Genomic DNA, 55,945 nt, shown 5'->3' with positions numbered 1-55,945 from the left:
CAACCAGATCACCACCCAGCTGGCGAAAGTGCATAACCGCACCAACGGTGCGGTGACCGTGCCAGTGACTATCCGTATGCCCTATGGCGGGCATATTGGGTCGATCGAACACCATTCCGAGTCCCCGGAAGCCTTATTCGCCCACACCGCCGGGCTGCGTATCATCGCGCCGTCGAACCCCCACGACGCGTACTGGATGACCCGCCAGGCGATCAAGAGTACTGATCCGGTGATCGTGTTGGAGCCCAAACGCCGGTACTGGCTCAAGGGTGCAGTGGACCTCGACACCCCAGCTCCCGACGCTTTCACCGCCCAAGTGCTGCGCAAGGGCACCGATGTCACACTCGCCACCTATGGGCCTCTGGTGCCGGTTGCCTTAGCAGCTGCTGAGGTGGCCGCAGGGCAGGGCCGCAGTGTGGAAGTGATCGACGTTCGCTCGATCAGTCCCCTTGACGACGAGACCATCGCACGTTCGGCTGCGAAGACGCAGCGGCTCGTCGTCGCTCACGAAGCGCCCACGTTCGGTGGCTTCGGCGCTGAGATCGCAGCCCGTGTCTCGGAACGCGCTTATCACCGGCTCGCCGCCCCAGTCCTTCGGGTCGGCGGTTTCCACATGCCGTACCCGCCCTCCGGACAGGAGCAACGGTATCTGCCTGACATCGATCGAATGCTCGAAGCGGTGGAGCGCAGTTTCGTCTACGCACGCGAAGGGGGTCACTGATGAGCCAAACCTTCAACCTCCCGGATGTGGGAGAGGGCCTCACCGAAGCCGAAATTGTCTCGTGGCATGTGGCCAAGGGTGACTCCGTCGAGGTCAATGACGTGATCTGTGAGATCGAGACCGCCAAGTCATTGGTGGAGCTGCCTGTGCCCTTCGCCGGCACCGTCGAGGAGCTCGTGGCCGGTGAGGGCGAAACCATCGAAGTTGGCCAGCCGCTGATCCGTATCAGCGCCGAGGGTGCCGCAGCAGATGAGCCGCAGCGTCCCACCGAACCACAGGCACAGGCGCCTGACAACGGCGCCGCGGGTGCCGAGGCACCCAGTACGGGTGCGTCCGAGGCGGAGCAGAAGACCACAGACGATGTCAGTGAGGAGCAGAATCAAGCCTTGGTCGGGTCCGGACCGAAGGCAGATGCCCCCAAGGCACGGCCGCGGACCCGTCCAGCCGAGCTGGACCTTGTCGATATCTCTGATCTTGACGTTCCCGCCGGCAGCCAGCGTTCTCCGGTCCCGGGGCGGACACCTTCGGGCCCCGCCGGGGGCGCTGCGGCAGATGTGGTGCGTTCCGCTACGCCGCCAGTGCGGGCCCTGGCCAAACGGTTCGGCCTCGACGTCGCGGAACTGGTTGGAACCGGGCCAGCCGGGCGGGTCACCCGCCAGGACGTCGAAGCTCAGGCTCAGCAGGGCGCGGCTGCCGGGTCCGAGACCGTGGACACCACGCTCTCCGCGGGCCCGCGCGAAGAGCAGGTCCGGGTCCGTGGCGTGCGGAAAGCCACGGCGCTAAACGTCTCGGCCTCAGCCTCAGAGGTCCCGCACGTCTCGGTATTCAAAGAAGTCGACGTCACCCGCACCATGGAGTTGCGCTCAGCGCTGCGCAGCGATGCCTCGTATCAGCAGCTGAACGTGTCGCCGATGCTGTTTGCCGCCCAAGCCATTATCTGGGCCGCCAAACGGAACCGGCAGGTCAATGCGACGTGGCACGGTTCTCACTACACGCTGTGCAACTATGTCAACCTCGGCATCGCCGCGGCGACGCCCCGGGGTCTGGTGGTACCGGTCATCCATGACGCCCATGCCTACACTCTGCAGGGGCTCGCTGCGGCGATCACGGCGCTGACCGCCGACGCCCGGGAGGGCAAGACGACACCTGCGCAGATGCAGGGCGGGACCATCTCCATCACCAATATCGGCTCCCTCGGGCTGGACTTCGGCACCCCGATACTCCCACCGGGGCAGGCCACCATAGTGGTGCTCGGGGCAGTACGCACGAAACCGTGGATAGTGGACGGGAACATTGTCCCCCGGCAGGTGATGACCATCGGCGGGTCCTTCGATCATCGGCTCATTGACGGCGACCTGGCCGGCGCCTTCATCTCAGACGTAGCCACCATTATGGAGCAGCCGGGCCTGCTGATCAGCTGAGGCTGGTGCTCCAGCGGAACCCGGGGACCTAATCCAAAGTGTGAATGGTCACCGGACCCCGGTCCTCTAAGCCCAGCTGTGCGGAAAGCGGCACCTCGTCCACGAGGACCTCAGCTTCGCGGGCGCCGGTAGCCGCGCGGGCGGTGGTCTCAATCTGCCGCAGCAGCTGCCAGGACTGGCATACGTCAGTGCTTCCCGGTGTGCCGGTCATATGCACCGTGACCCTCTCGCCGTCGTACTCGGCACCGGCGACGTCCAACCCGGAGGAGGCCAATGGGTTCAGAAATGCCGGGTCGCCGTGCTGCGAGGTGTCCATGGATGACAGGTACTCCAACGCTGAGGTGGTGGGATCGTCGGTGACCATGGGCACCGTGCGCATCACCGAGATGTAATTCTCACAGCCGAACATCTCCGTGCGGGCGATTTGGTGATTATGGGGCTGGTCAGGCCGAGCCGGATCGTCAGCATCATAGATCTCCCAGTCATACCCAGCGGGGCTGACCAACCCGATCGGAAGTGCGACGGTCTCATCGTCGTCGAATTCAGGCTCGGGGAGCGGATCGTCCCCGAAATCGTCCTCTGCCGCCTCTTGCCCATCCTCGGTCTCAGGATCGCCATCGTCAGAATCTCCACCACATCCGGCAACGCCGAAGAGCGCCAGAACAGCGAACGCGGAGACTCTCGCGCGCAGGGAAGGCCCAGAAATCATTGCTCTAGGATACGTTTCGGGACCGCCGTGGACCGAATCTTGCCCGGCCGCGGCCCAGTTCGGGCCCCCTGGAGCGGGGTCACAGGGGGCTGATCTGCGGTGATGCCGAGTCGGCGAAGACCGCCCTCTCAGAAGCGTCTCGGGTAGGGTGAGACCATGCCTATCAGGAACCGTCGAGCCGCTGCGCTGCCTGCCAAGCTGTCCCGCTCCTGGCTGCTCATCAACGCTGCCAAGGAGGAGGACTTCGCCCCCGGACTGGCCAGTGAAGCTGACTCCGTCATCTTTGACCTCGAAGCGTCGGTGCCGGACGACCTGAAGGTTTCTGCGCGCGAGTCGGTGATGAATGCGCTCAATGGTGGGATGACCGCCTGGGTGCGGATCAGCCCTACCAGCAGCGAGCACTGGGAGGACGACGTCGCCGCCTTGTCCCAAGCGGACGGACTGCGCGGAGTGATGCTGGCAGAGACCGAGCGCCCCGATCAGGTCACCTACACCGCCATGCGCCTCCGGGCTGGTACGCCCGTCATTGCGCTGGTGGAATCAGCTTTGGGGGTGGAGAACGCCGCACAGATCGCCTCGGCACCTGGCACATTCCGGCTGGCGTTCGGCACCAACGATTTCCGGAAGGACGTGGGGGTCTCCGCGGACCCGATGGCGCTTGCGTACGCGCGATCCCGGCTCGTGGTCGCCTCACGTGTGGGAGGCCTCCCAGGGGCCATAGACGGGCCCACCGAGGTCAACGCTGACGAGTCCACGATTGCAAAGGCCTGCCAAGTGACTGCCGATATGGGCATGACCGGCAAACTTTCGCTCAACCGCGCACAGGTGGAGCTGGTCAACCGGGGGCTGAGTCCTTCCGAAGATGAGGTCGCCTGGGCACTGGAACTCATTGCCGCACATGAGAGCGGAGCTGCCATCGGGGACGGCTCCTATCTTCCGCGGCTGGCCCGGGCGCAGAAGATTGCTTCCCTTGCCGATTCCTATGGGTTGTGGAACGCCTAAGCCGGATCCATCACCCGGATGCGGTCCGACCAATGAACAAGGAGGTTCTGATGGGCAAAGAGACGTTTACCGGTGACGTCGCGTTCGAGGTGCGCGGCCACTTGGGCATCATCACGCTGAACCGGCCCAAAGCCCTGAACTCTCTCACGGGCCTGATGTGTGAGTCGATTCGGGTGCAGTTGGCAGACTGGGCTGACGATGACGCGGTCGCCCAGGTGGTAATCCGCGGTGCTGGAGACCGGGGCCTGTGCGCCGGTGGGGATGTGGCCAGCGTCTACTGGGAAATGGTGGAGAAACAGCCCCAGGACGGGGGCATGCCGCTGCCCGGGGGCGTTCCCGGGTATCAGGCAGATTTCCGCGCTGAGGCATTCTTCGCCTCCGAGTACGCCATGAACCACTACATCGCGACCTACGCCAAGCCGTTCATCGCACTGATGGACGGTGTGGTTCTCGGCGGAGGCGTGGGCGTCTCCGCCCACGGGTCGCACCGGATCGTCACCGAACGCAGTCGCATCGGCATGCCGGAGACGACCATCGGTTTCTGCCCCGACGTGGGCGGGACATACCTGCTGGGCAGGGCCCCGGGTGAGCTGGGCGTCCACGCCGGCGTGACCGGCGTCCACCTCTCCGGCGCTGATGCCATACATTTGGGGCTGGCCGACGTCTTCATAGGCTCAGAATCCATCGATGATCTGATTCAGGCACTCACCGGCGAACACGTCGACAAGGTCCTGCCGGCGTTAGTCCGCGAGCCCGAACGCTCCGGGCTGCAGGACGCGGACTGGGTGAATCAAGCATATTCACAGGACAACCCCGTGGCAGTGGTGCACGCATTGGAGGAGATCGGCCAGCGGGTGCCCGAAGCCGCCGAGGCCGCGCGCACACTGCGGACCAAGTCGCCCACCATGGTCCACGTCGCCTTCCGGGCCATACGGGCCGCGCGGGAGATGCCGTTGGAGGAGGCGCTGAGCCAGGAGTACACCATTGCGGTGCACGCGCTGCGATCCCACGACTTTCGTGAAGGAATCCGTGCGCAACTCATCGACAAGGACCGTTCGCCCAGCTGGCAGCCCGACACCCTCGAAGGGGTCAGTGCGGAGTTGGTGGACCGCTATTTCTCTCCGGTGGAGTCCAGGGAACTGTCCTTCTCCCGAGCGTGACCTGGAGCGTGTCTGGTGAGCAGTAGGCGACGCACAGACCAGAAGCTGGATATGATCTGTGCAGCGACCGTGCCGCAGTTCGCGACACGCAGCGCACACGCTGCCAGCATCTGGGAGGACTCGCATGGAAGGCCGGGACGAGCACGCTCCGCCTCATTCTGCCCAGCCGCTGCGCATCAGTTCCCCAGTCCTGATCCTCGGCGGGCCCTCCCCGGCACGGAATGAGCTGACCCAACGGTTGCGCAGCCTGGACGTGAAAGTGCTGCAGTCGGCGAGCGCTGCTGAGGCACGGCAGCTTCAGCAGGAAGAGGCACCCAGACTGCTGGTGGTCGACGCTCGGCTCGCGCGGCGAGCACCGGCATTGGAAGACGCCGTGGATGATCTTCGGTCCGGCAGTAAGGAGACCGCGGTGTTGGCGTGGTTCGACGCCGACGCGCCGCAAGAGGACATCCTGGGCCTGTGCCAACCGGTGGATGACCACATGGTGGGTTCGATCGCCGTGGAGGAGTCTCTGCGGCGCCTGCACTTCCTCACTGGGCGCCTGCCAGCCCAACGGGACGGTGAGCGGCTCATCGTTGGCGACTTGGAGCTGAACACCGCAGTCCGCACCGTTACCCGGGCCGGGCGCGACATTGACCTGTCCGACACCGAATTCCGGCTGCTGCGGCTGCTGATGCGCCACGCACGCACCGTCCTGCCGAAATCACAGATTCTGCAAGAGGTGTGGGAATACGAATTTGCCGGCCAGGCCAATATCGTCGAGCTCTATGTGAGCTACGTGCGTAAGAAGATCGAAGCAGGCATGCCGCGCATGATTCACACAGTCCGCGGTGCCGGATATGTGCTGCGTCCCGCACGGGTGGAGGAGGACCAGCACCAGCCTGGAGACTGAACACGCCGCGGCAGCGGAGAGCTCAGCGCTGGCGCATCCGGCGAGAGGTGACCAACATACCGGTGCCCAGGGCGAGGCTCAGCGCCGCCAGACCTGCTGCGCCGAAGGTGGCACCGGCCCCCGTCATGGCCAAGGAGTCATATCGGTTTTCACCAGCATCTTCATGTGAGGTTTGGTTGCCAGTGTGATGACTGGTGCCGGGCATCGTCATTTCCGGCTCACGGGGCATCCCGGGCACCGGCAGCAGCAGGAGGTCTGCCGGCTCCTGCGTCTGCCGAGTATGGCTCGGCGGCGGCGACGAGACTGGGACGCTGGGGTCCGAGGGAAGAGTGTCGGGAGTCTGAGCTCCGGTGTTATCCTCCGCTCCTTCCGGGGGAGGAGTCGTTGCGGGGGCAGCGGGTGGGTCTGGGTCTTCCGGTGTTGCTGACTCCGTGACCTCCTGAGGCACTTCGACATTAACAGTGAGCCGCGTCGTGCCGTCTTCATAGTCCAGGGCACTGGCGACCACGGTGAGCGTGTCGGTGCCGTTCCTGTCAATAGGGGCCCTGTAGAGCAGTTGGCTGCCCTCCACCGTGATTGACCCGCCAAGCTGAGAGGGCGCGCCGACCGAGAGCGTGGCACCGGCGGGGGTGGTGTGGCAGTTGATGCTCACCTCTTGGCCGGCCTCAATGGTGACGTTGGTGCACTCCACGCGGACGTGTTCAGGGGAAGGTGCCGTGGCGTCCTCCTCGCCTTCCCGGTCCTCCTCCTCGTCGGTCTCCTGCTGCCGGACGTCCTGCTGGTCGGTCTCCTCGTCCTCGACGTCGTCGTCCTCTGTTCCCTCTGTGGGTTCTGAAGTGGGATCGGCGTCAGTCTCGGTCTCGGTGGGGCTGGGGCTGGGTCTGGGGCTCGGAGTGTCGGTCTCGTCGGCCGGGCTCTGCGTTTCCTCAGGCTCCGCTGTGGCGGGGGCGACGCCGACCGAGCTGAGCATCAGCCCAGAAGCCAGAGCGAGGGCGGCAATAATGCGCATAGGAAACCTGGGGAGTCCCCCTGCCGATCCGGAAAGCACAGAGCCAAGTGTAGGGCATGTGCCCTTGCGCCCAGGTCAGCGGGCTCTCCGGCTGGCTAGGTCAGGCGGCGCTCAGGCGAGGTGGTCAGAGCTGGGTCATCCTGTGCCAAGTGCCCAATGACGGCGTCGATGGACTCCATAGCGGCTGATTCGAGCTGCACCCCTGCTGCGGCCACATTGGAGGCGATTTGGTCAGGCCGCGAGGCGCCGACCAAGGCTGAGGCCACATTCGGGTTCTGCAGGACCCAGGCAATGGCCAACTGGGCGAGAGTCAGCCCGTGGTCTTGGGCGATAGGCTGCAGCTTCTGCACCGCCTCGAGGATGTCCTCATTCAGGTACCGTTCAATGAACTTCGCGCCCCCGTCGGCGTCGGAGGCTCGGGAGCCCTCGGGGAACGGCTGACCGGGCACATACTTGCCGGTCAGGACTCCTTGGGCGATGGGCGACCAGACGATCTGACTGATGCCCAGCTCCTCAGAGGCTGGAACAACCTCGGACTCGATGACCCGCCACAGCATGTTGTACTGGGGCTGGTTGGAAATCAGTTGGAATCCCAGCTCCTTGGCCAGTGCATGCCCGGCGCGCAACTGTTCGGCGGTCCATTCAGAGACCCCGATGTAGAGCGCCTTCCCGGACCGCACCACATCGGCAAAAGCCTGCATCGTCTCTTCCAGCGGCGTCTCGTAGTCAAAGCGGTGCGCCTGGTAGAGATCCACATAGTCAGTCCCCAACCGCTCCAGGGAGCCGTTGATGGACTCCATGATGTGTTTGCGGGACAGGCCGGTGTCGTTGGGGCCTTTGGGGCCGGTGGGGAAGTAGACCTTGGTGAAGATTTCCAGGGATTCGCGCCGCTGCCCGCGCAGCGCGTCACCGAGGACCTGCTCGGCCACGGTGTTCGCGTACACATCTGCGGTGTCGAAAGTCGTCACACCCACATCCAGAGCAGCGTGCACACACTCGGTGGCCACGTCATTCTCAATCTGGGACCCGTGGGTCAGCCAGTTGCCGTAGGTGATCTCAGAAATCTTCAGTCCGCTGTGGCCCAAGTATCGAAATTCCATGATTTCACCCTATCGGTGCGGCCAGCTCTGAGCCATAGACTTCAGGAATGGGCGCTGCGGCTACGGCCCTGCTCGAGTCCGATCAGCTCGTGGTCTGCCACGGTGACATGAACTTCGGGCGCAGTGACGATGAGTTGTGTTTCGACACCTGCGGGACCGCGCCTGACGTGGAGCGCATTCTTGCCTACCGCCAGCTCTGGGACGCTTCCGCCGCCTATAGTCGGGATCCATGACCATCTACATCGACCCTCCGGTCTGGCCGGCGCATGGGACAGTTTTTTCCCACGTGATCTCTGACGAGTCCTTGGAGGAGCTGCACGCCTTCGCTCGCGGCGCCGGCATCAGGGCGCGGGCCTTCGACCGCGATCACTATGACGTGCCTGCCCAACGGGTCCAGGACCTCGTGCGGCAGGGGGCAGTGCCGGTCAGCGGCCATGATGTGGCACGCATCCTTGCGGCTTCCGGACTGCGGGTGAAGGCGCGGGACCGTCCGGAGAAGCTGCGCGGCAGTCTGCTGCGCCGGTGGCGGGCCATGGCAGGTCCTGGAAGGAACGACGCCGCCGGTGACGCGTGGGAGGCTGTGGGCCAGGACTTGGTACAACGCTGGAGTGAGCCGCACCGGCACTATCACGCGCTGCCTCACCTGCTCTCCGTGCTCCGCGTCTCGCATGCGCTGGCCCAGGCCGGGGAGCTGCGCGGTGCCCCGTACCGGCCAGTCGCCCTGGCCGCCTGGTTTCATGACGCAGTGTATGCAGGCAACGCCGGCCAGGATGAGCAGCAGTCAGCTCACCTGGCCCAGCAGCAGCTCGATGGTCTGCTTCCTGACGACGAGGTCGAAGAGGTGGCCAGGCTGGTCCGCGGCACGGCCACCCATTCACCCTGGGAGGGCGACGCTGCCGGAGCAGTGCTGACCGATGCTGATCTCGAAGTTCTGGCTCGCCCGGCCCATGAGTACCTCCGCTATGCCGCACAGGTGCGCGCTGACTACGCCCACGTGGGTGAGCAGGACTTCATCCGGGGGCGGGCGGCGGTGCTGCGCACGCTGATGGCGGCCCCGCGCCTGTTCCACACCCATACCGGAGAACTGCAGTGGGACGCCGCGGCGCGGAAAAACATCTCGGCTGAGTTGAAGGACCTCGAGGTGCGAGGCCGGCACTAGACACCGAACAGATGCGCCGTGCCGCACCCCCAAGTGGGCTACTGCATAGTAACCTAGCTGAATGCATGTGATTTTCCGGACTCTGCTCATCCTGCTCAAGGCACGCCGTCGCTCCCGCCTCACGCCGTGGGAGTCCTCGCAGATCACCCTGCGTGCGATGCCCACCGATGTCGACATCCTGATGCACATCAACAACGGTCAATACTTCAGTCTCTTTGATCTGGGCCGTTACGACATGATGGTCCGTTCGGGCCTGTGGGCAGGGGCCAAGAAGCGCGGCTGGCACCCGGTGGTGCAGGCCGAGCAGATCACCTTCCGCAAGTCGGTCAATGTCTGGACCAAGTTTCAGATCCACACCAAATTCATCGGAGTCGATGATCGTTGCTTCTACATCGAACATCGAGTGGTGGTGGACGGGGAAGTCTACGTCCGCGCCCACATCGCAGGACGGTTGATCGGCAAGGACGGGCCGGTGCCCGTCGCTGAGATTCTCCAGATGGCCGGTGCGGCGGGTCATCCTGTGCCGGAAAACTTCGAGGTCGGCGAGGACCTACGTACCTGGAGGCGGACCTTCGCCCTGCCAGCGTCTCGCAAACCGGCACCGCATACCGGATTCTGAAGGCCTCTGGCCTGCCACGTGCGGAACGCCCCGGTGGTGCCTCCCTGGGGTGGTTAGTCTTGGCTCATGGAACACACCGTGGTCAGCATCCGCCGGTACCCTGTGAAGTCTATGGGTGGGGAGTCCTTGGTGGCTGTCGAGTTGGATTCCCGTGGGTTGGCGGGGGACCGTGAGTACGCGGTGCGGAACCAGGAGGGCAAACTCGCCTCCGGCAAGAATGGCAGCCGTTTCCGGCGCTACGACGCCGTCTTTGACTACACTGCCCGCACGCGGGAGGGGACTGTGTGGGTCGCGGGGGGAACCGGCACGTGGGTGGTGGGCGATCCTGACCTGAACCGTGAGCTCTCCCGGGCTTTCGGGGCGCCAGTTGAGGTCACGGCTGAGTCCGACGCACCTCACTTTGACGGGGGTGCGGTCTCGGTCATCGGCACCGCCACGCTGCAGTGGATGGCTCAGCAGTGGGGCATCCACGCCGATCCCCGGCGCCTGCGGGTGAACCTGCTGTTGCAGACCGAGGAGCCCTTCATTGAGGAGACCTGGATAGGTCACTCATTGGCCATCGGGGCCACCCGCGAGGGTGCAGCCGAGGTGGTGATGGAGGAGAAGATTCCACGCTGCCGCACAGTGGACGTGGATCAGGACGGCACTCGAGCAGCCGGGCGCATGCTGCCGCTCCTGGGGCGGTACCGTGAACTGTGCGTGGCTGTCTACGCCCGTGTCTCGGTCCCCGGCAGGATCGCCCAGGGAGATCGGGTATGGCTCGGGGAGCCCTCGGAGGTTGCCTGAATCACGCTCCGTTCGGGTGTCTCCAGTTTCGATACGCCGAGATGGTCAGGAGGGCCACGGCTGCCCACCCCGCCGCGACCGTCGCGCCAGTGAAGACGGAGGGGTCTGCAATGAATGCGCCCACGGCTACCAGGGAGAACTGACCCGGGATGCAGGAGACCAGGCTGGCCAACACATAGGGGGTGTGTCTGACCCCGAAAGCTCCGCTGCCGTAGTTGACCGGCCAGTATGGGAATCCGGGCATCAGCCGCAGCGTAGCGACCGCGTAGAAGCCGGAGCTGCGCAGATGCTGCTCGAGGGGGTCGCGGTGCCGGCCCAGCAGTTTGCTCATCGTCCGCTTGCCCAGACCGCGGGCTACCCAGTAGGCGGCCCAGCAGCCGAGCATCACACCGACAACGGACAAGATGGTCCCGGTGATCACATCAAAGAGCAGCCCGCCGGCCACCGCCATCAGGGTCACCGGGATCGGCGTGGCGGCCACCAAAGCATAGAGCCCCACGAAAGTGATCCACCCGGCCCACCCCACTGCTTCGATGTTCTGCTGAAGCTGGTGCACCGGGGGGAGTTCGACATTGAACACCACCCAGAGGAGCCCGAGCAGCACCAGCGCCAGGGCCATGTTCCGCACGATCGTGAGCCACCGCTCTTCTGCGGGGAACTCCGGTTCGCTGCTTGACCGTGCCATGTATTAGTTCACCGAAGCTGGGGGCCGCGGAGCTCGCCGCTGGCTACCGCCATCCGAGGGCGCGCTGACGGTTCACCTGCAGCGTGGCCCGGCGGATGGTGAACAGCGAGATGATGGTGCCGATGGCGAAGAATCCCACCGTGACCAGAAAAAGTATGCCTTTGATGTACTTGCCGAGGTAAAAGTACTGCAGACCCGCTACGAAGAAGAACCCCACTATGGTCAGGACCAGGGCCAGCCCCGGATCTTTCTGGGGACCGTCGTATGCGCGGGAAACCATGGGCCCAGTGTACTCGCGCGTTCTGCGGCCCACGAGCCGAGATTCGTTCGAGGCCGGGTGGGCGCTCTGCGCGGGTCGGCCAGCGACCTCAGACGCGGTTGATCTCGCGCCGATTCCAGCCCCAGATTCCGCTCAGCAGGCCTATGAGACCTAATGCGCTCAGTGCCAGAATGGGTGCCCAGGTGACGTCTTCCACCGGGTACTGTGCCAAATGGCCGAAGATGTTGACCTGGTGGAACACCTCAGGCAGGTCCAACAACTGGCCGAATGTGATCATGAAGGCGCAGTATCCGATCAGCGTCCACCCCACCGGGCCTGCAGCGCGCGGCCACCAGCCGAACAGGGCGGTAACAATGCCCAGTACCGCCAGCACCGCTGGCAGCTGGAGAACACTGGCGGCGACGCAGTAGACAAAGTAGCGGCCTGCATCCGCCTCCAGGACCGCAGCTGCGCCCAGGCCCATGCCGAGGCCCACCAGCAGGAGCAACAGTGCCGCACCGCCCAGGATCACCACGAGATGGGTACCCAGCCACTTGGTGCGGCTCACCGGCGCGGAGAGAAGCAGCTCCGCGCGGCCCCGGCGTTCCTCGCCCCTGAGCTGGGTGAGGCCACCGACTCCGGCCGCGGCGACAAAGATTGCCAGGAAGACACCCCGATGGGCCAGATATCCGAGCACCATCGATTCCCCGGTGAAGATCTGGCGAATTTCTTCGGGAAGGTTCTCACCGGCATCCAGCAGTGTTTGAGCGTACGCCCCGAAGACAAGACCGGCCAGCACCAAGCCAATGCCCCACCCCCGCAACCCGCCCTTGAGGGTTCTGACGGCCAGGCCCAGCGGAGACCCCAGCGCCGGCCGCGCGTACTGACGGCCCAACCGGGTTGGCACAAGACTGGCCTCCAGGTCTCGCCGGGTGCTCAGCCAGTAGCCGATCCATAGCTGTACGGCAGCGGTGCCGAACAACAGCGCCAGGATCCACCAGCGGTCCTCCACGTAGGGCGCCGTCTGCTGCGCCCAGCCCAGGGGAGAGAACCAAGACAACACGCTGCCGCCCTGGGCAGCCATGTCTCCGCCCATTCGAATGACGTAGGCCGCCGCCAATGCGGCGCCGGCCATTGCGCTGCAGGCGCGGGCAGAGGCGCTCAGCTGGGCGCTGATTGCAGCGGTTCCTGCAAAGAACAGTCCGCTGCCGGCCCCGGCTGCGGCCACCAGTGCGGAACCCTCGGCCGCGTATCCGGCCGTCAGGGCTCCGCCGAAGACCAGGAGCCCCGCGGCGAGATTGAGCAGGACCACCAGGCTGAGAGTCGCCGACAGTGTGGCGTGGCGTCCCACAACATTGGATCTCAGAAGCTCCGCACGCCCCGACTGTTCTTCTGCGCGAGTGTGGCGGACCACGGTGAACATGCTCATCAGTGCGATGAGGAGGTAGATGAAAAGGACGTAGCCGGCGGAGAAGAACCGTTCGAAGGTTGGTGCCTCCATTCCGAAGGCGGGGCCGGTCATCAGGCGCCCCACCGGATCGGTAAACAGGGTGGCCAATTGGGCTAGCTCGGCCTCGTCCTCAGCGATGACCTGTATGGCGTGGGCGAAGTAGAAGCCCAGCAGTCCTATTCCTGCGACCCACACCGTGGAGCGGAAACGGTCCCGGCGCAGCATGAACCGCAGCAGACCCAGTGTGCCGGTGAACGTTGCGGGACCGCTGGCCCTAGCCGGTGCTGGGCCCGACTGTGCTGCGAGGGCACTCATGGTGCTGCCTGCTCGGGGGTGTCCTGAGCGACTTCACGTGACGGCTGTTGACCGTAGTGTCGCATCAGCAGCTGCTCCAAGGTCGGGGGGTGGGCCACCATCCCGTGGACACCGAGTTTGACGATCTCTGCCATCACATCGTGGATATGCTCTCCGTCGACTTCGAAGACCGACCGACCTCCAACGGTCCGGTAATCATGGACGAACCTGAGGCTGGCCAAATGTCCGGCGGGGCGACCCGATTCGATCTCGAACGTGGTGCGAGTCATGTGCCGCAGGTCGGACAGCGAGCCGGACTCAACGATGTGCCCGGCGCGGATAATGGAGATCCTGTCCGAGAGCGCTTCGACCTGGGCCAGTATGTGGCTGGAGAGCAGCACGGTGCGACCCTCACTTTTCGCCTGGTGAATGACGTCTTGGAATACGGCCTCCATCAGGGGGTCAAGTCCGGCGGTGGGCTCGTCCAGCAGCAGCAGGTCTGTATGTGCAGCCAGCGCGGAGATCAGTGCCACCTTTTGCCGGTTGCCCTTGGAATAGGTGCGGGTCTTCTTCCGCGGGTCGAGGTCGAATCTTTCAATCAGCTCATCGCGCCGCGCGCGGTCGTACTTCCCGCGCAGGCGCAGGAACATATCGATCACCTCACCGCCGGTGAGGTTCGGCCAGAGCTCCACATCCCCCGGCACATAGGCCAAGCGCTGGTGCAGCGCGACTGCGTCGCGCCAGGGGTCCAGCCCGAAGACCTTGACTGTCCCGGAATCCGGGCGCAGCACCCCGAGCAGCACCCGCATCGCCGTGGACTTGCCGGACCCGTTGGGCCCGAGGAAGCCGTGGACCTCACCGGGCAGAATCTCCAGGGTGAGGTCGTCGAGCGCGCGGACCGGACCGAAGCTTTTGTGGACTTCATGTGCCTCGATGACAGCATTGCGTTGGCTCATTGGTCGTCCCCTTTTCTCGAAAACGAAGGATCTTCGTGCCTGCTGCGCCGGCTGACTGCGGTCACACTTGCGCCGAGGCGCCGGCGCTTCGGGTGCCCGGCACCAGCCGGTCCAATGCCTCCTGCATGTGCTCTTCGATCGCGTCAACCAGTCCGGCCGAATCGCCTGCGGCGATCGCCTCGGCAATCCTGCGGTGTTCTGCCACCTGGTCCTCCGGGTCCCGATACGTGCCCTGAAGCGCAGTCAGGCACATCCGCGTCTCCACCATCAGTGTCTGGTGCATCCGTTGCAGCCGCGCACTACCAGCGCTGTCGACCAGGACCTCATGAAAGTGCAGATCAGCGTCAGAGAGTCGGTCCAATGTGCCGTCTTCGGCGGCCTGCTGCATCGTCTGATAGGCGTCCCGCAGTTGTGCAATGGCCGTCTGCCGGTGCTGCCGGATGATCGTGCGTCCGGCGGCTGTCTCGATCGCAATGCGGGCGGCGTAGAGGTCACGGATCTCGTGCTCATCGAGTTCCTTGACGAACAAACCGCGGTTGGGCTCTGCGCGGACCAGGCCCTCTTGGACCAAGCGCTGTGTGGCTTCACGCAGGGGGCCGCGACTGACCCCGAACTCCGCAGCTAGGTTCGCCTCCGAGAGCTGGGCTCCTGGGCTGAGCCGGCCGTACATAATCGCCTCACGCAGCTGACGGGTGATGAGCCCGGCGGTGGACTCGCGGTTAACCCGCTTGAACGACTGGGGGCTGGACATTGATGCTCCGATCCATGGATTGTTGACAATCCATTCTAGTCAGGCGAGGAAGAGATCAGGCGCTCCGGGTTCAGCAGTGAGCCCAGTGCTGGCAGCTGGGGCTGGGCGACTCCTGCGATGCGCATCCCCTCCCAAATGGTGACTTGGTTTGCCGTCAGCACCGGTTTGCCCAGTGCCTGCTCCATCTCCTCGACCCAGGTCAGCGAGTGCATGGCCGTATCCGGGACCACCACCGCCTGGGCCGCCGGGACGTCAACGTGGCGAATCATTGCGAACAGCTCCGCACGCGGCAGCTGACTCACCGCCTGGGCGGTGAAGACGCCCTGTGCTTCAAAAGCAACCGGTTCGACGCCGCCGGCACGCAGGAATCCCACGAAGTGCTCAGCAAGTTCTGCCGGGTATGACGCCGCCACCGCCACCCGGCGCAACCCCAGCCTGGTGAGGGCGCGGACAAAGCCGAGGGAGGTCGAGGAGACGGGCACGCCGGTGGCCTCAGTCAGTCGCCGCACTTGGGAATGGGCTCCTTGCCATCCGAAGACGAAGCTTCCGGAGGTGCAGGCCCACATGAGGGAATCCACACGCTGCTGTGTCAGCAGACGTTGGGCTCCGGCCAGCAGGCGCGGGTGGGAGCCCGTTTCCCGCAGCGCCTGTGGTGTGTGTTCATCCACTCCGATGGTGGTGATGGCCACCGGCAGCCTCACCGGCGGGGCCTCAGCGTCCTGAAAGGTGGAATCCAACGTGGAGAAGTCATCCTCGGCCGCATGGCCGGGGTAGAGAATGCCGACGGTGACACGAGCGTTCATGCTGGCGCTGCTCCTTCCCGGGTATGCTCCGGCGAGGCCGTCGGAGCGGGGGTGAAGCAGTCGCGCAGTGCCGCGCCGGGGCCCAGATACTCCCGCTCCGCTCGGCGCAAAGCAGCCCAGATGGTGGTCTGGTTCGCTGAGAGAACCGGTTTTCCGAGGTCCTGTTCGAGCTGATCGAGCACCTCGTAGGTCGGCAGATTGGTGCAGGAGATCAGCACGGCCTCAGCATCGGGCGCATCTGCATTCCGGACCAGGTCACGAGTGGTATCCCAGGGCACCGTCCAGATGCGTCCGGCCAGTCCCAGGTGTGCGGTGTGCACCAGGTCGATCCCCGCCTCGGCGAAGAACTGCTGGAACAGCGCGGCAATCGAGGGGTCATAGGGGGTGGCGGCGGCAACCGAGGTGACCCCCAGTGCATGAAGAGCTTCAAGCAGGGAGCCCGCGGTGGTCACCGCCGTGGGGGACACCTCCGGTGCGGGATCAGGCCACTGCTCGGGATAGGCGAGGGCAGCCTCCAGGGTGCGCATCGCTTTCGCTGAGGCCTTGCGTCCGGTTTCGGAGATCAGGTGAGTGAGGCGCCGTTCGCCCACCACACCCCGGACGAAGCTGCCTGAGGTGCAGGCGTAGATGTACCCAGCAGGGCCCGTGGCGGAGACTGAGCGCACCGCAGCGCGGATCACCTCGGGACGGGAGATGGCTCGGGCCTGTTCGACGGTGACGGTCAGTGGTTGAAACGGGGTGCGGGCGAAGAGCAGGTCGAGTTGTTCGAAACCGAATCTGTCCCGGGAGAACTGCCGCAGCTCTCGATCCAGAGCCATGTCATAGGGGACCACCGCACCAATGGGAGTAGCGAGTGGGGGCGGGTCTGGAGGGTGTGCCGGTGTCATAGGAGCCCCTTGCGCGACGGCGACAGCAGGCACTGCAGGATTGTTGACAATCTGCAGATGAGGTTTCTAATGTAGCACCCATGTCAGAGTCCCGCATCACAATACTGCGCCCCTCAGATCCGGAGGCTCCGTACGCCGTGCCCCCTGGACTTGAGCAGCTCTCCGGCCGGGCAGAGATCCGGCTGACCGATGCGGAGAATTTGCCTGAAGACATAGCCGGTGCCGATGCGCTCTTTCTCTGGGACTTCTTCTCCGGAGCGCTGGAACAGGCGTGGCCGCAAGCAGATCGGCTGAAGTGGATTCACGTCGCTGCGGCCGGGGTCGACACTCTGCTCTTTGACCAGCTGCGCGACTCCGAGGTGACAGTCACCAACTCTCAGGGCGTTTTCGATCGGCCCATCGCAGAATGGGTCCTCGGTGCCGTGCTGGCGCACGCCAAGGATTTCCACGGGAACTTCCAGCTCAAGACCACCAAGACCTGGGCCCACCGGGAGACCGCACGGGTCCAAGGGTCTGCCGCGTTGGTGATCGGCACCGGTGCGATCGGGCGCGAGATTGCCAGGCTGCTCACCGCCGTGGGTGTCAAGGTCACCGGAGCCGGGCGCACAGCGCGGGATGCTGACTCGGATTTTGGCACCGTGATCGCCTCGGAATCCATGGCCCAGCACGTCGCCGACTACGACATTATTGTCAACGCCGCGCCGCTGACCCCAGCGACCGCCGGGCTGATCGGCGCCGAGACGCTGGCTGCAGTGAAGCCCGGCGCACACCTGGTCAATATCGGACGTGGCGCCTCGGTGGATCAGCAAGCACTGGTCAGTGCTCTGCGCCACGGGCCGTTGGGGTTCGCCTCGCTTGACGTGTTTGAGGAGGAACCGCTGCCTGCGGATTCCGAGCTGTGGGAACTGGAGAACGTGATGATCGCGCCCCATATGTCAGGTGATGTCCACGGCTGGCGGGACTCCTTGGCTGAGCTGTTCATCGAGAATGCCCAGCGCTGGCTGGATGGAAAAGACTTGTTGAACGTGGTGGACAAAGACAAGGGCTACGTCCCAGGAAAGAGGAGCGCATCATGACCGACCTGGCTGAATTCAGCGCAGCTGAGCTGCTGGAGGGATACGCCGCAGGCAGCTTCACTCCGGTGGACGCCACGGAGGCGGCACTGAGCAGGATCGAGGCTCAGAACGCCGAGCTCAACGCATTTGTGCTGGTGGACCGCGAGTCCGCGCTCGATTCCGCGGAAGCCTCTGCAGCACGGTGGAAGTCAGGTCAGACTCTGGGCCCCGGGGACGGTGTGCCGACCTCCATCAAAGACATGTTCATCACGTCCGGGTGGCCCACCCTGCGCGGCTCAACCCTGATCGACGACGCCGGCCCGTGGGACGCCGACGCTCCCTGCGTGGCACGCCTCCGAGATACCGGGGCGGTGCTGCTGGGCAAAGTCTCCACTCCGGAATTCGCCTGGAAAGGCACCACTGACAGCGAGCGTTTCGGAGCCACCGGCAACCCCTGGGACCCCGCCATGACCGCGGGCGGATCCTCGGGAGGCTCCTCGGCGGCTGTAGGCGCCGGAATGGGACCGTGGTCGGTGGGGACCGACGCTGGTGGCTCGGTTCGTATTCCCGCCGCCTTCACCGGCACGGTGGCACTGAAGCCGACGTTCGGATTGGTGCCGATGTTCCCCGCTTCGCCTTTCGGCACGCTGGCTCATGCTGGCCCGATGACCCGCACCGTGACAGACGCGGCGATGCTGATGGACATCATCACAGGGTTCGACTCACGCGACTGGGCCGCCCTGCCTACACCCACCACCTCGTTCACCGACGGTCTCGACCAGGGAGTGGAGGGCCTGCGCATTGCGTTCTCGCCGACCCTGGGATTCGGTGAGAACGATCCTGAGGTGGAGCGGCTGGTCCGCGAAGCCGTGGACGTACTCGCTGACCAGGGCGCCATTGTCGAGGAGGTCGACCCCGGGTTCGCTGATCCGGTCGAGCCGTTCCACGTGCTGTGGTTCACCGGAGCTGCGAAGGTGGTCGCTGCCTATGGGCCGCAAGCGCTGGCCAAAGTTGACCCGGGCTTGCGGGCGGGGATTGAGCGCTACGCCGACGCCTCGGCCCAGGACTACCTCGACGCCACCGCGGTGCGCATGGAGTTGGGTGTGCTCATGGGAGCATTTCACCAGAAGTACGACCTGCTGGTCACTCCCACCATGCCGATCACCGCCTTCGACCGGAACCGCCAGGCTCCGGAAGGCTGGAAGTCAGATCTGTGGACCTCCTGGACCCCCTACACCTACCCGTTCAATATGACCCAGCAGCCGGCGGCGTCGGTCCCGTGCGGAGTGGCTTCTGATGGTCTGCCCGTGGGGCTGCAGTTCGTGGCTGCCCGGACCCAGGACAGGTTGGTACTGCGTGCCTCCCGCGCCTATGAACAGGCCGCAGGGGAACAGTTTGTCCGCCCCGTCACGGTCCCAGCGGCGCAGGGGGCGGGCTGAACGTGGCCCGGTACATCACCGTCACGCTGGATCAACGGGGGGTGAGCTGTCTGGCCAAGCTGCTGGACGACGAAGCGCCTCGGACCTGCGCGGCGGTGTGGGACGCGCTGCCACAGTCGGGACAGGTGTACCACGGCAAATACGCCCGCAATGAGGTCTACCACCTGGTGGACGCCTTTGCCGCCCAGGAGCCGGGCAAGGAGAACACCACGGTCACTCCGATTCCGGGTGACCTCTGCTACTTCGCTTTTGACTCTGATGACCTGGGCAACCCGGCCTATGGGTACAGCGCAGATGTTCCAGTACGCGCGGAGCAGCCCGTCGTCGCCAAGCGCATTACGGACCTCGCAGTCTTCTATGGCCGGAACAACCTGCTGATCAACGGCGATCAAGGCTGGGTCCCTGGCAATGTCTTCGGCACGGTCGTCCAAGGCCTGGAGGAGTTCGCCCAGGCGTGTCACTCAATCTGGATGGACGGTGCACGGGGGGAGACCTTGACCTTCTCCCGCGCCGAGCTCCGTTGAACAGGGGCCCGGTGCTGACCGAGGAGCGCGATCTGTGACTCAGATTCATTGACACATATCGATATAAGGGGCATTATCGGATTCATCGATCAATATCAATGAATGGATGCCGTGGTGAAGTACAGCGCGCAAGCTGCCCAGATGCCCCCCGTCGTCGTCATAGGGGCCGGGCCGGTGGGTCTGGCGGCGGCTGCCCACTTGATGGAGCGGGGTCTCGAGCCGCAAGTGGTGGAAGCTGGGGGCCACGCCGGCGCCGCGATCGCCTCGTGGGGCCACATCAAGCTGTTTTCGCCGTGGAGATTCAACCTCGATGCCGCCTGCGTTCGGCTGCTCAGCGCCGAGGGTTGGAGCCCACCGAGACCCACGGGCTTGCCCACGGGGACAGAGCTGGTCGAGGAGTACCTGAGGCCCCTGGCTCAGACTGCGCAGCTGAAGGACCGGATCAGATATCGGACGCGGGTCACTGGGATCAGCCGCGGCGACCGGGACAAGACCCACCACGCCGCCCGCCAGGGTGCGCCCTACACCGTCCGGGTGGAGGCCGGTGGCGCCACCGCCGACTTGCGTGCCCGCGCGGTGATAGACGCTTCCGGGACCTGGGCCCAGCCGAACCCTATGGGCCCTGCGGGTCTTCCCGCTCTTGGTGAGCAGGATGCCTCGGTGGTGCGGCACCTCCTCGGACCCTTGCCGGATGTGCTCGGCGCAGCCCGTTCACGGGTCACCGGCAGGCGCATACTCGTCGTGGGTGCCGGCCACAGCGCCACCAACACCCTGCTGAACCTCGCGGCTCTGAAGCGTACCGATTCGGCCACCGAGATCCTGTGGGCAGTGCGCGGTACGAACCTGGAGCGCAGCTTCGGCGGCGGTGAGCGCGATGAGCTGCCTGCCCGTGGCGCGCTCGGGCAGCGGCTGCGCCGACTGGTCGCGGCCGGGCACATTCGGGTGATGACAGCGGCCTCCGTGCAACGGCTGCAGGCTACGCCGCCGGAAGGAGTCACCGTTGAGTTCACAGATGGACGTTCAGTTCGGGTCAGTGCTGTAGCGGCTGCCACGGGGTTCCGCCCTGACCTGGCCATGCTCCGAGAACTCCGGCTCGACCTGGATCCGGGGGTGGAGGCGCCTTCCGGGCTGGCCCCGCTCATTGACCCGGAGTTCCACACCTGCGGAACTGTCCCGGCGCATGGGGTGGAGGTGCTCGCCCACCCGGAAGACGGTTTCTTCCTTGCCGGGATGAAGTCCTACGGGCGAGCGCCGACGTTCCTGCTGGCCACCGGTTACGGCCAAGTCCGCTCTATCGCCGCCCACCTGGCGGGTGAGGACGCCTCGCCGCTGGAATTGGCGCTGCCTGAGACCGGAGTGTGCAGTGCACTCGACCCTTACGAGGCAGAAGACCAAGAGCCGGTGCGGCTGCGATAGCGGCGGATACGGTGGGTCCATGAGGCTATGGAACAACCGCTCCGCTTATCTGCGGTGGACCCAGCTCACGGAGTGGCCCATGGTGTTCGTCGCTCTGGGGTTCCTCGGGGTCTACGCTTACGTCGTCATTGGGGACCTGCGCGAAACCCAGGTCTCTTGGCCCTTCTGGGTGATGAATGCGATTTGGGTGCTGTTCGCGGTGGACTACGTGGTCTCCTTGATCCTGGTCCCGCACACTCGCAGATGGTTCCTCACTCACCTGCATGAGCTGGCGATCGTGCTGCTGCCGGCGCTGCGGCCGCTGCGGCTGCTGAGACTCGCCACGGCACTGGCGGTGCTGCAGCGTTCGGCCGGCGCTGCGCTGCGGGGAAAGGTCATCCTCTACGTGGCGTTCACCTCCATGCTCCTTGTGGTCATGGCATCCCTGGCGATGCTCGACGCCGAGCAGAACGCCCCGGGAGCCAATATCACCACCTTCAGCGAAGCGCTGTGGTGGTCCACGGGGACCATCACCACCGTGGGATACGGTGATTTCTATCCGATCACTGGGCTCGGTCGCAGTATCGCCGTGGTGCTGATGGTCTGCGGGCTCGGGCTGCTGGGAACCGTGACCGCTACGCTGGCCAGCTGGTTCGTCGAGCGGGTTGAGGAGACGGCCAGCAGCGCCCAGCAGGACCAGACGTGAAATTGCGGCCTGTCCCTGTTCTGCGTATCATGGTTCTTCGTCTGCTTGGCTGAGTTGCGCCTTCTTCACAGGGCGCAGCGCCGGAAACAGTCCAAGCGCCGCCTAAACTTTGCACCGTCCACGCGGTCTCCGCGTGTCCGTAGGCAACTTCGGTTGGATCTCACCCAGCCTGGTCGTCCTCGTACCGGTGTCAGTGAAACGGTCCGCGCCAGTGGGCCTTCAAACAGCATCTACGTACAGCAACTCAAGAGGAGTGATCATGGCAGCACGTTGCCAGGTGACGGGAGTGGGGCCGCAGTTCGGCAACCAGATCTCGCACTCGCACCGCCGCACCAAGCGCCGGTTCGACCCAAACATCCAGCGGAAGACCTATTGGGTGCCTTCGCTGGGCCGTAAAGTGACCCTGAACCTCTCGGTCAAGGGCATCAAGACCATCGACGTGCGCGGCATCGACGCGGTGGTCGCCGATATGTTGAAGCGAGGTGAGAAGCTCTAATGGCAAAAGACAAGGACGTACGTCCCATCATCAAGCTCAAGTCGACTGCCGGTACTGGCTTCACCTACGTGACGCGCAAGAACCGCCGCAACAACCCTGACCGCATCGTGCTGAAGAAATACGATCCGGTTGTCCGTAAGCACGTCGACTTCCGAGAGGAGCGCTGATCATGGCCAAGACCTCCAAGATCGTCAAGAACGAAAAGCGTAAGGTCATCGTCGAGCGCTACGCTGAGAAGCGCGCTCAGCTGAAAAAGACTCTCGTGGACCCCAAGGCCTCCGACGAGGACCGCGAGGCCGCACGCGTGGGCCTGCAGAAGCTGCCCCGTGACGCCTCCCCGATCCGCGTGCGCAACCGCGACGCCATCGACGGCCGTCCGCGCGGAACCTTCCAGAAGTTCGGAATCTCCCGTATCCGCTTCCGCGATATGGCTCACCGCGGCGAGCTGCCGGGGATCACCAAGAGCTCCTGGTAGTCGGCCCAATACAGCACGACAGAAAGAGCGGGGTCTCCCAATCGGGAGGCCCCGCTCTTTCGTACGCTGACAGGCGAAACTCCTGGAAACATGCTGTGAAAGCGCCGTTGAGTGCCCAGTTGGGCCTCCGGCGTGGTAAGTTGCCAGACTGAAAGCCCATTTGCGGCCGCAGATCCGCGGTATGACGCGGAAGTTCGGCCTCACGGGACGGGAACAAAATAGTCCAGGAGGACAAACACATGGCACTGAACCGTAGCGAGCTCGTTGCAGCAGTCGCAGAGAAGTCCGGTAATTCCCAGGCATCCGTCAATGGTGTGCTGGACTCCGTCTTCGAGGTCTTCACTGAGCAGGTCTCCAAGGGCGAGAAGGTCTCCATCCCCGGGTGGCTCTCTGTGGAGCGTACCGAGCGCGCCGCACGCACCGGCCGCAACCCGCAGACCGGCGAGAGCATTGAGATCCCAGCCGGTTACTCGGTGAAGCTCTCCGCCGGCTCCAAGCTGAAGGCTGCTGCCACGGGCAAATGAGCTGACGCCTTAGTCGTGGCGCAGCCACTTGCGGCAGCCCACCAGGTGACCTCCTGTCTCGTCAAGAGACCGGGGGTCACCGTCGTTTTCGACAACTTGTAGAATTCCTCATATGCCGTGGTTCCACCTCATGCACTTGTTGGTCCAACCCGAGGTCGCCGTTGACGCTCCTGGCTGGGCACCCATCCTCTTCGCAGGTGGCGCGTTCATTGTGGTGTGCCTGGTGTTGATTCTGATGTGGCGAAAACTTCGACAGTCCGAGCAGTGGCGCGACGATCAGGAAACACCGGATGACGACGACGGCCGCTGAGCGACGCCTGTGGGCCGCGCCCCTGCCGGTCACCGTCGCAGCAGTCTCCGCAGGTCTGATTGCCCTGATTGTCGCAGGCCTCGCCACCGGGGTGGGTCAGGGCGGGGCCATCTCAGATCCCGGTCCGCTGACTCGGTGGGGTCTTCCCGTGGCGCGCTATGCGCATCACCTCGCCATGGCCACCGCCGTCAGCGCCGCGATTCTGGCCGCGGTCGCCATACCGTTCCGCACAGGGCCGCGCAACAGACAGGATCGGCAGGCCGGACAGGAACACCCCATGTATACCCGCGCCATGCACATCGCCATGGCAGCTTCGGTGGTATGGACAATCGCGGCCCTGGCCGTGCTGGTGCTGACCTTCTCCTCCCTCTCCGGGCTCCCGGTCTCCGCGGACCAAGGCTTCTCGGAGGGTTTCTTCGACTACACCCTCAACATCGCCACAGGTCAGGCTTGGCTGAGTATTGTGCTGATCGCGGGGGCGTGTGCGACCCTCTTCGCGGCAGTGCGACGTCCTGCTGGAGTGGGGTGTGTGGCGGTGCTGGGACTGGTCGCCATTGTGCCCATGGCCATGGTGGGGCACTCTGCCGCCGGTGACGGACACACTGCGGCGGTGAACTCCTTGGGGTTGCACCTGCTGGGGGTGGTGGTGTGGGTAGGCGGACTCATTGCCCTTGCACTGCTGGCCCCGCAGATCGCCTATACCGCGCGGCACCTCAGTGCGAGGGACCAAGGCGGTCCGGAGATCCTGGGCACTGTGCTGCGGCGCTATTCGGTGCTGGCTGGCCTGGCGTTGGTCACCGTGGCCGCCTCCGGTGTCATCAATGCCGAACTCCGCATCACCAGTTTCGGCGAACTCCTCGGCACTGACTATGGCCGAATGCTCGTGGTCAAGACGGCGGCCACACTGGTCCTGGCCGGAATCGGTTTCGCCCACAGACAATGGGTCATTCCCCGGATATTGGCCTCCACCCGGTTGCTGTGGCAGCTGATCATTGTCGAGATCGCCCTGATGACCGCCGTAATCGGAGTCAGCGCCATCCTGGGACGCACCCCACCCCCGGTCCCCGAGAGCCTCCCCCCAGATGCCACCCCCGCCCGGCTCCTGACCGGCTACGACCTGCCGCCCGAACCGCAGCTGAGCAATTTCTTCACGCTGTGGCGCCCCGACTGGCTGTGGGTCGCCGTCGTGATGTTCCTTGCCATTTGGTATGTTCGCGCAGTGGTCCAGGTCCGGGCCCGCGGAATCAGCTGGCCGCTGACGCGCGCAGTCTCCTGGTTGTTCGGCCTGAGTGTGCTGTTATGGGTCACCTCCGGCGGCCCCGCCGTCTACGGAATGGTGACCTTCTCCGGGCACATGATCCAGCACATGACCCTGACCATGGTCGCCCCCATATTCCTGGTCATGGGCTCTCCGGTGACACTGGCGATGCGGGCGCTGCCGGTGCGCAGTGACGGCACCCGAGGCGCACGCGAATGGATCCTGTGGCTTGTCCATTCCACGTGGTCGAAGATCGTCACACACCCTATCGTCGCCGCAGTGAACTTTGCCGGGTCCATCCTGCTGTTCTACTACACCCCGGTCTTCGGCCTGGCCCTGGAGTACCACCTGGGCCACATCCTGATGACCGTCCACTTTCTCCTCACTGGGTACATCTTTGCGCTAGTGCTCATCGGAAGGGACCCGCTGCCGTCACGGCCCCCGCACTTCGCCCGGGTGATCATCCTGCTGGCGACCATGGTCTTCCACGCGTTCTTCGCGGTCGCCCTGATGTCCACTGAACAGTTGCTGCAGCCAGACTGGTTCGGCAATATGGGGCATGGGTGGTTCCCCGCCATCGAGGACCAGCACCGCGGCGCCGAACTGATGTGGGGTCTGGGGGAGGTCCCGGCAGTGCTGATGGGGGTCATCGTCTGCATTCAGTGGGCGCGAGACGACCGCCGGGAGACCAAGCGGCTCGACCGGGAAGCCGAGCGCACCGGTGACGCCGAACTGGAGGCGTACAACGAGATGTTCGAACAGATGTCCCAGGGCCGTCCTGCTGCTGGCAGGTAACACGGCGTCACAGATGGAACAGAACCGTTCCAGGGCTGGTTGACTCCCTTGACAGAGACGCTCCTGACTTCGTCCGAAGGATTTCCGCATGACAGAGACGATCCGGCGCACCAGCCGAGTGCGCGCATCTGAGCTGCTTGGCCGTAGCTGGCTCAACACCGGTGGAACGCAGCTGAGCCTGGAGCAGCTGCGCGGGAAGATCATCATCCTCGACTTCTGGACCTTCTGCTGCATCAACTGTCTGCATGTGCTCGATGAGCTGCGGCCCCTCGAAGCGAAGTACGCCGACGTGCTGGTCACCGTCGGTGTCCACTCGCCCAAATTTGAGCACGAGGCTGACCCGGACGCTCTGGCTGCGGCAGTGGAGCGCTACGAGATTGAGCACCCCGTCCTCGATGACCCGGAGCTGATCACCTGGCAGGCGTACTCAGCGCGGGCGTGGCCCACTCTGGTGGTGGTGGATCCGGAAGGGTATATCGCGGCGTCGCTCTCCGGCGAAGGACACGTGGCGGGGCTGTCCTCCCTAGTTGATGAACTCATCACCGAGCACGAGGCCAAGGGCACACTGCACCGCGGTGACGGTCCCTACGTGGCCCCGGAACCGGTCTCGCGTACGCTGCGCTTCCCCAGCAAAGCGGTTCCGCTCCACCGGGAGCTCAACGGCTCGGCAGAAGGCTTTCTGGTGGCCGATACGGGGCATCACAGAATCGTGCAGCTGGACGCTGACCTGGAGACGGTTCTCGATGCTTGGGGCTCGGGTGAAAAAGGTCATGCCGACGGCGCGGCAGCCGCAGCCCAGTTCAACGAACCTCAAGGGTTGGCCCTGCTGCCGGAGAGCATCGCTGAGCAGGTCGGCTACGACGTCGTGGTGGCGGATACGGTCAACCACCGGCTGCGCGGCATCAACGCCACTACTGGGGAAGTTCGCACCTTGGCAGGCAATGGCGTCCAGCGGCTTCTCGACGCTGAACGTACACGCACCGACCAGGTCATAGGCTCCCTGGGGACGGCCGCGCAGGACATCTCACTCTCCTCCCCGTGGGATGTCCTGTGGTCGGAGGAACTCGGTGCGGTAGTGGTGGCGATGGCCGGAACTCACCAGCTGTTCACCTTTGACCCGACAAGTGGCGACATCGGCGTCTACGCCGGCACCGGGCTGGAAGGGCTCATTGACGGGGCGCCGGAGGAGGCCTGGTTCGCCCAGACTTCCGGGCTGGCACTTGACGCCCGCGGGGATCTCTGGATCGCCGACGCGGAGACCTCCGCCCTCCGCGTGCTGCGCACCTCGGCGAACATTGCGGCTCCTGCGGTGGAAACGGTGATCGGGGAGGGGCTGTACGATTTCGGCTTCCGTGATGGGGAGCCTGCCCAGGCACGGATGCAGCATCCCCTGGGGGTGGCCGCCCTGCCTGACGGTTCCGTACTTGTCGCCGACACTTACAACGGGGCCATCCGTCGGTACAAAGCTGAGCACACCGCCGGAGACGGCACGGTGGTCCCCGCTGCCGTCTCCACTGTGGCACGGGGGCTGAAGGAACCCTCTGATGTCCTGCTCGACGCTGACGGCAGCACTCTGGTGGTGGTGGAGACCAACGCTCACCAGCTGGTCCGGATAGCTGTTCCGGAGGAATACCTCACCGTGGACGAAGGCGCCACCCAGACCCAGCGCCCCCGCACCCCCGTCGCCTCCGGAACATTTGCGCTCAGCGTGAGTTTCCAAGCCCCTACCGGGCAGAAGCTCGATCACCGGTGGGGTGATCCCACCCAGCTGCAGGTCTCCGCCACCCCCGCTGAGCTGCTGCTCTCCGGCGCCGGCACCACTGAAGGCTTGGACCGCACGCTGGAGCTCAACGGGGAGATCGCCGAAGGAGTCCTGCACATCACCGCGCGGGCAGCGGCCTGCGACGGTGACCCCGGTGGAGAGATCCCCATGCACGCCGCCTGCCACTTGTACCAGCAGGACTGGGGTATCCCAGTGGTCCTCGAGGAAACTGGTGACCACGAGCTCACCCTGGACCTGCGCGGCGTGAAATAGCGCACGGCGCAATCCGGAGCCGGCCCTGTGGCCACGGGAGCGGCCAACCCAGCCGCAGAACTCGCCGGGCTACACCCGAACTGCCAGAATTGGATAGGCTCAGTCACATACCTTCCAGACCCACGGCATAACGGCGAAAGGCGCGTGAACCTATGACCACTATGGTCGTCGTTGCGAGCAAGCACGGCTCCACCGCTGAGATTGGCGAGCGAATCGCCTCAGTCCTGGCCGCCCGAGGAGTCAAGGCCCACGTCAAAGACGTCGGCGAGGCCGACAAGTGGCTCTACGAGACGGACAACGTCGTGGTGGGTATGCCGGTCTACCGGCAGAAGCTGCTGGAGGAGGGCACCCTCTTCCTGGAAGCGAACCGTACGGAGCTGCTGGGTAAGCCGCTGTTCCTGTTTGCTGTTGGGGGAGGGCCGAGCTTGGACCCGAAGCTGGTGGCGCAGCTGGAACGGCTGCCGCACCGCGAAATCACTTACTTCCGCGGTGCGATGGACGAGTCCCAGCTCAGCTTCTTTGAAAAGCTCCAGCTCAGGGTCGCCCAGGCTCCCAGGGATGCGGACCTCCGGGATTGGCCGGCCATTGAAGACTGGGCCGAGGGTCTGCTGGCCTACGGCGTCAGCTGAGCCCGGACATCATGGCGGGTCTCGACACAGAGCGGCTTCGCGCTGACTTTCCTGCGTTGGACTCAGGTATCGCGTTCTTCGACGCCCCTGGCGGAACCCAAACCCCCCGGCAGGTCGGGGAGGCGATCGCTTCCACCCTGACCGCGCCGCTGTCCAACCGGGGTGTCCAATCGGTCTCGGAGCGCAATGCCGAACGGGTAGTCGAGGACTTCCGACAGGCCTTCGCAGACCTGTTGGGTGCCGACCCCAGGGGAATTGTTTACGGGCGCAGCGCCACGCAGCTGACCTATGACTTCGCCAAGCATCTGTCCCAGGATTGGGGCCCCGGGGATGAAGTCGTCGTCACCCGACTGGATCACGACTCCAATGTGCGGCCCTGGGTGCAGGCCGCCGAGCGCGTCGGCGCGAGGCTGCGGTGGATCGATGTGAACCCAGACACCGGCGAGCTGGCCACCACTGATCTGGGATCCGTACTGAGTGAGTCGACCCGCCTCGTCGCAGTCAGCGCTGCCTCGAACCTCATTGGGACCATCCCCGACGTAGCCGCCATCGCGGAAGCTGCGCACCGCGTCGGCGCTCTGGTGTATGTGGACGGGGTGCACTATGCCGCCCATCATCACGTCGATATCTCAGCGCTGGGCGCCGACTTCTTCGTCTGCTCACCCTACAAGTTCTTGGGCCCCCACTGCGCCCTGCTGGCGGCTGCACCTCAAGTGCTGGAATCCCTCACCCCGGAGAAGCTGCTGCCTTCTCCGAATCAGGTGCCTGAGCGTTTCGAATTCGGCACCCTGCCCTACGAGGTGATGGCCGGAGCCACCGCCGCGGTGGACTACATCGCCGCTCTGGCTGGTGAGGCTGGGCGGCGGAGGGATCGCCTGAAGCGCGCTCACGAGCTCATCAACGCCCACGAGCAGGCCCTGGCTGCCCGGATTCTGCAGACGGTCCAGCAGGAATTGCATGGGCGCGTGGAGGTGCACTCGAAAGCCCAGCGGCGCACCCCCACACTGTTTCTCAGTTTTTCCGCTCAGCGCGCCCAGGACGTCTCTGCGGCCCTCCACCGGGCGAACATTCAGGCCCCAGCTGGGTCGTTCTACGCCTACGAGACCTTCCGTCAGCTCGCCCTGCCTGACACCGGCGGGCTCCGGCTCGGGATGGCGCCCTACACCAATGACGACGACGTCGACCGACTGCTGGAGACCCTCACCTCCGCAGTCTCCGCCGCGATTCCTTGAGGAGGGACGCATGAGCACTGACCACACTATGGCTGAGATGACGACGCTCAACGACGGCACCACCCTGCCGATGATCGGCCTGGGCACCTACATGCTGCGCGGCCAGGCCGGTGCTGAGGCTATTGCCGCCGGAATCAACTCCGGGTACCGGCTCCTGGACTCCGCCTACAACTATGAGAACGAAGGCGCAGTGGGGGCCGGCATCGCAGCCTCGGCAGTGGAGCGGGCTCAGCTGCGAGTGACCACCAAACTGCCCGGGAGATATCACGAGCGGGCGCAGGCGATCGCCGCAGTGGAAGAGTCGCTCTTCCGGGCCGGGCTGGAGTACTTTGATCTCTGCCTGATTCACTGGCCCAACCCCAAGCAGGGAAAATACGTGGAGGCGTGGGAGACGCTGATCGAGCTGCGCGAACGCGGCCTGCTGCGCTCCATCGGCGTCAGCAACTTCCTCGGTGAGCACATAGCGACCCTGCAGCGGCAGACAGGTGTGCTGCCCAGCGTCAACCAACTGGAAATCCACCCATGGTTCCCGCAGACGGACGCGATCGAGGAAAATCACCGGCTTGGCATCGCAGTGCAGGCCTGGAGCCCAGTGGGCCGCCACTCAGACATCAGGAATGAGCCCGTCATTGCGCAGATCGCAGCCGAGCTGGGGCGGAGCCCGGCGCAGACGCTGCTGCGCTGGCACGTGCAGCGTGGCACGATCCCCATCCCGAAGTCAGCCGATCCCCAGCGTCAGCGTGAGAATCTGGACATCTTCGACTTCGCGCTCTCGACAGACCAGGTGGAGCGCATCTGCTCGCTCGGCCGCACCGACGGACGGCTGAAGAATCAGGATCCCGCAGTCTACGAGGAGTTCTGAGACGTCAACCGTGCCGCCCCGCGGCGCAGACTAACCCTCGACAGCGCCGAATCTCGACGGGAGAACCGCGCTCCACGCCGCCTTGAGCTCGTCCAGGCTGATCCCGAAACTGCCGTCAGCAAATGCCCCAGTGACCTCAATGCCGCCGGATTCGGCATCCACCACGCCGAGCCGCAGGGCCGGGAAACCACGCGCAGTGGTCATGTCGGTAAACCGCAGCTCCTCCGAACGGGGCAGCGCCACCAACACTCGTGCCTGCGACTCACTGAACAGGGCAGTGAACGGATCAACCCCGTCACGTTCGCACAGCTCGTGCAGAGAGGTCCTGGACCCCACACCGAAACGCAGGCTCATCTCCGCCAGCGCGGCAGCCAGACCTCCTTCGGAGAGGTCGTGGGCAGCGTCGATCATGCCGTCTCGCGAGGCGTTGATCAGGATATCGCCCAGGGTCTTCTCGGCCTCCAGGTCCACTGCCGGAGGCTGACCGCCCAGATGCCCGCGCAGCCGGGCGAACTCGGAGCCGTCGAGCTCGTCGGCAGTGGTGCCCAGCAGGTAGATGGCCTGGCCATCGGCCCATCGCTGGAATCCCGAGGGCGTGCGCCGGGAAACGTCGTCGAATTTGCCCAGCACGCCCACCACGGGCGTGGGGTGGATCGCGCGGCCCGCAGTCTGGTTGTACAGGCTCACATTGCCGCCTGTGACCGGAATGCCGAGTTGCATGCACGCATCGGAGAGGCCACGCACTGCTTCAGCGAATTGCCACATGATCTCGGGATCCTCCGGGGAGCCGAAGTTCAGGCAGTCGCTGACTGCCAACGGCACCGCCCCTGCCGTGGCCACGTTGCGGTACGCCTCCGCCAGCGCCAGCTGCGCACCCCGGTATGGGTCGAGGTAGGCGTAGCGGTCGTTGCAGTCAGTTGCCAAACCCACACCAAGTCCGGTGGTGTCATCGACGCGGATGACCCCGGCATCATCGGGCTGCGACAGCGCGGTGTTTCCGCCTACGAAGCGGTCGAACTGGTCGGTGACCCAGGACTTGTCCGCCATATTGGGGCTGGACATCAGCTCCACCACCGCCTGGCCCAGCTCCTCCGCTGTGGCGGGCAAATGCTTCGCCGCCGCGGAGGTGCGGAACGCCGCGCTCTGCAGCTGGTCCTGCCATGCCGGGCGGTGGTAGGGCCGCTCATAGACGGGGCCGTCGTGAGCCACGGTGCGGGGGTCGACGTCGACGATGGTCTCGCCATCCCAGTCGATGATCAGCCGGCCGGTGTCAGTCACCTCACCCAGCCAGGAGAATTCCACGCCCCATTTGCTCAGCACGGTTTCGAAGGCTGCGGCGTTGTCCGGGGTGACCACCGCCATCATGCGCTCCTGAGACTCTGACATGAGGATCTCCCCGGGGGTCAGGGAGGGGTCGCGCAGCAGCACATTGGTCAGTTCCACATGCATGCCACCGTCGCCGTTGGAGGCCAGCTCTGAGGTAGCGCAGCTGATTCCTGCTGCACCCAGGTCTTGGATGCCTTCGACCAGGTTGTGGTGGAAAAGCTCCAGGCAGCACTCAATGAGCACCTTCTCCGCAAACGGGTCGCCGACCTGCACGGCGGGGCGTTTCGACGGCTTGGCATCGTCGAAGGATTCTGAGGCCAGCACTGAGGCGCCACCGATGCCGTCGCCGCCGGTGCGGGCCCCGAACAGGACTACTTTGTTCCCCACTCCCGAGGCGTTGGCCAGACGCAGGTCCTCATGTTTGAGCACGCCGACAGCCAGCGCATTGACCAGTGGATTCTGCTGGTAAACGGAGTCGAAGACCACTTCCCCGCCCACGTTCGGCAGGCCCAGAGAGTTGCCGTAGCCGCCGATGCCGGCCACCACCCCCGGCAGCACACGCTGAGTGTCGGGGTGATCGATGTCTCCGAAACGCAGCGGATCCATCACCGCGACGGGCCGGGCTCCCATGGAGATGATGTCGCGGACGATGCCTCCGATCCCAGTCGCCGCACCCTGGTAGGGCTCCACAAAGCTCGGGTGGTTGTGGGACTCGATCTTGAACGTGACGGCCCAGCCGTCGCCCAGGTCGGTGACCCCGGCATTCTCCCCGATGCCCACCATGAGGTCTTTTTTCATCTCCTCGGTCACCTTCTCGCCAAACTGGCGCAGGTGCACTTTGGAGGACTTATAGGAGCAGTGCTCGGACCACATCACCGAATACATGGCCAGCTCCGCGGCGGTGGGGCGGCGGCCCAGGATTTCCAGGATGCGGGCGTACTCGTCCTGCTTCAGGCCCAGCTCAGCCCACGGCAGGTCCGTGTCAGGAGTGGCACCGGCGTTCTCCACGGTGTCAATGTTGAACTCGCTCATGCATTTCCCCCTGTCAGTGACGAGACCACGGAGGTGAAGATCGTCAGTCCATCAGTTCCTTCGCGGAGGCCGGTAGCGTCGTCGGACCCGTATCCGGCCTCCACGGCGTGCTCTGGATGCGGCATCAGGCCCACCACATTCCCGCGCTCGTTGGTCACACCGGCAATATCGTTCCGGGATCCGTTGGGAGATTCGCCCACGTAGCGGAAGACCACGCGGCCCTGGTCCTCCAACTTCTTCAGCGTGGCGTCGTCTGCGACGTACTGGCCGTCCTGGTTCTTCATGGGCACGGTGATCAGCTCGTCCTGAGTGAACTGCGAGGTCCACGCGGTGCCGGTGTTCTCCACGCGCAGTACCTGGTCGCGGCAGATGAACTTCAGATGGTCATTCTTGATCATTGAACCCGGCAGCAGATGTGCTTCTGTGAGCACCTGGAACCCGTTGCAGATGCCCAGTACCGGCAGTGGGGAGGCGGTGCGCGCCTCTGCTTCGGTGATGATGGTGCTCATCACCGGGGCAAACCGGGCAATGGCACCGGCGCGCAGGTAGTCGCCGTAGCTGAAGCCACCGGGCAGGACCACGGCGTCGACCCCGTGCAGAGATTCATCAGCGTGCCACAGCGGCACTGCAGTACCACCGCCCAGCCGCACGGCGCGAGCGGCGTCACGGTCATCAAGTGTGCCCGGGAAGGTGACCACGCCGATGCGTGCACCGGACAGGGGGGCGGCCTGGGGTGTGGGGTCACCGGCGATGAGAGGAGTTTCAGCGCTCATCAGCGACTACTGATCCTCAGCAACAGTGACGGAGACGACGTCCTCAATCACCGGATTGGACAGCATCTCAGCTGCGGCTGCGCGAGCGGACTCGAGGAGCTCCTCGGTGACCTCGCCCTCGACGCTGAGCTCGAACCGCTTGCCCTGGCGAACCCCGGAGAAGCCGGTGAATCCGCGGTGGGGGAGGGCGTTGGCGATGGCCTTGCCCTGCGGATCCAGGATCTCAGGCTTGGGCATGACCTCGACGAGGATCGTAGGCACGTGTGTCTCCTGTGGCTGAAGTTCAGTGTGGACCGGCTCATCATCCTACCTGGCGGCACCTGGTCCGCGCCGCCACCGGCTTATCAGCACGTTGCTGAACGTACCGCCTGCTGCAGCGGTGGGTGCGGCCAACATCACACTGAAGAATGAGATCACCGGACGAGAGGTCCGTGACGGTGGGCACAATCGCGGTGGCACGGGAAGAGGTCTGGCGGATTCCGTGTTGCACACAGTGGTTCTTCAAATTTGAAACATGCAGTGGAGAGGTAGCTTCGTGACGCAGCAGCTGAGCATCGGGATTCTGGGAGCGGGCCGAGTCGGCACAGCGATCGGCCGTCAGGCCGTCCGCGCAGGACATCAGGTGCGCATCGCCACGGGCAAACCCGCCGGGCAGATTCAGCTGCTCACCGAGGTGATTGTGCCCGGCGCTGAGGCGGTGGACGCCCCGGACCTCCGCGGTTCGGACATTATTGTTGTCGCGGTGCCGCTGCACAAGTACCGCAGCATTGATACGGCGGTGCTCACCGGGCATGTGGTCATCGACACGATGAACTACTGGTCCCCGGTGGACGGTGTGCTCGACGAGTTCGAATCCGGCCCCTCAACCTCGGAGGTGGTCGCCGACTTCTTCGGGGAGGTGCTGCTGGTGAAGACCCTCAACCACATCGGGTATCACGACCTGGAGGTGGATGCCCTTCCCGCCGGGACGCCCACCCGGCGCGCGCTGGCGCTGGCAGCAGACGACGAGGAGGCAAAACAGTTGGTGGCCGCGTTCATCGACTCGCTCGGCTACGACGCCGTCGATGCCGGTCCCTTGGCCGCCGGCCACGCGCTGGAGAACGGCACGGAGATCTTCGCCGGTCGGCACACCGCTGATCAGTTGCGCCAGCTGCTGGCTGAGTATGGGCGTGTTCCGGTCAGCGTCTAGGCCGCAGGCGCCCCCACGGGCAGCTGATCCAGCACCTGAAGTAACTCAGCGCGCAGCTGCTGTGCCTCCTGAGAGAACCCCTGTTGGGCGCGGACGTATTCTGCGCGGCCGGAGGGTTCTTCAATGCGCACCGGTTCGTATCCCCAGTCGCGGAGGTCGTAGGGCGAGGCGCGCATGTCGAGTTCGCGGATGCGCCAGGCTAAGTCGAAGCACTTCAGGAGAAGGCCGCTGCTGACTGCCGGGAGGAGCTTATAGGCCCATTTGTAGAGGTCCATATTGGCATGCAGGCATCCAGGCTGCTCGAGCTGGAGCTGAGTCTCCCGCCGCGGTTGCAGGGTGTTCAGGGGCCGGGCGGAGGGAGTGTAGAACCTGAAGGCGTCAAAGTGCGTGCAGGCGAGCTTCAGTGACTCGACCACCTCATCGGTTGCCTGGGCACCGAGCCGCAGCGGGACGTGCCCGTGGCGCTGTCCGTGGTCAGCCGAACGGTAGACCATCGCCCACTCATGCAGGCCGAAGCACCCCAGCTGCGCCGGGCGGTCTGCGGTGGCGCTCAGCAGGCTCCGGGCGTAGCGGATGATGGAGGCACGTTCTGTGCTGAAGCGCTCAGCATCAACGGTGACACCGCCGGCGCTGGTGCCGTCATCCACGGTGGTGTAGAACCGCCAGTCGGCGCACTCGGTATCTCCCGCCCCCTGCAGCACGGTCCCCAGCCCCGGATGCCAACGCGCCAGCTGCCCGGGTTTGACGGAGTAGTAGGTGAACAGAAAGTCCTCCACCGGGTGCTGCTTTCCGACCGGGCGCCGGGCCAGGAACCCTTGCGTGTACCGGTGCACGGCGCGCTGGTGCTCCCCGCTTCGCAGACGGTGCTGTTGAAGGGAGAGCACCTGCGGAGGGGAAGAAGACTCAGACATAGACCCTCTACGGTACCGGCGCTGCCGGACAGCGCTGGAGCGGGAGAGACTCAGCGGCCGGTGCCGGCGTAAACCTTCGCCTCTTCGTCAGAGTCCAGATCGAACGCAGTGTGGATCGCCTGCACGGCCTGCTTCAGCAGCTCCACATCGGTGATGACTGAGACCCGGATCTCCGAGGTGGAGATCAGCCCGATGTTGATCCCGGCATCCCGCAGCGCGGTGAAGAACCGGGCCGAGACGCCTGGGTGATTGCGCATGCCCCCACCGATCAGTGACACCTTCCCGACCTGGGGAACGAAGTCCAGGCTCTCGAAACCGATGGCGTCCTTGTGCTCCAGCAGGATGCGCTGGGCTTTGTCTCCATCAGCACCGGGCAGGGTGAAGGAGATGTTCGTGGTCTGTGTCTCCATGGAGACGTCCTGGACAATCATGTCGATGTTGATGCCAGCCTCAGCAATGTGATTGAAGATCTCGGCAGCTTTGCCCGGCACATCGGGGACACCAGTGATGGTCAGCTTGCCTTCGGTGTCGTCGTGGGAGACTCCGGAGATGATGGGCTGTTCCAAGGGTTCGCCTTCCTTAATGCTGACTTTGTCTGATTCGTCGGGGATGACCCAAGTGCCCTCCTTCTGTGAGAAGGAGGAGCGCACGTGCATTTTCACGCCGAAGCGCCTGGCGTACTCCACACTGCGCAGGTGCAGCACCTTGGTGCCGGCTGCGGCCATCTCCAGCATGTCTTCGCTGGAGATGGAGTCGATCTTCCGTGCGGTGGGGACTACCCGAGGATCGGCGGTGAAGACACCGTCGACGTCGGTGTAGATCTCACACACGTCGGCTCCCAGGGCAGCTGCCAGGGCCACCGCAGTGGTGTCGGACCCTCCGCGGCCCATAGTGGTGATGTCGCGGGACTCCCTGCTCATCCCCTGGAAACCGGCCACGATACCGACGTGGCCGGTGTCGACGGCCTCTTGGACACGCAGCGGAGAGACCTCGATGATCCGGGCCTTGCCGTGAATGGCGTCGGTGATCATACCGGCCTGGGAGCCGGTGAAGGACTGCGCGGTCTCACCCAGTTCGTGAATCGCCATGGCCAGCAGCGCCATGGACATGCGCTCTCCGGATGAGAGCAGGATGTCCATCTCCCGCAGGGGCGGTTTCGCAGAGATCGCTCCCGCCAGGTCCAGCAGGTCGTCAGTGGTGTCGCCCATCGCGGAGACCACCACTACCACCTGGTTCCCGGCGTTCTTGGTCTCCACGATACGCCGGGCGACACGTTTGATGGACTCGGCGTCCTGCACAGAGGATCCGCCGTATTTCTGAACTATCAGACTCATAGAGGTACTTGCCCACTCCCAGTGAGGTTGATTGGTGTGCTTGTCACCAGTCTAGGCGGTGACAACTGGTTGGTGATGACGTGCTCAGTGTCCGAGCACCGCGGAGAGAAACTTCCGGGTCCGCTCCTGCTCAGGGTTGGTGAAGATCTTATCCGGGGGACCCTCCTCCACCACGTGGCCGCCGTCGAACATCATCACTTTGTGGCTGACATCCCGGGCGAAGCCCATCTCATGGGTGACGATGAGCATGGTCACATTGGTGGTGTCTGCCACTTCACGGAGGATGTTGAGCACATCGTCGACCACCTCCGGATCGAGGGCGGAGGTGACCTCGTCCAGCAGCAGGATCTCCGGGTCCATGGCCAGGGCGCGGGCGATCGCCACGCGCTGCTGCTGTCCTCCGGAAAGGCTGCTGGGGTGGGAATCAGCCTTCTCCGGAAGTCCCACCTGTTCCAGCAGTGAATGCGCCTTGGCGATCGCATCCTTCTTGCTCCGACCCAGCACATGAATCGGCGCCTCAATGATGTTTTCCAGTACCGTCATATTGGGAAAAAGGTTGAACTGCTGAAAAACCATGCCGATCCGGGTGCGCAGTCGCTTCTGTTCCTTCTTCGACACCGGCACTCGTTTGCCGTCCCGCTTGTGGTGAGTCAGCGGTTGGCCGTCGATGTAGATGTACCCGCCGGTGAGCTCCTCCAGGGTCATCACCAGCCGAAGGATCGTGGTCTTGCCTGAGCCGGAGGGGCCGATCAGCGTCACCCGCTCACCGCGGGCCACCTGGAAGTTCAGGTCCTTCAGGACCACGTTGTTCCCAAAGCTCTTCTCGACGTCGACAAACTCGATCACTGGAGTGGGTGCGGACGACGCCGCAGCTCCGGGCTCGGAGCCGGCAGCATCAGTGGGCGTAGGCAAGACGCTTCTCCAATCGGTTGATGAGAACGGCGGTGGGGTAGCTGGCAGCGAGGAAGAGCAGTCCGGCGATGGTGTACACCTCGGTGGTGCGGAAGACCGGGGCACCCCTCTCTCCGGCGACAGTGACCATCTCTGCGACGCCGATGACCAGGAGAAATGGTGTGTCCTTGAACATGGAAATGGCGTAGTTGCCCAGCGAGGGCACGGTGGAGCGCAGCGCCTGAGGGATGACGACTTTGCGCCAGGTGCGTCCCGCCGACATCGACAGCGCAGTGGTGGCCTCCCACTGACCCCGGGGAACTGACTCGATGCCAGCGCGGTAGACCTCCGACATGTAGGTCGCATAGTGGACGCCGAAGACAATGATGCCGATAGTCAGTGCATCCATCCATACGAAAGCCCAGAAGACGAAGATCAGCTGCACCACGATGGGGGTCATCCGAATGAAGTTGGCCACCCAGCGGACCAGCCACGCCAAAGGTTTGGGCAGCACCATAATGAGAATTGCGATGACCAGCCCGAGCACTGCTGCCAGCAGGGAGCCGATCACGGTGACCAGGAGCGTGACTTCCAAGAAGGCCATGAAGATGTCCGGGAAGGCATCGAAGGCGAAGTCCCAGTCCCAGAAGGGGCTGCGGCGCACCTCCTCCTCGTCGACCATCGAGGGATCGTCAATCTCAGCAGCCTGAGTGAGGTTCAAGATCATCGCACACCCCCTTCCGGCTTCGCCGGAGCGGAACCCGCACCGGCAGCTTCTTGCTCGGAGTCAGCGATCTTCACGCCCGAACCTTCCGGGACGACGGCCTTCGGTGCGGGGGAGAGGATCTCCTTCAGAGACGGACCGCGTCCGAGTTTGTGCTTGGCTCGGGCCTCGAGAGCTTGCATGAAGATGGTGAGGATCAGTGCAAGGAGGAAGTAGACGATCAGGCCGATGAAGGCGTGAGAGAACCAGATGTCGGTGGGCCTGCGCAGCTGGTTCAGCTCCGCAGTGAAGTCACTGACAAAAGGCATGATGTAGGCGATGGCGCTGCCCTTGAGCAGGTGCACCCACAGGTTCGCCAAGGACGGCAGCATCAGCGCCCACGCCTGCGGGAAGATGATCCGGCGCATCTTATGGGGCCAGGACATCGACAGCGCGGTGGTCGCCTCCCACTGCCCGGAAGGCACAGTGGTCAAGGAGGCGCGCACCGCCTCCGCGCCGTATGCCCCGTAGTTGACGCCCAAGGCAATTACGCCCAGCAGGAAGGTGTTGTAGACCAGGTCCCGGAACGGCAGATCCGGGTTTCGCATCCAGATCTGCGGCAGGACGAACATCAGCCAGAACAGCAGCACGACCAGGGAGATGCCGCGGAAGAACTCGATGAGGATGCGAGCCGGTATGCGCATCCATCGGTGCGGGCTGCCAGCGAGCAGTCCCAGGGTCACAGCGACCACAAATGCCAGCAGTCCGCCGAACAGGGTGAGCTGGATGGTGGTCCACAGTCCAGCCATCAGTCGGTCGGACCAGTTGATCACCACTTCGAAGTACTGCGGCCAGTCTTCGAAGAATTCCATAGGTTGTCCCCTCAGTCAGCGGTGGAGTGACAGAGGTTGCGGCCGGGCCGCACCGGCGCCGGCCGCAACCTCAGGACGGCTGAGGGTTCAGTCGTCGAGATACTGCTCGGTGAGCTCCTGCGGATCCTCCTCGCACAGTTCCTGTGCCGTCAGACCGCTCGGGGGCATCTCATCCTCCGTGAAGCCGAACTCGCTGACCAGCTCGAGGTACTCTCCGGAGTCCATCAGCTCAGCCAGCTGCTCGTTGAACTCGTCGATCAGATCCTGATCGTCCAGGCGGAAAGCGTGGGCGCCGACGGAGAGTTCGTGGGCGAAGGAGTCGGTGACCTCGAGACCGTCAGCGTCTCCGGCCATCGCCTCCAGCGAGATCGCGGTCAGGGCGAAGACATCGGCCCGGCCACCGTCGACGAAATCGATTCCGTCAGCGGCACTGTCGACCGTGTCATGGTCCACTCCGACTTCATCCATCCAACCGGATTCCACGGCGCCGCTGAGCGCGACGACGTCCAGGTCCGCATCCACCAGATCCTCAAAATTCTGTACCCCTGCGGGGTTGCCCTCCTCTACGAGGAATGCTGTGGTGTACACCAGTTCCGGCTCACCGAAGGCCGCCTCGGCGCAGCGGTCAGAATTGATGGACATCCCGGCAGAGACCACATCCCAGTGTCCCGCGCCCAATCCGGGGATCAGGTTGTCCCAGTTGGGCTCTTCTTCGAACTCGACGTCGTATCCCAGTCGCTCAACGAAGATTTCCTCCGCCACAGCGATCGTCGCGCCGGTGGGTTCGCCGGTCTCTGAGTCAATCCAGGAGTAGGGCTCTTCCCCGAACAGTGAGATGGTCAGCGTCTCACCGCTGGCATCAGCCGCGTCGTCCTCGGCATCGGTGGCGTCGTCTTCGGCACCGTCTTCAGTGTCCGCGGCGTCGCCGTTCTCTTCGGTTGCGCCATCTGCCTCGTCCGGGTCTTCGGCGGCGTCGTCGCCGTTGTCACCGCAGGCGGTCAGAACGAGCAGCGCAGCAGCGGAGAGGGCTCCGGCGCGCAGTGTGGAAGATGTGAAGCTCATCAGTTGGTACCTCAGTTTCTTCATCAGTGGTGTCGTCTGGAATTAGCGTGAACATGCCGGTGCAACCTTGCGGTTGTTGACAATGCTACGACCGCGTTCAGGGAACATCTACCCCTACGCTAAGGATTTACCAAGGTTTTACAAACTGATTGAGTCGGATTCCATCCGCATTTCGGGGGGTCAGGAGTTTTGGCGATGTGCGGATGCAGCGATGACTCATGGCCCACGAACCGCGTGATCTCTGGGCAGCACTGCCTAAAATTCTGAGCAGCTATGTCCCGTGCCGTCACGGCACATTACAAGTCGATAAATTTTTCTGTCGTGCCGCGCGCCTGGTCGGGTGGTGGGCTCAGCCGAGGGCGGTGCGTCCCTCGAAAGCGCGTCCGAGGGTGACGTCATCGGCGTATTCGAGATCTCCGCCCACTGGCAGCCCGGAGGCCAGACGGGTGATCCGGATGCCCAGCGACCCCAGCATGCGCACCAGGTATGTGGCGGTCGCCTCGCCTTCCAAGTTGGGGTCGGTGGCGATGATGACTTCTTGGATGGTCTCGTCGGAGAGACGGTTCAGCAGCTGTCTGATGTGCAACTGGTCCGGACCCACACCAGCGATCGGATTGATGGCCCCACCCAGCACGTGGTACCTGCCCCGGAAGCTGCGGGTGCGTTCGATGGCCATCACGTCCTTGGACTCCTCGACTACGCACAAGGCAGAGGGGTCACGCCGAGTGTCTTGGCAGATTCGGCAGAGCGTGTCCTCCGAGACGTTGAAGCAGACTTCGCAGAACTGGACCTTGTCTTTGACAGTCCGGATGGCCTCAGCGAGCCGACGCATGTCGTCAGGGTCGCCTTCAAGGATGTGGAAAGCCACTCGCTGGGCGGATTTGGGCCCGATGCCGGGAAGACGACCCAGCTCATCGATCAGGTCTTGGACGGCACCTTCATACACAATGGACCAGTCTACGGCTCATTGAGAGGGCGTTCCTCAATGAGCACGCCGTCAAGGATCCGCTCAATGGCTTTTCGGCCGAAGACCGATGAGTGTTCCAGTTCCGCATCGTCATCGCTGGCAATATCTTCAGCAGTCGCCGAGGGGGGCTGGGCCTCCGCCCAGTCCGGGGGTGCCGTGGGGTGGTCGGCCAGGGCCGCACCATTGTGTGACGCTGCCCCACCGGGGGCGGGCTGCCGTGAGGCGAGCCGATGCCGGATATCTGCGCCGGGCCCGTCGAGACTGTGTCCCCCAGGCGGGGTCGCGGGGTTGTTCTGCGTCTCGGGACGGGGGGCACGGCCACCGGGGGATCTCCTGGCGAAGGCTGGCACCACGGGTTTGTCAGGGACCCGTCGGGCAGAGCGGCTCGGGGAGTCACTACGCGCACCTGCAGTGGACGGTTCGTGGTGGGCGGGCGCGGCATAGCCCGACTCGGGTGGAGGGAGGTCCGGCGGCTCTTCAGTGGGCGGGACCCATCCGTCGTCGGGAGGCTCAGGGACGGCCTCCGGTGCGGGCGCCGGGGTCCGGTCTGCGGCAGGTGCTGCGGAGGACGGGGCCGGAGCTGCCTGTGCAGTCCGGCCTTCAGCTTTTGGGGCAGGCCCACCGCCAGGCGGCTGCGACTGTGACGGCGGCGGTGCGGACTGTCCGCCGAGGCTGAACCGCACTTGGATGCCGACGACTTCCTCGATCGCACCGGCAAGGGCTTGTTCGCCGCCGCGGTTGGTGAAAGTGTTCCGCGCTCCCTCATTGCTGAACGACAGGGCCAGATTCTCACCGTCGAATCCGCTGACCTGCACGTTTCCCTTAACGAGCATCCAGAGCACCCGGGAGCGGGACTTCATCGCTTCCACCACGTCCGGCCAGGCCTGCTGCATGCGGCTGGTCTGACCTGCTGCCGCCGGCGCGGAGCTCTGCGGAGCCGAAGGCTGCGGTGGGCCCGGCTGAGGTGACACCGGTGATTCCTGGGCAGGGGCGTGGGGGCGCGGGGCCTCACGCTGCGGGGTTGAGGGGGCAGTCGGCGGCGTCGTGTGCTCCGCGGGGTGCCCGCTGGCCGGTGCTTCCCCCGGCGGTGTGGTGCCAGCGCCGGACGTGAAGTCCATGCGGCGTTCCAGACGCTCCAACCGCGCGGCGATGCTGGCCTGTCCGGACTCTGCGTGCGGCAGCAGCAGGCGTGCCATCAGCAGTTCAAGGTGGAGCCGGGGGCTCGTCGCCCCCACCATCTCGGTGAGCGCACTCGCAGTGATGTCGGCGGCGCGGGTGAGCTCGGCGGCGCCGATGCTGCCGACTTGGTTCTGCATAATGCGGATCTGGTCTTCGGGGACGCCGCGCAGAATGGCCTGCGGGGTATCCGGTACAGACTTGACGATGATCAGATCCCGCAGCCGCTCCAGCAGGTCCTCCACGAAGCGGCGTGGGTCCTGTCCGGACTGCACCACCTGATCCACCACGAGAAAGGCCTGGGAGCCGTCCAGCGCGGAGACGGCGTCGACCACCTGGTCCAGCAGCGCAGCGTGGGTGAAGCCCAGCAGCGCGACCGCACGGTCGTAGTCCAGGCTGCGCGATTCGGCGCCGGCGATGAGCTGGTCGAGCACGCTGAGGGTGTCGCGCACCGAGCCGCCGCCGGCACGCAGCACCAGCTGCAGCACGCCGGGTGCCACCTCGACGCCCTCCGCCGTGCAGAGCCGCTCGAGGTATTCCAAGAGCGGTTCAGGGGGGACGAGCCGGAAGGGATAGTGGTGGGTGCGCGAACGGATGGTGCCAATGACTTTGTCCGGCTCCGTGGTGGCGAAGATGAACTTGATGTGTTCCGGCGGCTCTTCGACGATCTTCAGCAGAGCGTTGAACCCTGCGGCGGTGACCATATGGGCTTCGTCGATGATGAAGATCTTGTAGCGGTCGCGCACCGGGGCGAAAGTGGCTCGTTCGCGCAGATCGCGGGCGTCGTCCACTCCGCCGTGCGAGGCAGCGTCGATCTCAATGACGTCAAGGGAACCCGGGCCGCCGGAGGCCAGGTCCCGGCAGGATTCGCAGCTTCCGCAGGGCTGACCGGTCGGGCCCTCGGAGCAGTTCAGGCAGCGGGCCAGAATGCGTGCCGAGGTGGTTTTGCCGCAGCCGCGCGGACCGGAGAACAGGTAAGCGTGGGAGACTGCATCTTTGCCCAGTGCGGTGACCAACGGAGCGGTCACATGCTCCTGCCCAATGACGTCGGTGAAGGTGTCGGGGCGGTAGCGGCGATACAGGGCAGTGCTCACGGACTAGACCTTACCGGTTCCCTCAGAGGCGACGCGACGCCCCTGGCTGAGGTGCAGTTCTGGGTTCCTGATCGAGCACACGTTTGCAAAAAAATTGGCGGAGGCGGGGGGATTTGAACCCCCGATCCCCGGTTAAGGGGATCCTTCATTAGCAGTGAAGTCCGTTCGGCCGCTCCGGCACGCCTCCTGGCGCGTCAGGTGCGAAATTCGCTCATGACGCGAGTACCAAGGGTAGCGGCCATGGCCGCACAGAGCAAAGTAGCAGCTGTCCCGGCACGCGGTAATGTGGAGCTGGTGAGCAATCAGCACGAGTATGTGATCGCTGTGGTCGGGGCCGGCCCTCGGGGCACCTCGTTTCTTGAACGACTCTTGGCCCACGTCGAACGCTGCAGCCCCGGCCAGCGTCGCGGGCTCAAGGTGAAGGTCTTCGATCCGGCGCCGCACGGGCCGGGCCGCGTCTGGGACCCGGCACAGTCCCCGCTCTACTTGATGAACACTCCCGCGTCCTTCCCGACGGCGGCGCCCTCAGGGAGCACCCGGTTGTGCCTACCGGCGTCGTCATGCTCCATCAGCTTCCTGGAGTTCTGCGCTCCCGGTGGGTTTGACGACGACGCCGACTCCTACCCCACTCGCAGCCAGTACGGCACCTACCTGGCCTGGCTCAATAAAGAGGTCTCGGCGCACCTGCGCGGCAGGGGGGTGGCTGTGGAACACATCAGGGCAGAAGTCACTGCGCTGAGCCCACAGGAGGATCGGTACCTGCTCAGCGCCGCAGGGAAGCACCACGACGCCGACGCTGTGGTCCTTGCCTTAGGTCACCTGGAAGCCGAATTGGCCTCTGGTCCAGCGCATCTTGCCGCGCAGGCCCGGCAGCACGACCTGCACTATCAGGGCCCCGCCATCCCCACGGATGTGGACTACGGCGTTTTCGGCGCGGGCCAGAACGTCTTGGTGCGCGGTCTGGGGCTTAACTTTTTCGACCTGATGATCCAGGTCACCGCCGGACGCGGCGGCCAGTTCCGATTGAATCCGGACCCCGCACCGGGGAAGCGCTACACCTACGACCCGTGCGGCGAAGAGCCTCATCTGATCGCCGGGTCGCGGCGCGGAACGCCCTATCGGGCGAAAACGGTGGCCCCGGGATTTGTCCCCGCGGAAATTGAGCTGAAGCACCTGACTCCGCGCGCCCTGGATTCCCTCCTGACCACGCGCGCGGAACTGGATTTCGCCACTCAGCTGTGGCCGCTGATTGAACGCGACGTCTGCTCCACCTACGCCAGTTTTGGCGGAGCCGGAGATTTCGACATCACCAGCTACGCCATGCCCTTTCAACACCGAAGCTGGTCCTCTTCCGAGGAGTATCAGCAGACCCTGCGGCAGTGGCTTGAAGATGATGCCTCGGCCTCAGCCGCTGCGGCCGGATCGCCGGAGAAGATGGCGATCAACGCCCTGCACGCCGCACGGCTCGAGGTGAAGAAACTCGTCGCGGATAACCGGATCCGCTCCGAGTCGGTCCTGCGGGACGTGGAAGGGTGGTTCGAACCCATGGTGGAGGGCCTGGCCTCGGGGCCGCCGCTGCAGCGAATCGAGGAGCTTGCCGCCCTTGCCCGGGCTGGCGTTGTGGAGTTCCTCGGGCCAGAGCCGGTCTATGGCGTGGACAGCACCCGCGGAACCTTCATCGCGGACTCGCCGGCAGTCCAGAGTGCTCGCTACCAGGCATCCCACATGATCGAGGCGATGATGCCCCCGAACCGCATCACCCAGGCGCGCTCTCCGCTGGTCCGGGGGCTGCTGGCCGAGGGTCTCGCGGCGCCGGCGGTCATTGAGTCGGCCGGCCAGGCCCATGTGCACAAAGGATTCCAGGTCACCGGCGCACCGCACCGGCTCTTGCACGCCGACGGCACCGCCGGGCGGATCTATGTGCTGGGCCTGCAGCTGGCGTCGGTCCAGTGGGGGACTGCCATCGCCGCAGAATCAGGCGGAGACACCACCGGCTCCGCTCGCGCGTTGGCAGATGCGGATGCTGCAGCCGCAGAGGTGCTCCGAGGGCTCAGTTCGGATGCGATGGCGCAGCGGCTGGACCCGGTGTACGGCTAGCGGCGAGCACCTTTCCTGGATTGAGGACCCCTCGGGGGTCCAGTGCAGCTTTGATGGTGCGCATCGTCGCGACCCCGGCCGCGTGCTCCTTGGCCATCGCCTCGACTTTGCCGAGCCCGACCCCATGCTCACCGGTGCAGGTCCCGCCGGCGGCCAGGGCGCGGTCCACCAGCCGCGCGTTGAGCTCGTGGGCGCGCTGGCGGGCCTGCTCATCTGCCGGCGGGAGCAGGATTGCCACGTGGAAATTGCCGTCGCCGACGTGGCCAACGATAGGCGCAGTCAGTCCGGTCGCCTCGATGTCCTGCTGGGTGGCGAGGATGCACGCCGGCAGCTGGGAGATGGGGACGCAGACATCCGTCGGCAGCGGAGCGGCACCGGGGACGAGTGCAAGTGCGGCCGGAAGCGCGTCATGACGTGCCTGCCACAGTTGCTGAGCTTCCTCCGGGTCACTGGTGGAGGCGAACTCGGCGGCGTCGTGCCGCGCTGCAAGGTCAGCGAAGCGCGCGTACTGGCTCTCCACCTCCGCACCAGCTCCCACGAATTCGATCATGAGCGTTTCAGTGACCGGCGCGGCAAAACCGGAATATCGGGCCAGGGCGTCCACCGTGAGACGGTCCAACAGTTCCACCCGGCTCAGGCGAAGGGAGGATCGAAGGGCGGCGACCACCAGCTCCACGGCGTGGTGCAGCGAGGTGCAGGACCAGACGCCCACCTTGGTCGCTGCGGGGAGGGGGTGGAGGCTGACAGTGGCCTCCGTGATCACGCCCAAGGTCCCTTCAGAACCTACGAACAGGTGCGTGAGGTCGTACCCGGACGAAGTCTTCTTGGTGGTGGCTCCGGTGGTGATCACCGAGCCGTCGGCCAGAACCACCGTCAGCGCAAGCACATTCTCTTTCACCGTGCCGTAGTGGACTGCGGTGGTGCCGCTGGCCGAGGTGGCCACCATGCCGCCGACACTGGCATCAACTCCGGGGCCAGCTGCGAACTGCAGGCCGTACTCCTGCAGGGCCGCGTTGAGGCCAGACTTCATCACCCCGGCCTCGACGGTGGCGTAGAGGTCATCGGCCGCGATGGTGCGGATCCGCCGCATGGCCGAAAGGTCAAGGCAGATGCTGTCGGCCGTCGTATTCGCTCCGCCCTCCAGCCCAGTGCCGGCTCCCCGCGGCACCACCGGGGTCTGATGCTCATGACAGATCCGCAGTGCTGAGGAGACCTCTGCCGTGCTGGCTGCCTGGACCACCGCCAGGGGCGGGGCCGAGCTGTGGTGGGAGCGGTCGTGCGCCCGGGTGGAGGTCCAATTCGGGTCAGTCGAGACACTGCTGCCCAGTTCTGCACGCAGTGCATGAAGCACCGGCGGCTCCGGCTCAGCGATTGGTGGAGTCTGCATGGAATCCGCTGCCTCCTATGCTGCGTCGCTCAGGCCGTCGAAGGGGTGCGGCGGATTGTCAGCGTCTGCGTGAGCGCCCCCACGCAGCCTGCGCGGTCGTACAGCAGCGTGTGGGTCAGTCCCACGCTGCGGGGGCCGATGTATGCGGTGACATCCAGTCCGACCCACTCACCGACGGGCTGGCGGAAGAACGAGACCGTCGAGTCCACGTTGGGGTAGGCAGCCGCTGCTGGATCGAGGGCAAGCGTGAGGCCGTTGGCGACGTCGATCAGCCCTACGTAGCGGGCAAAATCGCTGGTCCTTTCGCCGTCGACGAGCGCGACCGGGGTCCGCAGCCATGCCTGTGCTCGGCCCGGGGCAGGGCAGCGGCGCCGTGCTTCCAAGGAAGCGATGAAGTCTCCCTGCCAGATCCCGGCCGCATCCCAGGGCTCACACGCCTCGGGTGCGGGGAAATTCTCAGCAGGGGTCAGCGCCAGATCCTCGGTGTCAGCGTCCATCAGGGACCACGCACGCATCACCGCGATGGTGCGGCCAGCGTGAGTCAGCGTGACCTCGCTGAGTTCGATAGTCCTCCCGGGGCGGGGCAGGTCCACCACGATCCCCACCTCGCCGACCGGGACGGTGCCGAAGATGTCGAAGCTCAGCCGCGCCACTTGCAGGGGCTGGTCCGAGCCGTGGTGGCGTTCCAAGGCGTGCGCCATCAGGCCCATGACCGGCGCGATGTGCTGCTGCTCGGGGTTCCACGCCCCCGCGGTCGCTCGACTGGCGAGGTACCGGCCGTCACCCAGGGCGTGGAAGTACGCCGGGGGCATTGAGTTGGTCGGAGGGCTCTTGACTGGGGAGAGAGTGTGACGCACCACACCAAAATATCAGCCCTCCAATCATTTACCTACCGAATGGTCGGTAAATCTGTTACAGTTTTCGCCAGGTGACTTGAATCACACGAAAATCGGCGAGCGATATCGTCACTCGCTACCGCACAAATACGCGCCACTGGAGGCACAATGACGCAGCAGGCCTACCTCAGCAAAGAGGGGCACAGCGTAACCCGCGAGGAGAAGAGAGTCCTCGCCGGAACGCTGGTCGGTACCACTATCGAGTGGTACGACTTCTTTATCTACGCGCAGGCGGCAGGATTCGTTCTGGCCGTTCTCTACTTCGAGCCGCTCGGTGCAGAATCCCAGACCCTGGCACAGCTGGTGGCCTGGGCCTCGGTCGGCATCTCCTTCCTGTTCCGGCCACTGGGCGCCGTGCTCGCCGGCTGGCTGGGAGACCAGTTTGGCCGCAAACTTGTGCTGTTCATCACCCTGACCGGTATGGGCGGGGCCACAGTCCTGATCGGTCTGCTGCCCACCTACGCCGCCTGGGGGATGGCCGCGCCGATCCTGCTGATCGTGCTGCGCATCCTGCAGGGGCTCTCCGCCGGTGGTGAATGGGGCGGAGCTGCCTTATTGGCCGTCGAGCACGCCCCCCGGCATAAGCGGGGCCTGTTCGGCATGTTCCCGCAGATCGGTGTCCCCCTGGGTATGCTGCTGGCCACCGGATTCATGTTCGGACTCAACGCCATGCTCACTGAGGAACAGTTCCTGGAGTGGGGCTGGCGCGTGCCGTTCCTGTTCTCCTTCGTACTGATCCTCGTCGCCTTCTTCATCCGGTGGAAGGTGGAGGAGTCACCGGTCTTCACCGAAATGAAGGAGCGCAAGAAGGCATCCTCCGCGCCGCTGAAGGAACTGGTCACCACGCACAAGAAGTACACCTTCCTCGCCGCACTGATCTTCGCAGCCAACAACGCCGCCGGTTACCTGGTGATCGCCTTCTTCGCCGCCTACGGCGCTTCAACCCTGGGCATGACGCGCACTGAGACGCTGATCGCCTCCCTGATCGGCGGTGTGGGATGGTTCCTCTTCACCATGCTCGGCGGCTGGATCTCCGACCGCATCGGGCGGGTCCGCACTTTCCAGATCGGCTATGCCATCATCATCGTCTGGGCCGTGCCGATGTGGTTCCTGCTGGACACCGCCTCGCTGCCCCTGTTTGCCCTGGCGATCTTCATCCTCACGGTGGGTCTGGGCCCGTCCTACGGCCCGCAGTCGGCTCTTTACGCCGAAATGTTCCCGGTCTCCATCCGGTTCTCAGGCGTGTCGATCGGCTATGCGCTGGGTTCGATCATCGGCGGCGCTTTCGCTGCTACGATCGCTCAAGCAATCCTGGACTCCACTGGCCAATCCTGGCTGATCGGCGTCTACATCGGCGGCCTGGCGGTGGTCTCCTTCATCGCTGTGTCCATCGTCCCCAAGAACCTGCAAGGCATCAATCTTCAGGACGACTCTGAGCGTGAAGAGCTGCAGGTCAAACCACGTATTCTGCAAGTCCACTGAACCCATCACTCTAGGCACCACCAAGCATTCTCGAGGAGAAAACCATGATGAACAGAACACCTGCGGTGCGCATTGCTGCCACTGCGGCAGCTACAGCGTTACTGCTGACCGCCTGCAATGGCAATGACAATGGCAACGGCGACGCTGAGGGCAACGGCGACGGGGGAGAGGCCGCCGAGAGCTACTCCATCGGCATCACTCAGATCGTGTCGCACCCTGCCCTGGACGCAGCGCGGGAAGGGTTCAAGAGCGCCTTCGACGACGCCGGAATCGAGGTCGAGTGGGACGAGCAGAATGCCCAGGGTGAGCAGGCGACCGCCTCGAACATCGCTGGCACCTTCGCCAACGGAGACCTGGACCTGGTCCACTCCATCGCGACCCCCACCTCCCAGGCTGCCGCTCAGCAGATCACCGATATTCCGATCGTCTTCTCCTCGGTCACCGACCCCGAAGAGGCCGGACTGGTGGATTCCTGGGAGGAGCCAGGCGGCAACATCACCGGCGCCTCGGATATGAACCCGGTCTCCGAGCAGCTGGAGCTCCTGCAGGAGATCCTGCCCGATGCTGAGACCGTCGGTGTGGTCTACTCCTCCGGTGAGACCAACTCCCAAGTACAGGTAGAGATGCTCCAGGAGGCTGCCGAGGAGCTGGGCCTGGAGGTACAGGAAGCAACCATCTCGGCCTCCTCGGAGGTCCAGCAGGGCGTGGAGTCCCTCGACGTGGACGCGATCTACGTGCCCACCGACAACGCTGTGGTCTCAGCGCTGGAAGCTGTCATCCAGTACGGTCAGGACAATGATGTGCCGATCATCGCGGCTGAGGCGGACTCCGTGATCCGCGGGGCTGTGGCGACCTACGGCATCGACTATGAGCAGCTGGGCTACCAGGCTGGCGAAATGGCCATCCGCATTCTCGTCGATGGCGAGGACCCAGCGACCATGGCTGTGGAGACCCAGTCAGAGCTGGAGCTGACCGTCAACCCGGATGCTGCCGAGGCGATGAGCGTTGAGCTCTCAGACGACATTGTCGACCGCGCCGACGTGGTCGTCGGTGAGGACGTCGAGGCAGAGGATCCCGCTGACGCCGGTGAGGACGACGAAGAAGACGAATGATCACTGCGCTTGAATTAGGCCTGATCTACGCGATCGTGGCCCTCGGGGTCTACCTGACATTCCGGATCCTCAATTTCCCGGATCTGACTGTTGACGGTTCTTTCACCTCGGGGGCTGCGACCGCGGCCATCCTTATCATCAACGGAGTCAATCCGTTTCTGGCCAGCGGCGCCGCCTTCGTGGTGGGCACACTGGCCGGGCTGATCACCGGACTGCTCCATACCAAAGGCAACATCAATGGCCTCTTGGCCGGAATCCTGACGATGATCGGTCTTTACTCCATCAACCTGCGGATTATGGGCGGAGCCAATATCCCCCTGCTGGGGGAAGACACCACCATTTCTCTGCTGCGGCAGATTGCAGGCAGCGGCTGGACCTCGGTAATGGTGCTCGTCGCTGTGGCGCTGGTGTTCAAGTTCATCATCGACTGGTTCCTGCACACTGATGCCGGACTGGCGCTGCAGGCCACCGGGGACAATGAGCAGATGATCCGCTCCTTCGCCGTCTCCACCGACCGGATGAAGATCATCGGGCTGATGCTCTCCAACGGCCTCGTGGGTCTCGCCGGCGCAGTGGTCGCCCAGCACCAGGGCTTCGCTGATATCGGAATGGGCATCGGGTTGATCCTGGTGGGCCTAGCCTCGGTGATCGTCGGTCAGGCGATCTTCGGCACCCGCATCGTGGTCCAAGCCACCATGGCCGTGGTCCTGGGTGCAGTGATCTACCGGTTGGCGATCCAGTTCGCACTGAATGCGGGACTGAACCCCAATGACATGAAGCTGATGTCTGCGCTGCTGGTGATCGCCGCCCTGCTGTTGCCGCAGTGGAAAGGGTTCCGGAAGCTCGCAGCCCGGCGAAGGAAGGGACGCTCGGCTCTGCAGGCCGCGGCTGCCGCGACGCTGACCGGTGATGCGAAGATCGATGGAAAGAAGGTGAGCTGAACCATGCTTGATGTCACTGACGTGTCCAAGACCTTCTTTCCTGGGACCGTAAACGAACGCAAGGCCCTGGTGAACGTGAACCTCTCGCTCGCTCCCGGGGACTTCGTGACCGTCATCGGGTCCAACGGTGCGGGGAAGTCGACGGTGCTCAACACAGTCGCCGGGCGCATCAGCCAGGATGAGGGAGTTGTCTCCTTGGACGGCCGTGATGTCTCCAAGCTCAAGGAGCACCAGCGCGCCGCCCAAGTGGGCCGAGTGTTCCAGGACCCCATGGCGGGGACCAGCCCTAACCTCACCATCGAGGAAAACCTCTCCTTGGCTGACAAGCGGGGCCGGCCCCGCGGACTCGGATTCGGAGTGACTCGGGCGAAGCGGGAGCGGTTCGCCGAGGCGCTGAAGGTCCTGGAGCTGGGTCTGGAGAATCGGCTTAAGACCAAGGTCGGGCTGCTCTCCGGGGGTCAGCGGCAGGCGCTGAGCCTGCTGATGGCGACCTTCTCGCAGCCGAAGGTGCTGCTGCTCGACGAGCACACCGCAGCGCTGGACCCGCAGCGGGCGGATCTGGTGACTCGACTGACCAAGAAGGTAGTTGAGGAGCAGGGACTGACCACGCTGATGGTCACTCACAATATGGCCCAGGCGTTGGAGGTCGGCAACCGCTTGATCATGATGCATGAGGGTCGGATCATTCTGGACGTCTCCGAAGCAGAGAAGTCACAGCTGACACCGGCAGATCTGCTGGCCGAGTTCGCCAAGATCAAAGGTGCTGCGCTGGACGATAAGACACTGCTGCAGTAGAGGCATGTGGTGAGCACATGCTCTGCATGTGCCGAGGCCGGTGGGCGCATCACGTGGTGGTGCGGCCACCGGCCTCTCTTATGCGACCGCGGGCGGTGCTGGCCGATATGGACTTATCGGAGATCTCCCCTTGGCGTCATATCTGACATCGTATATGATCAAAATGTAGTACTCCTCACAGGCAAGGGCCCCATGTTTTCTGAAGCACAGGTGCAAGACTCGCCGCTGGCACAGCCGCCGAGTAAGATCATCGCCGTTCACATCAGCTACGAGTCGCGTGCAGCTGAGCGCGGTCGGCGCCCTGAAGCGCCGTCCTACTTCCTCAAGCCAACAAGCTCGGTGGCGGCTTCCGGCCGTACTGTGGAGCGACCCCCAGGGACTGAGCTGCTCGCCTTCGAAGGGGAGATCGCTCTGATCATCGGCACTGCGGCCCGGCGGGTGTCAGTCGAACAGGCCTGGCATCATGTCTCGGCCATCACCGCGAGCAACGATTGGGGGCTCTATGATCTCCGCTGGGCGGACAAGGGCTCGAATCTCCGCAATAAGGGACGTGATGGATACACGCCCCTGGGGCCAGACCTCATCACTGCGGAGCAGGTGGACCCCTCAGCGCTGCGGCTGCGCACGTGGAAGAACGGCCAACTGGTCCAGGAGGACACGACCGGGAACCTCATCTTCCCGTTTGCTCAGCTGATCGCTGACCTGTCCCAGCACCTGACCCTGGAACCCGGAGACGTCATCCTCACCGGCACGCCCGCCGGCGCCTCCGTGGCCCAGCCCGGTGACACCCTCGAGGTGGAAGTGGACGCGCCGGCGGCGGGGCTCAGCAGCGGACGGCTGGTCTCCACAGTGATCGAAGGGACCGACACCTTTGCGGCGGAGGTCGGCGCCGTTCCGAAGGTCAATGATCTGCAGCGTGAAGAGGCCTGGGGATCACGGCACGCCGCCGGCTTGCCCGCTGCCGCCGAACCAGTGCTGACGGCGCAGCTGAAGGCAAAGCTGCGCGAGGCTCCGGTGGCCGGACTCTCCCAGGAGATGCGCAAGCGCGGACTGAACAATGTCACCATCGACGGGGTCAGCCCCACCCGGCCGGGCAGCAAGATGGTCGGCACCGCCAAGACACTGCGCTTTGTGCCCAACCGCGAGGACCTCTTCTCCTCGCACGGCGGTGGGTTCAACGCTCAGAAGCAGGCGTTCGACCAGGTCAGCAGCGATGAGGTCATCGTCATCGAAGCACGTGGGGAATCCGGCTCCGGCACACTCGGCGATATCTTGGCACTACGAGCAGCAGCCCGCGGCGCCGCCGGAGTCGTCACCGACGGAGGCGTGCGGGACTACGCCACCGTTGCTGCGATCGACCTGCCTGTCTACTCCCGCGGTGCGCACCCTGCCGTTCTCGGACGCAAACACGTCCCCTGGGACACTGACCTCACCATCGCCTGCGGAGGAGCCACCATCCAGCCCGGGGACATCATCGTCGCCGACGACGACGGCGTCATCGTGCTGCCGCCGGCGCTGGCCGAGGAGGTGGCCGATGCTGCTCTGGCCAAAGAAACCGAGGACGCATGGGTGGCCGAGCAGGTCAAGGCCGGGCACCCGATCCAAGAGGTCTTCCCCATGAACGCGCAGTGGCGTGCACGCTATGAAGCGGAGAGAGCACAAGGTTGAGCGCAGTGACGGGAGAGCTCCCAGAGTCGGCGAGCAAATCGCAGCGGACCTATGAGTGGATACGTGAACGTATCCTGGCCCGCGACTTCAACCCGGGTTACCGTCTGGTGCTGAGCAGCATCGCTGCAGAGCTGGCGGTGAGCACTGTGCCGGTCCGTGAAGCGATCCGTCGGCTCGAGGCCGAGGGGCTGGTGGAATTCGAACGCAATGTCGGCGCTCGGGTGGCCATGGTCCAGGAGAACGAATACGTCGAGGCCATGCAGGCCCTCGGTGTCTTGGAGGGAGCCGCCACGGTGCTGTCGCTGCCTCATCTCACCGCAGAGGACATCGCCACCGCCGAAGCAGTCAACGACCAGATGCGCAGCGCGCTGCAGAATTTCGATCCCGCTGTCTTCACCAGACTGAATGAAAAATTTCACCGCATCCTCTACGCCCGCTGCCCGAACGCCTACATCGGGACGTTGGTGGATCGCGGATGGAGCACCATGGCCGGGCTGCGCAGCTCCACCTTCAGCTTTGTGCCCGAGCGGGCCCCGCGCTCAGTGGAGGAGCACGACGAGATCCTGCAGCTGCTGCGGCAGAACGCCGACCCCACCCAGATAGAGATGACCGTCCGTCACCACAAGTGGCGCACCGTCGAGGCCTTTCGGGAACAAGGCCACTGACCCCCTGACCCCTCGCCACAAGGAGCACCACCATGGCCCAGTACGAAACCCACACACCGGCGCAGCTGCCCGAGCGCATCCGGCACTACATCGACGGCGAGTTTGTCGACTCAGCAGACGGTGCGACCTTCGATGTGCTCAACCCTGTGACCAATGAGACCTACATCCAGGCATCGGCTGGGAAGACGGCCGACATCGACCGGGCGGTGGCGGTGGCGCAGCGCACCTTCCGGGAGGGCACCTGGTCCCAGTCCCTGCCCCGGCAGCGGTCCAAGGTGCTGCACCGCATCGCCGACCTGGTGGAGAGCCGCGGCGACCGGCTGGCCGAGCTGGAGTCCTTCGACACCGGCCTGCCGATCACCCAGGCGCTGGGCCAGGCGCGCCGTGCAGCCGAGAACTTCCGATTCTTCGCCGACCTGATCGTCGCCCAGGCCGACGACACGTACAAAGTGCCGGGACGGCAGATCAACTACGTTAATCGCAAGCCGATCGGAGTCGCCGGCCTGATCACCCCCTGGAACACCCCCTTCATGCTGGAGAGCTGGAAACTGGGACCAGCGCTGGCCACCGGAAACTCTGTGGTGCTCAAGCCTGCTGAGTTCACCCCCCTCTCTGCTGGGCTGTGGGCCGGTATCTTCGAAGAGGCTGGGCTTCCCCGGGGCGTGTTCAACCTGGTCAACGGTATCGGTGAGGAAGCCGGCGATGCCCTGGTGAAGCACCCGGAGGTCCCGCTGATCTCCTTCACCGGAGAGTCCAGCACCGGGCAGCTGATCTTCGCCAACTCGGCACCGCATTTGAAGGGCCTGTCCATGGAGCTCGGCGGCAAGTCACCTGCCATCGTCTTCGCAGACGCGGACCTCGAGGCCGCCGTCAACGCCACAATTTTCGGCGTCTTCTCACTCAACGGGGAACGCTGCACAGCTGGTTCGCGCATTCTGGTCGAACGCAGCGTCTACGACGAATTCGTCGAACGTTATGCCGCCCAGGCCGAGCGCGTCAAAGTCGGGCTGCCCCACGAACCCGAGACGGAGGTCGGGGCCCTGGTCCACCCCGAGCACTTCGACAAGGTGATGAGTTACGTCGAAAAGGGCAAGTCTGAAGGTCGCCTTGTGGCTGGCGGGCGCCGGCCGGAGGGCTACGAGACGGGTAATTTCATTGCCCCTACAGTGTTTGC

56 protein-coding genes, 1 tRNA gene and 1 pseudogene (2 of these 58 only partly in view) are annotated in these 55,945 nt (G+C 64.6%); 33 read left to right on the top strand and 25 right to left on the bottom strand.

Annotated elements, in window-relative coordinates; all coding sequences use genetic code 11:
• Together FEF27_RS03705 and FEF27_RS03700 are read left to right on the top strand one after the other, a co-directional pair.
• Nucleotides 1–721, top strand: the 3' portion of a protein-coding gene (locus FEF27_RS03705) for an alpha-ketoacid dehydrogenase subunit beta (protein WP_138169587.1). Its footprint begins 263 nt before the window's first position; only the last 721 of its 984 coding nucleotides appear in the window; its start codon lies off the left edge, out of view; the stop codon is at nt 719–721.
• Nucleotides 721–2,142, top strand: coding sequence for a dihydrolipoamide acetyltransferase family protein (locus FEF27_RS03700; protein ID WP_138169480.1), 1,422 nt, complete (start codon nt 721–723; stop codon nt 2,140–2,142). Before FEF27_RS03705 ends, FEF27_RS03700 begins: the two co-directional genes overlap by 1 nt.
• Before the next feature lie 28 nt (nt 2,143–2,170).
• Here FEF27_RS03700 and FEF27_RS03695 read toward each other — a convergent pair whose 3' ends face one another.
• On the bottom strand, nt 2,171–2,851 hold the full coding sequence (locus FEF27_RS03695) for a hypothetical protein (protein ID WP_138169479.1): 681 nt from the start codon (nt 2,849–2,851) through the stop codon (nt 2,171–2,173).
• 156 nt (nt 2,852–3,007) lie between these two features.
• Between FEF27_RS03695 and FEF27_RS03690 the strand changes: the two genes are divergently transcribed.
• From FEF27_RS03690 to FEF27_RS03680, 3 genes are all read left to right on the top strand, one after another.
• Entirely contained in the window at nt 3,008–3,853 is an 846-nt protein-coding gene (locus tag FEF27_RS03690) for an HpcH/HpaI aldolase/citrate lyase family protein (RefSeq protein ID WP_138169478.1), read from the top strand.
• A gap of 50 nt (nt 3,854–3,903) precedes the next feature.
• On the top strand, nt 3,904–5,013 hold the full coding sequence (locus FEF27_RS03685; protein WP_138169477.1) for an enoyl-CoA hydratase/isomerase family protein: 1,110 nt from the start codon (nt 3,904–3,906) through the stop codon (nt 5,011–5,013).
• Nucleotides 5,014–5,137: 124 nt separating this feature from the next.
• A complete protein-coding gene (locus FEF27_RS03680; protein WP_138169476.1) occupies nt 5,138–5,905 on the top strand; it encodes a winged helix-turn-helix transcriptional regulator in 768 nt (255 codons plus the stop codon).
• 22 nt (nt 5,906–5,927) lie between these two features.
• Here FEF27_RS03680 and FEF27_RS03675 read toward each other — a convergent pair whose 3' ends face one another.
• Both FEF27_RS03675 and FEF27_RS03670 read right to left on the bottom strand, forming a co-directional pair.
• Entirely contained in the window at nt 5,928–6,953 is a 1,026-nt protein-coding gene (locus tag FEF27_RS03675; protein ID WP_138169475.1) for a hypothetical protein, read from the bottom strand.
• 56 nt (nt 6,954–7,009) lie between these two features.
• Nucleotides 7,010–8,014 carry an aldo/keto reductase family protein gene (locus tag FEF27_RS03670; protein ID WP_138169474.1) on the bottom strand — a complete coding sequence of 335 codons (1,005 nt, stop codon included), beginning with the start codon at nt 8,012–8,014 and terminating at the stop codon, nt 7,010–7,012.
• A 47-nt stretch (nt 8,015–8,061) separates the two neighbouring features.
• Here FEF27_RS03670 and FEF27_RS03665 point away from each other — a divergent pair, with 47 nt between their 5' ends.
• The 4 genes from FEF27_RS03665 to FEF27_RS03650 all read left to right on the top strand — a co-directional run bounded on the left by FEF27_RS03665 (nt 8,062) and on the right by FEF27_RS03650 (nt 10,578).
• On the top strand, nt 8,062–8,247 hold the full coding sequence (locus FEF27_RS03665) for a hypothetical protein (protein ID WP_138169473.1): 186 nt from the start codon (nt 8,062–8,064) through the stop codon (nt 8,245–8,247).
• Complete coding sequence (locus FEF27_RS03660) at nt 8,244–9,173, top strand: DUF4031 domain-containing protein (RefSeq protein WP_138169472.1); 930 nt, start codon at nt 8,244–8,246, stop codon at nt 9,171–9,173. The genes FEF27_RS03665 and FEF27_RS03660 overlap by 4 nt, the downstream gene beginning before the upstream one ends.
• 61 nt (nt 9,174–9,234) lie before the next feature.
• A complete protein-coding gene (locus FEF27_RS03655; protein WP_138169471.1) occupies nt 9,235–9,792 on the top strand; it encodes an acyl-CoA thioesterase in 558 nt (185 codons plus the stop codon).
• Between the two features lie 66 nt (nt 9,793–9,858).
• Complete coding sequence (locus FEF27_RS03650; RefSeq protein ID WP_138169470.1) at nt 9,859–10,578, top strand: MOSC domain-containing protein; 720 nt, start codon at nt 9,859–9,861, stop codon at nt 10,576–10,578.
• 1 nt (nt 10,579) lies between these two features.
• Here the strand turns inward: FEF27_RS03650 and FEF27_RS03645 are convergent, their stop codons facing one another.
• The 8 genes and pseudogenes from FEF27_RS03645 to FEF27_RS03615 all read right to left on the bottom strand — a co-directional run bounded on the left by FEF27_RS03645 (nt 10,580) and on the right by FEF27_RS03615 (nt 16,663).
• Nucleotides 10,580–11,263 (bottom strand): TVP38/TMEM64 family protein, encoded by a 684-nt coding sequence (locus tag FEF27_RS03645; RefSeq protein ID WP_243729011.1) that lies wholly within the window; start codon nt 11,261–11,263, stop codon nt 10,580–10,582.
• Nucleotides 11,264–11,306: 43 nt separating this feature from the next.
• The gene (locus FEF27_RS03640) at nt 11,307–11,543 is read right to left on the bottom strand and encodes a TM2 domain-containing protein (RefSeq protein WP_138169469.1); all 237 of its coding nucleotides are present in this window, start codon (nt 11,541–11,543) and stop codon (nt 11,307–11,309) included.
• A gap of 88 nt (nt 11,544–11,631) precedes the next feature.
• Nucleotides 11,632–13,287: an ABC transporter permease gene (locus tag FEF27_RS03635; protein WP_138169468.1), complete on the bottom strand. Its 1,656-nt coding sequence runs from the start codon at nt 13,285–13,287 to the stop codon at nt 11,632–11,634.
• Nucleotides 13,284–13,799 carry an ATP-binding cassette domain-containing protein gene (locus tag FEF27_RS13955; RefSeq protein ID WP_481850141.1) on the bottom strand — a complete coding sequence of 172 codons (516 nt, stop codon included), beginning with the start codon at nt 13,797–13,799 and terminating at the stop codon, nt 13,284–13,286. The genes FEF27_RS03635 and FEF27_RS13955 overlap by 4 nt, the downstream gene beginning before the upstream one ends.
• A pseudogene (locus FEF27_RS13950) lies at nt 13,797–14,159 on the bottom strand (ATP-binding cassette domain-containing protein); the annotation flags it as partial. The gene FEF27_RS13955 and the pseudogene FEF27_RS13950, both read right to left, overlap by 3 nt.
• 124 nt (nt 14,160–14,283) lie before the next feature.
• Nucleotides 14,284–14,973 carry a GntR family transcriptional regulator gene (locus FEF27_RS03625; RefSeq protein ID WP_138169466.1) on the bottom strand — a complete coding sequence of 230 codons (690 nt, stop codon included), beginning with the start codon at nt 14,971–14,973 and terminating at the stop codon, nt 14,284–14,286.
• Nucleotides 14,974–15,008: 35 nt separating this feature from the next.
• Nucleotides 15,009–15,776, bottom strand: coding sequence for a maleate cis-trans isomerase family protein (locus FEF27_RS03620; protein WP_138169465.1), 768 nt, complete (start codon nt 15,774–15,776; stop codon nt 15,009–15,011).
• Nucleotides 15,773–16,663 (bottom strand): maleate cis-trans isomerase family protein, encoded by an 891-nt coding sequence (locus tag FEF27_RS03615; RefSeq protein ID WP_166429896.1) that lies wholly within the window; start codon nt 16,661–16,663, stop codon nt 15,773–15,775. The genes FEF27_RS03620 and FEF27_RS03615 overlap by 4 nt, the downstream gene beginning before the upstream one ends.
• An 80-nt stretch (nt 16,664–16,743) precedes the next feature.
• Between FEF27_RS03615 and FEF27_RS03610 the strand changes: the two genes are divergently transcribed.
• From FEF27_RS03610 to FEF27_RS03540, 15 genes are all read left to right on the top strand, one after another.
• Nucleotides 16,744–17,739: a D-2-hydroxyacid dehydrogenase gene (locus tag FEF27_RS03610; protein WP_138169464.1), complete on the top strand. Its 996-nt coding sequence runs from the start codon at nt 16,744–16,746 to the stop codon at nt 17,737–17,739.
• Entirely contained in the window at nt 17,736–19,157 is a 1,422-nt protein-coding gene (locus FEF27_RS03605; RefSeq protein WP_138169463.1) for an amidase, read from the top strand. Before FEF27_RS03610 ends, FEF27_RS03605 begins: the two co-directional genes overlap by 4 nt.
• A 2-nt stretch (nt 19,158–19,159) precedes the next feature.
• Nucleotides 19,160–19,681 carry a DUF3830 family protein gene (locus FEF27_RS03600; protein ID WP_138169462.1) on the top strand — a complete coding sequence of 174 codons (522 nt, stop codon included), beginning with the start codon at nt 19,160–19,162 and terminating at the stop codon, nt 19,679–19,681.
• A gap of 102 nt (nt 19,682–19,783) precedes the next feature.
• Entirely contained in the window at nt 19,784–21,097 is a 1,314-nt protein-coding gene (locus FEF27_RS03595; protein WP_138169461.1) for an FAD-dependent oxidoreductase, read from the top strand.
• 19 nt (nt 21,098–21,116) lie between these two features.
• Nucleotides 21,117–21,782, top strand: coding sequence for a potassium channel family protein (locus tag FEF27_RS03590; RefSeq protein ID WP_138169460.1), 666 nt, complete (start codon nt 21,117–21,119; stop codon nt 21,780–21,782).
• A gap of 259 nt (nt 21,783–22,041) precedes the next feature.
• Entirely contained in the window at nt 22,042–22,278 is a 237-nt protein-coding gene (rpmB, locus tag FEF27_RS03585) for a 50S ribosomal protein L28 (protein ID WP_119901834.1), read from the top strand.
• Nucleotides 22,278–22,445, top strand: coding sequence for a 50S ribosomal protein L33 (gene rpmG / locus FEF27_RS03580; protein ID WP_022872124.1), 168 nt, complete (start codon nt 22,278–22,280; stop codon nt 22,443–22,445). Before rpmB ends, rpmG begins: the two co-directional genes overlap by 1 nt.
• Nucleotides 22,446–22,447: 2 nt before the next feature.
• Nucleotides 22,448–22,753, top strand: coding sequence for a 30S ribosomal protein S14 (rpsN, locus tag FEF27_RS03575; protein WP_119901835.1), 306 nt, complete (start codon nt 22,448–22,450; stop codon nt 22,751–22,753).
• 239 nt (nt 22,754–22,992) lie between these two features.
• Nucleotides 22,993–23,277 (top strand): HU family DNA-binding protein, encoded by a 285-nt coding sequence (locus FEF27_RS03570; RefSeq protein ID WP_138169459.1) that lies wholly within the window; start codon nt 22,993–22,995, stop codon nt 23,275–23,277.
• A 112-nt stretch (nt 23,278–23,389) separates the two neighbouring features.
• On the top strand, nt 23,390–23,587 hold the full coding sequence (locus tag FEF27_RS03565) for a hypothetical protein (protein ID WP_138169458.1): 198 nt from the start codon (nt 23,390–23,392) through the stop codon (nt 23,585–23,587).
• On the top strand, nt 23,568–25,640 hold the full coding sequence (locus tag FEF27_RS03560; RefSeq protein WP_138169457.1) for a bifunctional copper resistance protein CopD/cytochrome c oxidase assembly protein: 2,073 nt from the start codon (nt 23,568–23,570) through the stop codon (nt 25,638–25,640). The genes FEF27_RS03565 and FEF27_RS03560 overlap by 20 nt, the downstream gene beginning before the upstream one ends.
• An 88-nt stretch (nt 25,641–25,728) precedes the next feature.
• Nucleotides 25,729–27,675, top strand: coding sequence for an NHL domain-containing thioredoxin family protein (locus FEF27_RS03555; RefSeq protein WP_138169456.1), 1,947 nt, complete (start codon nt 25,729–25,731; stop codon nt 27,673–27,675).
• Nucleotides 27,676–27,827: 152 nt separating this feature from the next.
• The gene (locus FEF27_RS03550) at nt 27,828–28,304 is read left to right on the top strand and encodes a flavodoxin domain-containing protein (RefSeq protein WP_138169455.1); all 477 of its coding nucleotides are present in this window, start codon (nt 27,828–27,830) and stop codon (nt 28,302–28,304) included.
• Between the two features lie 11 nt (nt 28,305–28,315).
• Nucleotides 28,316–29,536, top strand: a complete 1,221-nt coding sequence (locus FEF27_RS03545) for a cysteine desulfurase-like protein (protein WP_138169454.1) — start codon at nt 28,316–28,318, stop codon at nt 29,534–29,536.
• 10 nt (nt 29,537–29,546) lie between these two features.
• Nucleotides 29,547–30,398: an aldo/keto reductase gene (locus tag FEF27_RS03540; RefSeq protein ID WP_243729010.1), complete on the top strand. Its 852-nt coding sequence runs from the start codon at nt 29,547–29,549 to the stop codon at nt 30,396–30,398.
• A 30-nt stretch (nt 30,399–30,428) separates the two neighbouring features.
• Here FEF27_RS03540 and purL read toward each other — a convergent pair whose 3' ends face one another.
• The 3 genes from purL to purS are packed head-to-tail and all read right to left on the bottom strand — an operon-like array spanning nt 30,429 to nt 33,790.
• The gene (gene purL / locus FEF27_RS03535) at nt 30,429–32,756 is read right to left on the bottom strand and encodes a phosphoribosylformylglycinamidine synthase subunit PurL (protein WP_138169453.1); all 2,328 of its coding nucleotides are present in this window, start codon (nt 32,754–32,756) and stop codon (nt 30,429–30,431) included.
• Entirely contained in the window at nt 32,753–33,529 is a 777-nt protein-coding gene (gene purQ / locus FEF27_RS03530) for a phosphoribosylformylglycinamidine synthase subunit PurQ (protein WP_138169452.1), read from the bottom strand. The genes purL and purQ overlap by 4 nt, the downstream gene beginning before the upstream one ends.
• A gap of 6 nt (nt 33,530–33,535) precedes the next feature.
• Complete coding sequence (purS, locus tag FEF27_RS03525; protein ID WP_138169451.1) at nt 33,536–33,790, bottom strand: phosphoribosylformylglycinamidine synthase subunit PurS; 255 nt, start codon at nt 33,788–33,790, stop codon at nt 33,536–33,538.
• 274 nt (nt 33,791–34,064) lie between these two features.
• Between purS and FEF27_RS03520 the strand changes: the two genes are divergently transcribed.
• Nucleotides 34,065–34,718 (top strand): NADPH-dependent F420 reductase, encoded by a 654-nt coding sequence (locus tag FEF27_RS03520; RefSeq protein ID WP_243729008.1) that lies wholly within the window; start codon nt 34,065–34,067, stop codon nt 34,716–34,718.
• Here FEF27_RS03520 and FEF27_RS03515 read toward each other — a convergent pair.
• From FEF27_RS03515 to FEF27_RS03475, 9 genes are all read right to left on the bottom strand, one after another.
• Nucleotides 34,715–35,629: a 3-methyladenine DNA glycosylase gene (locus FEF27_RS03515; RefSeq protein WP_243729007.1), complete on the bottom strand. Its 915-nt coding sequence runs from the start codon at nt 35,627–35,629 to the stop codon at nt 34,715–34,717. The two genes, FEF27_RS03520 and FEF27_RS03515, sit on opposite strands and share 4 nt — an antisense overlap.
• Before the next feature lie 50 nt (nt 35,630–35,679).
• Nucleotides 35,680–36,963: an aspartate kinase gene (locus FEF27_RS03510; protein WP_138169449.1), complete on the bottom strand. Its 1,284-nt coding sequence runs from the start codon at nt 36,961–36,963 to the stop codon at nt 35,680–35,682.
• 84 nt (nt 36,964–37,047) lie between these two features.
• Nucleotides 37,048–37,875 carry an ectoine/hydroxyectoine ABC transporter ATP-binding protein EhuA gene (gene ehuA / locus FEF27_RS03505; RefSeq protein WP_138169448.1) on the bottom strand — a complete coding sequence of 276 codons (828 nt, stop codon included), beginning with the start codon at nt 37,873–37,875 and terminating at the stop codon, nt 37,048–37,050.
• A complete protein-coding gene (locus tag FEF27_RS03500) occupies nt 37,859–38,536 on the bottom strand; it encodes an amino acid ABC transporter permease (RefSeq protein WP_138169582.1) in 678 nt (225 codons plus the stop codon). The genes ehuA and FEF27_RS03500 overlap by 17 nt, the downstream gene beginning before the upstream one ends.
• A 41-nt stretch (nt 38,537–38,577) precedes the next feature.
• A complete protein-coding gene (locus tag FEF27_RS03495; RefSeq protein ID WP_138169447.1) occupies nt 38,578–39,429 on the bottom strand; it encodes an amino acid ABC transporter permease in 852 nt (283 codons plus the stop codon).
• An 87-nt stretch (nt 39,430–39,516) separates the two neighbouring features.
• Entirely contained in the window at nt 39,517–40,491 is a 975-nt protein-coding gene (locus FEF27_RS03490) for a transporter substrate-binding domain-containing protein (protein ID WP_138169446.1), read from the bottom strand.
• A 349-nt stretch (nt 40,492–40,840) separates the two neighbouring features.
• Entirely contained in the window at nt 40,841–41,437 is a 597-nt protein-coding gene (recR, locus tag FEF27_RS03485) for a recombination mediator RecR (protein ID WP_138169445.1), read from the bottom strand.
• 11 nt (nt 41,438–41,448) lie between these two features.
• Entirely contained in the window at nt 41,449–43,728 is a 2,280-nt protein-coding gene (locus FEF27_RS03480) for a DNA polymerase III subunit gamma and tau (RefSeq protein ID WP_138169444.1), read from the bottom strand.
• Nucleotides 43,729–43,823: 95 nt separating this feature from the next.
• A tRNA-Ser gene (locus FEF27_RS03475) sits at nt 43,824–43,915 on the bottom strand.
• 53 nt (nt 43,916–43,968) lie between these two features.
• Between FEF27_RS03475 and FEF27_RS03470 the strand changes: the two genes are divergently transcribed.
• On the top strand, nt 43,969–45,825 hold the full coding sequence (locus FEF27_RS03470; protein ID WP_166429895.1) for an FAD/NAD(P)-binding protein: 1,857 nt from the start codon (nt 43,969–43,971) through the stop codon (nt 45,823–45,825).
• Here the strand turns inward: FEF27_RS03470 and FEF27_RS03465 are convergent.
• A complete protein-coding gene (locus FEF27_RS03465) occupies nt 45,779–47,212 on the bottom strand; it encodes an FAD-binding oxidoreductase (protein ID WP_138169442.1) in 1,434 nt (477 codons plus the stop codon). The two genes, FEF27_RS03470 and FEF27_RS03465, sit on opposite strands and share 47 nt — an antisense overlap.
• A gap of 29 nt (nt 47,213–47,241) precedes the next feature.
• Nucleotides 47,242–48,069 (bottom strand): thioesterase family protein, encoded by an 828-nt coding sequence (locus tag FEF27_RS03460; protein ID WP_208009651.1) that lies wholly within the window; start codon nt 48,067–48,069, stop codon nt 47,242–47,244.
• 147 nt (nt 48,070–48,216) lie between these two features.
• On the opposite strand from FEF27_RS03460, the gene FEF27_RS03455 reads away from it, so the two are divergent.
• The 7 genes from FEF27_RS03455 to hpaE form a co-directional block, all read left to right on the top strand.
• Entirely contained in the window at nt 48,217–49,590 is a 1,374-nt protein-coding gene (locus FEF27_RS03455; RefSeq protein ID WP_138169441.1) for an MFS transporter, read from the top strand.
• 44 nt (nt 49,591–49,634) lie between these two features.
• A complete protein-coding gene (locus tag FEF27_RS03450) occupies nt 49,635–50,702 on the top strand; it encodes an ABC transporter substrate-binding protein (RefSeq protein ID WP_138169440.1) in 1,068 nt (355 codons plus the stop codon).
• Nucleotides 50,699–51,643: an ABC transporter permease gene (locus tag FEF27_RS03445; protein ID WP_138169439.1), complete on the top strand. Its 945-nt coding sequence runs from the start codon at nt 50,699–50,701 to the stop codon at nt 51,641–51,643. Before FEF27_RS03450 ends, FEF27_RS03445 begins: the two co-directional genes overlap by 4 nt.
• A gap of 3 nt (nt 51,644–51,646) precedes the next feature.
• Complete coding sequence (locus tag FEF27_RS03440) at nt 51,647–52,438, top strand: ABC transporter ATP-binding protein (RefSeq protein WP_138169438.1); 792 nt, start codon at nt 51,647–51,649, stop codon at nt 52,436–52,438.
• Nucleotides 52,439–52,630: 192 nt separating this feature from the next.
• Nucleotides 52,631–54,106 (top strand): fumarylacetoacetate hydrolase family protein, encoded by a 1,476-nt coding sequence (locus FEF27_RS03435; RefSeq protein ID WP_138169437.1) that lies wholly within the window; start codon nt 52,631–52,633, stop codon nt 54,104–54,106.
• A gap of 5 nt (nt 54,107–54,111) precedes the next feature.
• Nucleotides 54,112–54,771 (top strand): GntR family transcriptional regulator, encoded by a 660-nt coding sequence (locus tag FEF27_RS03430; protein ID WP_138169578.1) that lies wholly within the window; start codon nt 54,112–54,114, stop codon nt 54,769–54,771.
• Between the two features lie 32 nt (nt 54,772–54,803).
• Nucleotides 54,804–55,945 carry the 5' portion of a 5-carboxymethyl-2-hydroxymuconate semialdehyde dehydrogenase gene (gene hpaE / locus FEF27_RS03425; RefSeq protein WP_138169436.1) on the top strand. It continues 364 nt past the right edge of the window, so 1,142 of the gene's 1,506 nt are visible here — the first part of the coding sequence; its start codon is at nt 54,804–54,806; its stop codon lies off the right edge, out of view.

The organism is Nesterenkonia sphaerica (assembly GCF_005771565.1).
GTDB lineage: Bacteria > Actinomycetota > Actinomycetes > Actinomycetales > Micrococcaceae > Nesterenkonia > Nesterenkonia sphaerica.
This window is presented reverse-complemented; position numbering and strand designations above follow the sequence as displayed.

What these genes read in the sequence shown, in the direction of transcription:
- FEF27_RS03650 (WP_138169470.1), top strand. Translation starts at nt 9,859, where the DNA reads ATGGAACACACCGTGGTCAGCATCCGCCGGTACCCTGTGAAGTCTATG.
- rpmG (WP_022872124.1), top strand. Translation starts at nt 22,278, where the DNA reads ATGGCAAAAGACAAGGACGTACGTCCCATCATCAAGCTCAAGTCGACT.
- FEF27_RS03555 (WP_138169456.1), top strand. Translation starts at nt 25,729, where the DNA reads ATGACAGAGACGATCCGGCGCACCAGCCGAGTGCGCGCATCTGAGCTG.
- purQ (WP_138169452.1), bottom strand. Translation starts at nt 33,529, where the DNA reads ATGAGCGCTGAAACTCCTCTCATCGCCGGTGACCCCACACCCCAGGCC.
- FEF27_RS03645 (WP_243729011.1), bottom strand. Translation starts at nt 11,263, where the DNA reads ATGGCACGGTCAAGCAGCGAACCGGAGTTCCCCGCAGAAGAGCGGTGG.
- FEF27_RS03470 (WP_166429895.1), top strand. Translation starts at nt 43,969, where the DNA reads ATGGCCGCACAGAGCAAAGTAGCAGCTGTCCCGGCACGCGGTAATGTG.
- FEF27_RS03595 (WP_138169461.1), top strand. Translation starts at nt 19,784, where the DNA reads ATGGATGCCGTGGTGAAGTACAGCGCGCAAGCTGCCCAGATGCCCCCC.
- FEF27_RS03495 (WP_138169447.1), bottom strand. Translation starts at nt 39,429, where the DNA reads ATGGAATTCTTCGAAGACTGGCCGCAGTACTTCGAAGTGGTGATCAAC.
- FEF27_RS03635 (WP_138169468.1), bottom strand. Translation starts at nt 13,287, where the DNA reads ATGAGTGCCCTCGCAGCACAGTCGGGCCCAGCACCGGCTAGGGCCAGC.
- FEF27_RS03455 (WP_138169441.1), top strand. Translation starts at nt 48,217, where the DNA reads ATGACGCAGCAGGCCTACCTCAGCAAAGAGGGGCACAGCGTAACCCGC.
- FEF27_RS03510 (WP_138169449.1), bottom strand. Translation starts at nt 36,963, where the DNA reads ATGAGTCTGATAGTTCAGAAATACGGCGGATCCTCTGTGCAGGACGCC.
- FEF27_RS03550 (WP_138169455.1), top strand. Translation starts at nt 27,828, where the DNA reads ATGACCACTATGGTCGTCGTTGCGAGCAAGCACGGCTCCACCGCTGAG.
- FEF27_RS03610 (WP_138169464.1), top strand. Translation starts at nt 16,744, where the DNA reads ATGTCAGAGTCCCGCATCACAATACTGCGCCCCTCAGATCCGGAGGCT.
- FEF27_RS03615 (WP_166429896.1), bottom strand. Translation starts at nt 16,663, where the DNA reads ATGACACCGGCACACCCTCCAGACCCGCCCCCACTCGCTACTCCCATT.
- FEF27_RS03700 (WP_138169480.1), top strand. Translation starts at nt 721, where the DNA reads ATGAGCCAAACCTTCAACCTCCCGGATGTGGGAGAGGGCCTCACCGAA.
- FEF27_RS03605 (WP_138169463.1), top strand. Translation starts at nt 17,736, where the DNA reads ATGACCGACCTGGCTGAATTCAGCGCAGCTGAGCTGCTGGAGGGATAC.
- FEF27_RS03465 (WP_138169442.1), bottom strand. Translation starts at nt 47,212, where the DNA reads ATGCAGACTCCACCAATCGCTGAGCCGGAGCCGCCGGTGCTTCATGCA.
- FEF27_RS03445 (WP_138169439.1), top strand. Translation starts at nt 50,699, where the DNA reads ATGATCACTGCGCTTGAATTAGGCCTGATCTACGCGATCGTGGCCCTC.
- FEF27_RS03500 (WP_138169582.1), bottom strand. Translation starts at nt 38,536, where the DNA reads ATGGTCGACGAGGAGGAGGTGCGCCGCAGCCCCTTCTGGGACTGGGAC.
- FEF27_RS03695 (WP_138169479.1), bottom strand. Translation starts at nt 2,851, where the DNA reads ATGATTTCTGGGCCTTCCCTGCGCGCGAGAGTCTCCGCGTTCGCTGTT.
- purL (WP_138169453.1), bottom strand. Translation starts at nt 32,756, where the DNA reads ATGAGCGAGTTCAACATTGACACCGTGGAGAACGCCGGTGCCACTCCT.
- FEF27_RS03640 (WP_138169469.1), bottom strand. Translation starts at nt 11,543, where the DNA reads ATGGTTTCCCGCGCATACGACGGTCCCCAGAAAGATCCGGGGCTGGCC.
- FEF27_RS03515 (WP_243729007.1), bottom strand. Translation starts at nt 35,629, where the DNA reads ATGTCTGAGTCTTCTTCCCCTCCGCAGGTGCTCTCCCTTCAACAGCAC.
- FEF27_RS03450 (WP_138169440.1), top strand. Translation starts at nt 49,635, where the DNA reads ATGATGAACAGAACACCTGCGGTGCGCATTGCTGCCACTGCGGCAGCT.
- FEF27_RS03655 (WP_138169471.1), top strand. Translation starts at nt 9,235, where the DNA reads ATGCATGTGATTTTCCGGACTCTGCTCATCCTGCTCAAGGCACGCCGT.
- FEF27_RS03620 (WP_138169465.1), bottom strand. Translation starts at nt 15,776, where the DNA reads ATGAACGCTCGTGTCACCGTCGGCATTCTCTACCCCGGCCATGCGGCC.
- rpmB (WP_119901834.1), top strand. Translation starts at nt 22,042, where the DNA reads ATGGCAGCACGTTGCCAGGTGACGGGAGTGGGGCCGCAGTTCGGCAAC.
- FEF27_RS03685 (WP_138169477.1), top strand. Translation starts at nt 3,904, where the DNA reads ATGGGCAAAGAGACGTTTACCGGTGACGTCGCGTTCGAGGTGCGCGGC.
- FEF27_RS03670 (WP_138169474.1), bottom strand. Translation starts at nt 8,014, where the DNA reads ATGGAATTTCGATACTTGGGCCACAGCGGACTGAAGATTTCTGAGATC.
- FEF27_RS03570 (WP_138169459.1), top strand. Translation starts at nt 22,993, where the DNA reads ATGGCACTGAACCGTAGCGAGCTCGTTGCAGCAGTCGCAGAGAAGTCC.
- rpsN (WP_119901835.1), top strand. Translation starts at nt 22,448, where the DNA reads ATGGCCAAGACCTCCAAGATCGTCAAGAACGAAAAGCGTAAGGTCATC.
- FEF27_RS03490 (WP_138169446.1), bottom strand. Translation starts at nt 40,491, where the DNA reads ATGAGCTTCACATCTTCCACACTGCGCGCCGGAGCCCTCTCCGCTGCT.
- FEF27_RS03680 (WP_138169476.1), top strand. Translation starts at nt 5,138, where the DNA reads ATGGAAGGCCGGGACGAGCACGCTCCGCCTCATTCTGCCCAGCCGCTG.
- FEF27_RS03435 (WP_138169437.1), top strand. Translation starts at nt 52,631, where the DNA reads ATGTTTTCTGAAGCACAGGTGCAAGACTCGCCGCTGGCACAGCCGCCG.
- FEF27_RS03560 (WP_138169457.1), top strand. Translation starts at nt 23,568, where the DNA reads ATGACGACGACGGCCGCTGAGCGACGCCTGTGGGCCGCGCCCCTGCCG.
- FEF27_RS03540 (WP_243729010.1), top strand. Translation starts at nt 29,547, where the DNA reads ATGAGCACTGACCACACTATGGCTGAGATGACGACGCTCAACGACGGC.
- FEF27_RS03665 (WP_138169473.1), top strand. Translation starts at nt 8,062, where the DNA reads ATGGGCGCTGCGGCTACGGCCCTGCTCGAGTCCGATCAGCTCGTGGTC.
- FEF27_RS03440 (WP_138169438.1), top strand. Translation starts at nt 51,647, where the DNA reads ATGCTTGATGTCACTGACGTGTCCAAGACCTTCTTTCCTGGGACCGTA.
- FEF27_RS03625 (WP_138169466.1), bottom strand. Translation starts at nt 14,973, where the DNA reads ATGTCCAGCCCCCAGTCGTTCAAGCGGGTTAACCGCGAGTCCACCGCC.
- FEF27_RS03545 (WP_138169454.1), top strand. Translation starts at nt 28,316, where the DNA reads ATGGCGGGTCTCGACACAGAGCGGCTTCGCGCTGACTTTCCTGCGTTG.
- FEF27_RS03660 (WP_138169472.1), top strand. Translation starts at nt 8,244, where the DNA reads ATGACCATCTACATCGACCCTCCGGTCTGGCCGGCGCATGGGACAGTT.
- FEF27_RS03690 (WP_138169478.1), top strand. Translation starts at nt 3,008, where the DNA reads ATGCCTATCAGGAACCGTCGAGCCGCTGCGCTGCCTGCCAAGCTGTCC.
- FEF27_RS03590 (WP_138169460.1), top strand. Translation starts at nt 21,117, where the DNA reads ATGAGGCTATGGAACAACCGCTCCGCTTATCTGCGGTGGACCCAGCTC.
- FEF27_RS03565 (WP_138169458.1), top strand. Translation starts at nt 23,390, where the DNA reads ATGCCGTGGTTCCACCTCATGCACTTGTTGGTCCAACCCGAGGTCGCC.